Origin of the sequence: Herbidospora galbida (assembly GCF_005233835.1) — a bacterium.
In the GTDB taxonomy this organism is placed as follows: domain Bacteria; phylum Actinomycetota; class Actinomycetes; order Streptosporangiales; family Streptosporangiaceae; genus Herbidospora; species Herbidospora galbida.
Genome location: NZ_SZQA01000036.1, coordinates 1 through 55,037, shown reverse-complemented (window position 1 = coordinate 55,037; position 55,037 = coordinate 1). Strand labels below are relative to the sequence as shown.

General features: G+C 70.6%; 59 protein-coding genes, 2 pseudogenes and 2 riboswitches (1 of these 63 running past the window's edge). Of the genes and pseudogenes, 29 read left to right on the top strand and 32 right to left on the bottom strand.

Annotated features, from left to right (window positions below):
* Positions 1-421, bottom strand: the 5' portion of a protein-coding gene (gene erm / locus FDA94_RS30500) for a 23S ribosomal RNA methyltransferase Erm (protein ID WP_425460184.1). The gene continues 260 nt to the left of window position 1, outside the view; the window shows 421 of its 681 coding nt (coding positions 1-421); it begins with the start codon at positions 419-421; its stop codon lies beyond the left edge, outside the window.
* Between the two features lie 366 nt (positions 422-787).
* A complete protein-coding gene (locus FDA94_RS30495; protein ID WP_137250517.1) occupies positions 788-1,054 on the bottom strand; it encodes a DUF3040 domain-containing protein in 267 nt (88 codons plus the stop codon).
* Between the two features lie 133 nt (positions 1,055-1,187).
* Between FDA94_RS30495 and FDA94_RS30490 the strand changes: the two genes are divergently transcribed.
* From FDA94_RS30490 to FDA94_RS30470, 5 genes are all read left to right on the top strand, one after another.
* On the top strand, positions 1,188-2,198 hold the full coding sequence (locus FDA94_RS30490) for an Rv2578c family radical SAM protein (RefSeq protein WP_137250516.1): 1,011 nt from the start codon (positions 1,188-1,190) through the stop codon (positions 2,196-2,198).
* Positions 2,199-2,303: 105 nt separating this feature from the next.
* Positions 2,304-2,999 carry an ABC transporter ATP-binding protein gene (locus tag FDA94_RS30485; RefSeq protein ID WP_137250515.1) on the top strand — a complete coding sequence of 232 codons (696 nt, stop codon included), beginning with the start codon at positions 2,304-2,306 and terminating at the stop codon, positions 2,997-2,999.
* On the top strand, positions 2,996-3,730 hold the full coding sequence (locus FDA94_RS30480; protein WP_137250514.1) for an ABC transporter permease: 735 nt from the start codon (positions 2,996-2,998) through the stop codon (positions 3,728-3,730). The genes FDA94_RS30485 and FDA94_RS30480 overlap by 4 nt, the downstream gene beginning before the upstream one ends.
* Positions 3,727-4,779 carry a sensor histidine kinase gene (locus FDA94_RS30475; RefSeq protein ID WP_137250513.1) on the top strand — a complete coding sequence of 351 codons (1,053 nt, stop codon included), beginning with the start codon at positions 3,727-3,729 and terminating at the stop codon, positions 4,777-4,779. Before FDA94_RS30480 ends, FDA94_RS30475 begins: the two co-directional genes overlap by 4 nt.
* Complete coding sequence (locus FDA94_RS30470) at positions 4,779-5,384, top strand: response regulator transcription factor (RefSeq protein ID WP_137250512.1); 606 nt, start codon at positions 4,779-4,781, stop codon at positions 5,382-5,384. The genes FDA94_RS30475 and FDA94_RS30470 overlap by 1 nt, the downstream gene beginning before the upstream one ends.
* Here FDA94_RS30470 and FDA94_RS30465 read toward each other — a convergent pair.
* Positions 5,381-6,190, bottom strand: a complete 810-nt coding sequence (locus FDA94_RS30465) for a GDSL-type esterase/lipase family protein (RefSeq protein WP_137250511.1) — start codon at positions 6,188-6,190, stop codon at positions 5,381-5,383. The genes FDA94_RS30470 and FDA94_RS30465 overlap by 4 nt on opposite strands.
* A gap of 165 nt (positions 6,191-6,355) precedes the next feature.
* Here FDA94_RS30465 and FDA94_RS30460 point away from each other — a divergent pair, with 165 nt between their 5' ends.
* Entirely contained in the window at positions 6,356-7,564 is a 1,209-nt protein-coding gene (locus tag FDA94_RS30460) for an isochorismate synthase (RefSeq protein ID WP_137250510.1), read from the top strand.
* 18 nt (positions 7,565-7,582) lie between these two features.
* Positions 7,583-8,800 carry an MFS transporter gene (locus tag FDA94_RS30455; RefSeq protein WP_342778557.1) on the top strand — a complete coding sequence of 406 codons (1,218 nt, stop codon included), beginning with the start codon at positions 7,583-7,585 and terminating at the stop codon, positions 8,798-8,800.
* Here the strand turns inward: FDA94_RS30455 and FDA94_RS30450 are convergent.
* The 6 genes from FDA94_RS30450 to FDA94_RS30425 form a co-directional block, all read right to left on the bottom strand.
* Complete coding sequence (locus FDA94_RS30450; RefSeq protein ID WP_137250508.1) at positions 8,759-9,373, bottom strand: IMPACT family protein; 615 nt, start codon at positions 9,371-9,373, stop codon at positions 8,759-8,761. The two genes, FDA94_RS30455 and FDA94_RS30450, sit on opposite strands and share 42 nt — an antisense overlap.
* A 29-nt stretch (positions 9,374-9,402) precedes the next feature.
* The gene (locus FDA94_RS30445; RefSeq protein ID WP_246060231.1) at positions 9,403-9,816 is read right to left on the bottom strand and encodes a cupin domain-containing protein; all 414 of its coding nucleotides are present in this window, start codon (positions 9,814-9,816) and stop codon (positions 9,403-9,405) included.
* A gap of 9 nt (positions 9,817-9,825) precedes the next feature.
* Complete coding sequence (locus FDA94_RS30440) at positions 9,826-10,314, bottom strand: flavin reductase family protein (protein WP_137250507.1); 489 nt, start codon at positions 10,312-10,314, stop codon at positions 9,826-9,828.
* A gap of 170 nt (positions 10,315-10,484) precedes the next feature.
* Positions 10,485-11,081 carry a DedA family protein gene (locus FDA94_RS30435; RefSeq protein WP_137250506.1) on the bottom strand — a complete coding sequence of 199 codons (597 nt, stop codon included), beginning with the start codon at positions 11,079-11,081 and terminating at the stop codon, positions 10,485-10,487.
* A 9-nt stretch (positions 11,082-11,090) separates the two neighbouring features.
* Positions 11,091-12,731, bottom strand: coding sequence for a 2-succinyl-5-enolpyruvyl-6-hydroxy-3-cyclohexene-1-carboxylic-acid synthase (gene menD / locus FDA94_RS30430; protein WP_137250505.1), 1,641 nt, complete (start codon positions 12,729-12,731; stop codon positions 11,091-11,093).
* Positions 12,728-13,642, bottom strand: coding sequence for an o-succinylbenzoate synthase (locus FDA94_RS30425; protein WP_425460183.1), 915 nt, complete (start codon positions 13,640-13,642; stop codon positions 12,728-12,730). The genes menD and FDA94_RS30425 overlap by 4 nt, the downstream gene beginning before the upstream one ends.
* 51 nt (positions 13,643-13,693) lie before the next feature.
* Here FDA94_RS30425 and FDA94_RS30420 point away from each other — a divergent pair, with 51 nt between their 5' ends.
* The 3 genes from FDA94_RS30420 (at position 13,694) to FDA94_RS30410 (ending at position 16,537) form a co-directional block, all read left to right on the top strand.
* Entirely contained in the window at positions 13,694-14,800 is a 1,107-nt protein-coding gene (locus tag FDA94_RS30420; protein ID WP_137250504.1) for an AMP-binding protein, read from the top strand.
* A 48-nt stretch (positions 14,801-14,848) separates the two neighbouring features.
* Positions 14,849-15,145: a hypothetical protein gene (locus tag FDA94_RS30415; protein ID WP_137250503.1), complete on the top strand. Its 297-nt coding sequence runs from the start codon at positions 14,849-14,851 to the stop codon at positions 15,143-15,145.
* A 156-nt stretch (positions 15,146-15,301) separates the two neighbouring features.
* Positions 15,302-16,537: an RNA polymerase sigma factor gene (locus FDA94_RS30410; protein ID WP_137250502.1), complete on the top strand. Its 1,236-nt coding sequence runs from the start codon at positions 15,302-15,304 to the stop codon at positions 16,535-16,537.
* A gap of 92 nt (positions 16,538-16,629) precedes the next feature.
* Here the strand turns inward: FDA94_RS30410 and FDA94_RS30405 are convergent, their stop codons facing one another.
* Together FDA94_RS30405 and FDA94_RS30400 are read right to left on the bottom strand one after the other, a co-directional pair.
* Complete coding sequence (locus FDA94_RS30405; RefSeq protein ID WP_137250501.1) at positions 16,630-17,406, bottom strand: VOC family protein; 777 nt, start codon at positions 17,404-17,406, stop codon at positions 16,630-16,632.
* A gap of 88 nt (positions 17,407-17,494) precedes the next feature.
* Positions 17,495-17,875 carry a hypothetical protein gene (locus tag FDA94_RS30400; RefSeq protein WP_246060230.1) on the bottom strand — a complete coding sequence of 127 codons (381 nt, stop codon included), beginning with the start codon at positions 17,873-17,875 and terminating at the stop codon, positions 17,495-17,497.
* Between the two features lie 104 nt (positions 17,876-17,979).
* Between FDA94_RS30400 and FDA94_RS30395 the strand changes: the two genes are divergently transcribed.
* Positions 17,980-18,546, top strand: coding sequence for a TetR/AcrR family transcriptional regulator C-terminal domain-containing protein (locus FDA94_RS30395; RefSeq protein WP_137250499.1), 567 nt, complete (start codon positions 17,980-17,982; stop codon positions 18,544-18,546).
* A 280-nt stretch (positions 18,547-18,826) separates the two neighbouring features.
* Complete coding sequence (locus FDA94_RS30390; protein ID WP_062347661.1) at positions 18,827-19,027, top strand: DUF5999 family protein; 201 nt, start codon at positions 18,827-18,829, stop codon at positions 19,025-19,027.
* A gap of 18 nt (positions 19,028-19,045) precedes the next feature.
* Here FDA94_RS30390 and FDA94_RS30385 read toward each other — a convergent pair whose 3' ends face one another.
* Positions 19,046-19,636 carry an alpha/beta hydrolase family protein gene (locus FDA94_RS30385; RefSeq protein WP_137250498.1) on the bottom strand — a complete coding sequence of 197 codons (591 nt, stop codon included), beginning with the start codon at positions 19,634-19,636 and terminating at the stop codon, positions 19,046-19,048.
* A gap of 94 nt (positions 19,637-19,730) precedes the next feature.
* On the opposite strand from FDA94_RS30385, the gene FDA94_RS30380 reads away from it, so the two are divergent.
* From FDA94_RS30380 to FDA94_RS41615, 3 genes are all read left to right on the top strand, one after another.
* The gene (locus FDA94_RS30380; RefSeq protein ID WP_137250497.1) at positions 19,731-20,066 is read left to right on the top strand and encodes a hypothetical protein; all 336 of its coding nucleotides are present in this window, start codon (positions 19,731-19,733) and stop codon (positions 20,064-20,066) included.
* Positions 20,067-20,132: 66 nt separating this feature from the next.
* Positions 20,133-20,411, top strand: a complete 279-nt coding sequence (locus tag FDA94_RS30375; protein WP_137250496.1) for a CATRA system-associated protein — start codon at positions 20,133-20,135, stop codon at positions 20,409-20,411.
* Positions 20,398-22,506 carry a CATRA conflict system CASPASE/TPR repeat-associated protein gene (locus tag FDA94_RS41615; protein ID WP_425460182.1) on the top strand — a complete coding sequence of 703 codons (2,109 nt, stop codon included), beginning with the start codon at positions 20,398-20,400 and terminating at the stop codon, positions 22,504-22,506. Before FDA94_RS30375 ends, FDA94_RS41615 begins: the two co-directional genes overlap by 14 nt.
* A 388-nt stretch (positions 22,507-22,894) precedes the next feature.
* On the opposite strand, the gene FDA94_RS30365 is transcribed toward FDA94_RS41615, so the two are convergent.
* Positions 22,895-23,236 carry a DUF4158 domain-containing protein gene (locus FDA94_RS30365; protein WP_212735575.1) on the bottom strand — a complete coding sequence of 114 codons (342 nt, stop codon included), beginning with the start codon at positions 23,234-23,236 and terminating at the stop codon, positions 22,895-22,897.
* 582 nt (positions 23,237-23,818) lie between these two features.
* On the opposite strand from FDA94_RS30365, the gene FDA94_RS30360 reads away from it, so the two are divergent.
* From FDA94_RS30360 to FDA94_RS30345, 4 genes are all read left to right on the top strand, one after another.
* Positions 23,819-24,094 (top strand): hypothetical protein, encoded by a 276-nt coding sequence (locus FDA94_RS30360; RefSeq protein WP_137250493.1) that lies wholly within the window; start codon positions 23,819-23,821, stop codon positions 24,092-24,094.
* A 107-nt stretch (positions 24,095-24,201) separates the two neighbouring features.
* Positions 24,202-26,022 (top strand): NACHT domain-containing protein, encoded by a 1,821-nt coding sequence (locus FDA94_RS30355; RefSeq protein ID WP_137250492.1) that lies wholly within the window; start codon positions 24,202-24,204, stop codon positions 26,020-26,022.
* A 132-nt stretch (positions 26,023-26,154) separates the two neighbouring features.
* Positions 26,155-26,994 carry an NACHT domain-containing protein gene (locus tag FDA94_RS30350; protein WP_212735574.1) on the top strand — a complete coding sequence of 280 codons (840 nt, stop codon included), beginning with the start codon at positions 26,155-26,157 and terminating at the stop codon, positions 26,992-26,994.
* Positions 26,995-27,043: 49 nt separating this feature from the next.
* The gene (locus FDA94_RS30345; RefSeq protein ID WP_170991196.1) at positions 27,044-28,243 is read left to right on the top strand and encodes a hypothetical protein; all 1,200 of its coding nucleotides are present in this window, start codon (positions 27,044-27,046) and stop codon (positions 28,241-28,243) included.
* Between the two features lie 165 nt (positions 28,244-28,408).
* Here the strand turns inward: FDA94_RS30345 and FDA94_RS30340 are convergent, their stop codons facing one another.
* From FDA94_RS30340 to FDA94_RS30325, 4 genes and pseudogenes are all read right to left on the bottom strand, one after another.
* On the bottom strand, positions 28,409-28,675 hold the full coding sequence (locus FDA94_RS30340; RefSeq protein ID WP_137250489.1) for a DUF1883 domain-containing protein: 267 nt from the start codon (positions 28,673-28,675) through the stop codon (positions 28,409-28,411).
* A gap of 172 nt (positions 28,676-28,847) precedes the next feature.
* A complete protein-coding gene (locus FDA94_RS41675; protein ID WP_137250488.1) occupies positions 28,848-30,098 on the bottom strand; it encodes a tetratricopeptide repeat protein in 1,251 nt (416 codons plus the stop codon).
* 343 nt (positions 30,099-30,441) lie between these two features.
* Positions 30,442-30,984 (bottom strand): annotated as a pseudogene (locus FDA94_RS41670) (NB-ARC domain-containing protein); the annotation flags it as partial.
* Positions 30,985-31,657: 673 nt separating this feature from the next.
* Positions 31,658-31,927: a hypothetical protein gene (locus FDA94_RS30325; protein ID WP_137250486.1), complete on the bottom strand. Its 270-nt coding sequence runs from the start codon at positions 31,925-31,927 to the stop codon at positions 31,658-31,660.
* Positions 31,928-32,547: 620 nt separating this feature from the next.
* On the opposite strand from FDA94_RS30325, the gene FDA94_RS30320 reads away from it, so the two are divergent.
* The 6 genes from FDA94_RS30320 to FDA94_RS30300 all read left to right on the top strand — a co-directional run bounded on the left by FDA94_RS30320 (position 32,548) and on the right by FDA94_RS30300 (position 35,671).
* Entirely contained in the window at positions 32,548-32,922 is a 375-nt protein-coding gene (locus FDA94_RS30320) for a GntR family transcriptional regulator (protein WP_137250485.1), read from the top strand.
* Positions 32,919-33,839 carry an ABC transporter ATP-binding protein gene (locus tag FDA94_RS30315; protein WP_137250484.1) on the top strand — a complete coding sequence of 307 codons (921 nt, stop codon included), beginning with the start codon at positions 32,919-32,921 and terminating at the stop codon, positions 33,837-33,839. The genes FDA94_RS30320 and FDA94_RS30315 overlap by 4 nt, the downstream gene beginning before the upstream one ends.
* A complete protein-coding gene (locus FDA94_RS30310; protein WP_137250483.1) occupies positions 33,836-34,531 on the top strand; it encodes an ABC transporter permease in 696 nt (231 codons plus the stop codon). The genes FDA94_RS30315 and FDA94_RS30310 overlap by 4 nt, the downstream gene beginning before the upstream one ends.
* Positions 34,532-34,643: 112 nt before the next feature.
* Positions 34,644-34,877 (top strand): hypothetical protein, encoded by a 234-nt coding sequence (locus tag FDA94_RS30305; RefSeq protein ID WP_137250482.1) that lies wholly within the window; start codon positions 34,644-34,646, stop codon positions 34,875-34,877.
* A 253-nt stretch (positions 34,878-35,130) separates the two neighbouring features.
* The gene (locus FDA94_RS41230; RefSeq protein WP_281286656.1) at positions 35,131-35,262 is read left to right on the top strand and encodes a hypothetical protein; all 132 of its coding nucleotides are present in this window, start codon (positions 35,131-35,133) and stop codon (positions 35,260-35,262) included.
* A 22-nt stretch (positions 35,263-35,284) separates the two neighbouring features.
* On the top strand, positions 35,285-35,671 hold the full coding sequence (locus tag FDA94_RS30300; protein WP_137250481.1) for a VOC family protein: 387 nt from the start codon (positions 35,285-35,287) through the stop codon (positions 35,669-35,671).
* Here FDA94_RS30300 and FDA94_RS30295 read toward each other — a convergent pair.
* Entirely contained in the window at positions 35,611-35,883 is a 273-nt protein-coding gene (locus FDA94_RS30295) for a universal stress protein (RefSeq protein WP_137250552.1), read from the bottom strand. The two genes, FDA94_RS30300 and FDA94_RS30295, sit on opposite strands and share 61 nt — an antisense overlap.
* 138 nt (positions 35,884-36,021) lie before the next feature.
* Entirely contained in the window at positions 36,022-36,270 is a 249-nt protein-coding gene (locus FDA94_RS30290) for a hypothetical protein (RefSeq protein WP_137250480.1), read from the bottom strand.
* A 172-nt stretch (positions 36,271-36,442) separates the two neighbouring features.
* Here FDA94_RS30290 and FDA94_RS39560 point away from each other — a divergent pair, with 172 nt between their 5' ends.
* A complete protein-coding gene (locus tag FDA94_RS39560) occupies positions 36,443-36,619 on the top strand; it encodes a hypothetical protein (protein ID WP_170991195.1) in 177 nt (58 codons plus the stop codon).
* Between the two features lie 496 nt (positions 36,620-37,115).
* Here the strand turns inward: FDA94_RS39560 and FDA94_RS30285 are convergent, their stop codons facing one another.
* Together FDA94_RS30285 and FDA94_RS30280 are read right to left on the bottom strand one after the other, a co-directional pair.
* Positions 37,116-37,559, bottom strand: coding sequence for a hypothetical protein (locus tag FDA94_RS30285; RefSeq protein WP_137250479.1), 444 nt, complete (start codon positions 37,557-37,559; stop codon positions 37,116-37,118).
* 101 nt (positions 37,560-37,660) lie between these two features.
* Positions 37,661-38,701, bottom strand: coding sequence for a tetratricopeptide repeat protein (locus FDA94_RS30280; protein ID WP_281286657.1), 1,041 nt, complete (start codon positions 38,699-38,701; stop codon positions 37,661-37,663).
* Positions 38,702-38,796: 95 nt separating this feature from the next.
* Between FDA94_RS30280 and FDA94_RS30275 the strand changes: the two genes are divergently transcribed.
* Complete coding sequence (locus FDA94_RS30275; protein WP_137250477.1) at positions 38,797-41,178, top strand: CHAT domain-containing protein; 2,382 nt, start codon at positions 38,797-38,799, stop codon at positions 41,176-41,178.
* A gap of 8 nt (positions 41,179-41,186) precedes the next feature.
* On the opposite strand, the gene FDA94_RS30270 is transcribed toward FDA94_RS30275, so the two are convergent.
* The 10 genes from FDA94_RS30270 to FDA94_RS30225 all read right to left on the bottom strand — a co-directional run bounded on the left by FDA94_RS30270 (position 41,187) and on the right by FDA94_RS30225 (position 52,987).
* Positions 41,187-41,675, bottom strand: coding sequence for a hypothetical protein (locus FDA94_RS30270; RefSeq protein ID WP_137250476.1), 489 nt, complete (start codon positions 41,673-41,675; stop codon positions 41,187-41,189).
* A 131-nt stretch (positions 41,676-41,806) separates the two neighbouring features.
* Entirely contained in the window at positions 41,807-44,647 is a 2,841-nt protein-coding gene (gene gcvP, locus FDA94_RS30265) for an aminomethyl-transferring glycine dehydrogenase (protein WP_137250475.1), read from the bottom strand.
* 36 nt (positions 44,648-44,683) lie between these two features.
* Positions 44,684-44,785, bottom strand: a riboswitch (glycine riboswitch).
* Positions 44,786-44,881, bottom strand: a riboswitch (glycine riboswitch).
* Positions 44,882-44,921: 40 nt separating this feature from the next.
* Positions 44,922-45,542, bottom strand: coding sequence for a MerR family transcriptional regulator (locus FDA94_RS30260; protein ID WP_062332237.1), 621 nt, complete (start codon positions 45,540-45,542; stop codon positions 44,922-44,924).
* A gap of 146 nt (positions 45,543-45,688) precedes the next feature.
* Entirely contained in the window at positions 45,689-46,159 is a 471-nt protein-coding gene (locus FDA94_RS30255) for a bifunctional nuclease family protein (RefSeq protein WP_137250474.1), read from the bottom strand.
* 85 nt (positions 46,160-46,244) lie between these two features.
* A complete protein-coding gene (gene ftsR / locus FDA94_RS30250; RefSeq protein WP_137250473.1) occupies positions 46,245-46,898 on the bottom strand; it encodes a transcriptional regulator FtsR in 654 nt (217 codons plus the stop codon).
* Positions 46,899-46,900: 2 nt separating this feature from the next.
* Positions 46,901-47,431, bottom strand: a complete 531-nt coding sequence (locus FDA94_RS30245) for a double zinc ribbon and FHA domain-containing protein (RefSeq protein ID WP_137250472.1) — start codon at positions 47,429-47,431, stop codon at positions 46,901-46,903.
* 185 nt (positions 47,432-47,616) lie between these two features.
* Positions 47,617-50,121, bottom strand: a complete 2,505-nt coding sequence (locus tag FDA94_RS30240) for a mannose-1-phosphate guanyltransferase (RefSeq protein WP_137250471.1) — start codon at positions 50,119-50,121, stop codon at positions 47,617-47,619.
* A 16-nt stretch (positions 50,122-50,137) separates the two neighbouring features.
* The gene (gene clsA / locus FDA94_RS30235) at positions 50,138-50,707 is read right to left on the bottom strand and encodes a cardiolipin synthase ClsA (RefSeq protein ID WP_137250470.1); all 570 of its coding nucleotides are present in this window, start codon (positions 50,705-50,707) and stop codon (positions 50,138-50,140) included.
* Between the two features lie 10 nt (positions 50,708-50,717).
* Positions 50,718-51,383 carry a response regulator gene (locus FDA94_RS30230; protein WP_137250469.1) on the bottom strand — a complete coding sequence of 222 codons (666 nt, stop codon included), beginning with the start codon at positions 51,381-51,383 and terminating at the stop codon, positions 50,718-50,720.
* The gene (locus FDA94_RS30225; RefSeq protein WP_137250468.1) at positions 51,380-52,987 is read right to left on the bottom strand and encodes a sensor histidine kinase; all 1,608 of its coding nucleotides are present in this window, start codon (positions 52,985-52,987) and stop codon (positions 51,380-51,382) included. The genes FDA94_RS30230 and FDA94_RS30225 overlap by 4 nt, the downstream gene beginning before the upstream one ends.
* Before the next feature lie 118 nt (positions 52,988-53,105).
* On the opposite strand from FDA94_RS30225, the gene FDA94_RS30220 reads away from it, so the two are divergent.
* Both FDA94_RS30220 and FDA94_RS30215 read left to right on the top strand, forming a co-directional pair.
* Positions 53,106-53,702 (top strand): class I SAM-dependent methyltransferase, encoded by a 597-nt coding sequence (locus FDA94_RS30220; protein WP_137250467.1) that lies wholly within the window; start codon positions 53,106-53,108, stop codon positions 53,700-53,702.
* Between the two features lie 22 nt (positions 53,703-53,724).
* Positions 53,725-54,906, top strand: coding sequence for an acyl-CoA dehydrogenase family protein (locus tag FDA94_RS30215; RefSeq protein WP_137250466.1), 1,182 nt, complete (start codon positions 53,725-53,727; stop codon positions 54,904-54,906).
* Here the strand turns inward: FDA94_RS30215 and FDA94_RS30210 are convergent.
* Positions 54,903-55,037, bottom strand: a pseudogene (locus FDA94_RS30210) (IS630 family transposase); the annotation flags it as partial. The gene FDA94_RS30215 and the pseudogene FDA94_RS30210 sit on opposite strands and share 4 nt — an antisense overlap.

The following is a 55,037-nucleotide window of genomic DNA, read 5'->3' as shown; positions in this document are numbered from 1 at the left end:
ACTCACGGAAGATGGTGTGCCCGAGCCGCCAGTGGAACCACGGCCACGACTCGACCGTGACCAGGCTCCAGCGGCCGTAGTCACCGGTGCGCTTGCGGGCGTACTCGCGCTGGGTCAGAAGCGTCGCCGACGATAGATCCGGCGCCCGAAGACACCAGTCGACGATCTTCGAAGTGACCGAATAGGGAATGTTCCCCACCACCGCGAACGACTCCCGTGGTATCCGCGCACGCGTGAAATCACCTCTGACCACATCGATGACCTGGTTGTCTCTCGTCTGGGAGGCGAGCCGCCCCGCGAGCCGGGGATCGATCTCGTAGGCGATCACGCGCTCGGCCACCTCGGCCAGCGCGAACGTGAGCGCCCCCTCCCCCGCGCCGGGCTCCAGCACGAGCCCCTCCGGCGCGGCGGCCTTCACCATCAGTTCGACGGCGTGCCGGTCGACCAGGAAGTTCTGCGAGAGCGTCCGGCGTGCGCCGTCGGCGGGCGTGCGACCGCCCCCGCTGTTCCTGGCCTTCTTCTGGGTATGCGAATAGTTTCCGTGCGCGAAATTCTGCGCCACAGCACTGCCCTTCGGGATCTTCGAGATTCATGGGGTCTCGAAGGGCCCTGGGCCGCGCCCGGGACGCGAAATGCCCTCAGTTCAGAGAAAGTCCGCGTCCGCTAGCGGGCCAGAGCCCGGCTGTGGCGGATGCGGATGAAGACGGGGCAGCAGAAGTTGGAGGCCATGCGGGTCACTGTAAACATCGGGGGACGGGACGGACAAAGCATTTAACGCGCGCCGCAACTAGAAGGGCACCGCGGCCGCGTCGTTGTGGAAGGCCATCACCAGCAGCGTCGCGATCAACGTCGCGATCAGCAACCAGCTCACCGCGATCACCACCGTCGACCGCCGCCACCGGCGCTTCTTCTTGTCGGTGCGGCGGCGATGTCGCTCGCCCCGCTCCACCCGCTCGTTGAACGACTCTAAACGGGCGGCCAGCCGCGGATCCTCGTCTGTGAGGTGCCGCTCGATCATCGCCAGCATCCGCTCCTCGTCTTGCGACCAGGACATGGCGCACCTCCCAGGGATGCAAGGTGTGTGCGGACGTCGTTCCCCCTAAAGAAGATCGTTAGCCGTTTGGAGGGGTGCGATTTGCCCCCGCTTTCCGTTGCGATCATGATCGAACAGATGTTCCAATCATGGGATGCGCTGGGACAACCTGCAACTCATCCCCGAACGGCCCGACGACGCCCTGATCACCAAGGGCGCGGTCGTCCGGACGATCGACACGCCCGAGTTCCGCGGCGTCACGTTCTACGAGATCCACGCCCGCTCGATCGTCAACCGCGTCCCCGGCGCGAGCCGCGTGCCCTTCGAATGGACCCTCAATCCCTACCGGGGCTGCACCCATGCGTGCGTCTACTGCTTCGCCCGCAACACCCACACCTACCTCGACCTCGACGCCGGCCACGACTTCGACACGAAGATCATCGTGAAGACCAACGCCGTCGAGCTGCTGCGCCGCGAACTCGCCGGGCCGCGCTGGCAGGGCGACCCCATCGCGATGGGCTCCAACGTCGACCCCTACCAGCGGTGCGAGGGGCGCTACCGGCTGATGCCGGGCATCATCCGGGCCCTCACCGACTTCGCCAACCCCTTCTCCATCCTGACCAAGGGCACGCTCATCCTCCGCGACCTCGACCTGCTCACCGAAGCGGCCCGGCGCACCCGGGTGTCCACCGCGATGTCGATCGGCACCACCCATCCGGCCGCCTGGCGGGCCACCGAACCCGGCACCCCGAGCCCGCGCGCCCGGCTCAACGCCGTGGCCGCGCTCAACGAGGCCGGCGTTCCCTGCTCGGTGCTGATGGCGCCGATCCTGCCCCACCTCACCGACTCCCCCGCCCAGCTTGAGGCGACCGTGAAGGAGATCGCCGAGGCCGGGGCGACCGGGGTGATCCCGCTGGTGCTCCACCTGCGCACCGGCGCGCGCGAATGGTGGCTCGACTGGCTGGCCCGCGACCATCCGAGCCTGCTGCCGCGCTACCGGGAGCTCTACGGACGCGGCGCCTACGCGCCCAAGGCCTACCAGCAGCGGATCACCGCCCAGGTGGCCGAACTGGCCCGCAAGCACGGGATCAGGGAGCGCGCGGTCCGCCAGACGGCCCTTCCGGCGCAGCCGCCGGGTGCCGAGCAGCTCGGCCTGTTCGGCTGAGGCCCGGCGCCTTTACAAAGTAGATTCCCGATAGGACTTTTGTCCCGCCGATCTCGGGATTCGGCTCCCTACGGCCGCGCGGCCGCCGGAAATAGCGTCGTCGTCATGACCGACGCCATCGTCATCCGCGGCCTGCGCAAGGCCTACCGGCACGTCCTCGCCGTCGACGGCCTCAGCCTGACGGTCCCCCAGGGGCAGCGCCTCGCCCTGCTCGGGCCCAACGGCGCGGGCAAGACCACCACCATCAGCGTGCTGCTCGGGCTGCTCGCACCCGACGCCGGCACCACCTCCCTGTTCGGCCGCGACTCCCGCTCGGCGATCTACGACGGGCTCGTCGGGGTCATGCAGCAGGAGATCGGGCTGCCGCCCCGCGTCACCGTCCGCGAGCTGGTGCGGTTCGCCCGCGCCGTCTTCCCCGCGCCCCTCCCCTACGACGAGATCGTCGCCCAGGCCGGGCTCGCCGGGATCGACCGCTCGCGGGTCGACCGGCTGTCGGGCGGGCAGCGCCAGCGGGTGCGGTTCGCCATGGCCCTGGCCGGCGACCCCAAGCTGCTCGTGCTCGACGAACCCACCGCGGGGCTCGACGTCGAGGCCCGCCGCGACTTCTGGGGCGGCCTGTCCATGAGCGGCCGCACCGTCGTCTTCTCCAGCCACCACCTCGACGAGGCCGACCGGTTCGCCGACCGCATCGTCGTGATGAACCGCGGCCGCCTGGTCGCCGACGGCACCAGCGCCGAGATCAAGAAGGGCGGCGACCTCGAGGACGCCTTCCTCGCCCTCATCTCCGGGAGGATCGCATGACCGCCTACATCCGCCTCGAAGTCCGCAAGATGCTGCGCGACCACGGCTTCATCGTGATGAGCCTCACCCTGCCGGTCGTCATGTACCTGATCTTCAGCAACCTCGCGCTGGGCGCCCAGGGCCCCGAGGCGCAGGCCGCCGCCGCGGCGTGGAGCATGGTGGGCATGGCCGCCTACGGCGCGCTCGGCGGCGCGTTCAGCAACGGCACCGGCACGAGCGAGGACAAGGCGCTCGGCTGGCTGGCCCAGCTCGCCGTGCTGCCCATCCCGTCGTGGCGGGTCATCGCCGGCAAGGCCGCCACCGGCGCGATCATCGTGGTGCCCTCGATCCTGCTCGTCCTGACCGCCGGGGGGCTGGTCAACGGGGTGCCGCTGACGCCGTTCGAGTGGGTCGCGGTCACCCTGCTGCTGTGGGTCGGCACGATCCCGTTCAGCCTGTTCGCGTTGGGCAACGCCTACCTGCTGAGCCCGCAGAACTCGGCCGCCGCCAACCTGGCCGGCTACATCTCCCTGTCGGTCGTCGGCGGGCTGTGGTTCCCGGCCGCGAACTTCCCCGGCTGGCTGCAGACCGTGAGCGAGTGGAGCCCGGTGGCGGCGTACGCGAACCTGCCCTGGGCGGTGCTGTTCGGCGAGGCCCCCTCGCTGCGATCGGTGCTCATCCTGCTGGGGTGGACCGCCGCCTTCACCCTCTACGCTTTGTACGGTTTCCGCCGTGCCGGGAGGAGTGGATGACCAACCGTCAGGGAGGGTTCGCCTTCTGGGTCCTCCTCATGACCTTCCCCGTCCTGGAGACGGTCGCCCGGCCCTCGATCCCCCGCTGGGCGGCCGTGGTCGCGGTCATCGTCCTCTATCTGTGGACCGCCCGGCGCGAGTCCCACCTCGCCCTGGCGCTGCTCGGCCTCACGAGCTCGGCCGCCGCCCTGGCCTTCGGCGGCTCCTGGTCCTTCACGCTCACCATGAGCGCCGTCGCCACCGGCGCCGTCGTCCGCCGGTGGCCCGGCGTGGCGCTGCTGGTGCCGCTCACCGGCATCGCGGTCCTGGCCGCCATCAGGAGCGACGTCGGCGCGATGAACGTGGCCTTCTCCGGCTGGGGGGTGTTCGTCGCCGGGCTGGTGCCGTGGATCATCGTGCAGCTGTGGGACACCATCGCCGAGCTGCAGGCCACCCGGAAGGAGCTCGCGCGGGTGGCCGTCTCGGAGGAGCGCCTGCGGTTCTCCCGCGACCTGCACGACCTGCTCGGCCACACCCTGTCCGTCATGGTCGTCAAGGCCGAGGTGGTCCGGCGGCTGGCGCCCCGCGACGGCGAGGCGGCCGCCCGGCAGGCCGCCGACATCGAGGAGATCGGCCGCCAGGCCCTCACCCAGGTCAGGGCCGCCGTGACCGGTTACCGGGGGCGGGGCCTGGACGCCGAGCTCACCTCCGCCCGCGACGCGCTGGCCGCCGCGGGCATCGAACTGACCGTGCGGAGCCCCGGGAGCCCGCTCGCGCCGGAGACCGACGCCCTGCTCGGCTGGGCGGTCCGCGAGGGCGTCACCAACGTGATCCGCCACAGCACCGCCCGCACCTGCGCCATCACCCTGGTCGTCGGCGAGGGGGAGAGTGAGGGCGCCGAGCTGACCATCGCCGACGACGGCGCCGGGGTCACCGGGCCCGCGTCCGGGAACGGGCTCGGCGGCCTGCGCGAACGCGTCGAGGCGGCGGGCGGCCGGTTCGCCGCCGGGAACGCCCCCGCCGGCGGGTTCCGGCTGACCGTCGGCGTCCCGGAAGGAGCCACCCCCTGATGATCCGTGTGCTGCTGGCCGAAGACCAGGGCATGATGCGCGGCGCCCTGGCCCTGCTGCTCGGCCTCGAACCCGACATCGAGGTCGTGGCCCAGATCGGCGACGGCACCGAGGTCGTGCCCGCCGCCCTGGAGGCGCGGCCCGACGTCGCCCTGCTCGACATCGAGATGCCCGGCCGAGGCGGCCTGGAGGCCGCCGCCGACCTGCGCGAACGGCTGCCCGCCTGCCGGGTGCTGATCCTCACCACGTTCGGCCGCCCCGGCTACCTGCGCCGGGCCATGGACGCCGGGGCCCGCGGCTTCCTCGTCAAGGACGGCCCGGTCGAGGACCTCGCCGACGCCATCCGCCGGGTGCTGCGCGGCGAGCGCGTCGTCGACCCCGCGCTGGCCGCCGCCGCGCTGTCGGCCGGGCCGAGCCCGCTGACCGACCGGGAACGCGAGATCCTCGCCATCGCCGGCGACGGCACCACGATCGCCGACCTCGCCGCCCGCCTCCACCTGTCGGAGAGCACGGTCCGCAACTACCTGTCGTCGGCCATCGGCAAGACCGGCACCCGCAACCGCGTCGAGGCCGCCGGGGTGGCCCGCCACAACGGCTGGCTCTAGACCGGCGACTCCACCCGCTGGAACGACAACCGGGCGATCGTCTTCTGGCCCTCGGCGTTCGGGTGGAAGAAGTCCCACTTGCTCACCATCGACACCGGGAACTGGTAGCGGAACACCTCGCCGTTGTCGTGGCGGCAGAGCGGCCCGTAGGCCACGCAGGCCTTCGCCATCTCGTTGTTGTACGCCAGCACCCGCGCGCGGACCCGGTCACGGCGGTCCTCGTCCTTCCGGGCGGTCGAGGTCGGGTTGGCCAGCATCGTCTGGCAGATGCGCGCGATGCCCCAGAACGCCCGCGCCACCGGGTTGTCCTTGGCGACCCGCCACAGGCGCTTCAGGTCCGGGACGCTGGAGACGCGCACCTGCGCCCCCGTCGGCGCCAGCTTGGCCAGCGCCGCGTCGATCCGCGCCCGGTAGGTCGCCACCGGGGTCATCTGGCTCTCGGTGCGCACGCACGCGTCCTGGGCGCCGATGAGGATCGTCACGTAGGTCGCCTTGGCCTTGATCGCCTCGTCCATCTGCTCCATCAGGTCGGCGCTGGTCGCGCCGTTGTACGCGAAGTTGCGGTTGCGGCCCCTGACGTCGACCCCGTCGGCCAGCAGCCGCAGGTAGTGGCTGTTGACGTCTTTGTGGTCGCCGGCCGACCACGAGCGCGACGTGCAGGCGACGTACCAGCCGCAGGCGTTGAAGCCCGCGCTGATCGAGTCGCCGAGCGCCGCGATCGTCATCGGCTGGGTGGACGCCTGGACCGTTCCAGGCCACAGGAGCAGCGTGACGACAGCGGCCACCGGCGTGATCTTCTTGATCATGGACACCTCCGGGAGCCAAAGGTAGAGATCACGAACGCCAAGGCTCTATTACCGAGGCGGCAGGCGTCTCTTCCATGACCAAGCTGCTATCGGGTCTTGACACCGGCGTACCGACGAAAGGGACCCGATGTCGAACACGTTCAGTTTCTGCGTAAAGTGGGTCAGGTGAGCGTCGCCCTCGGACTTCATCCCCCGCTCGTGGTCCGCACGGTCCCGGTACGCGACCCCGGTGACCTCATCTCCCTGCTGCCGGGTCCGGCCGCCTACACGTGGGTGCACCACGGCGACGGGCTGGTGGCGTGGGGCGAGGCGCTGCGGGTGACCATACCGCCGGGGCCCGGCCGGTTCGCGTGGGCCCGCGACTGGCTGGCCGGCGCGTTCGGGCACGCCGACATCGACGACCGGGTCCGGCGTCCCGGCTCCGGGCCCGTCGCCTTCGGCAGCTTCACCTTCGACCCGGCCTCGGCCGGGTCGGTCCTCGTCGTGCCCCGCGTCGTGGTGGCCCGGCGCGACGGGCAGGCCTGGCTGACCACGGTGGGCGAGGAGAACCTGGGGCTGGTCACGCCCGCCGTCCCGCCGGGGCGGATCCGCTACTCCGACGGCGCGCTGACCGCGCCCGGCTGGGAGCACGCCGTCGCCGCCGCCGTCGAGCGCATCACGTCCGGGGGGCTGGAGAAGGTCGTCCTGGCCCGCGACCTGATCGCGACCGCCGAGGCCGACATCGACCCGCGCGTCCCGCTGGCGCGGCTCGCGGCGCGCTACCCCGAGTGCTACACCTTCTCCGTCGGCGGGCTCATCGGGGCCACGCCCGAGCTGCTGGTGCGGCACACCGGGCGGGCCATCGAGTCGCTCGTGCTGGCCGGCACCATCCCCAGCGGCGCCGACCCGGCCACGCTGTTCGACTCGCCGAAAGACCGCTACGAGCACACGTGCGCGGTCGCCTCGGTCGAGGCCGCGCTGAAGCCGCTGTGCGCGGAGCTCGACGTACCGGCCGAACCCGAACTGCTCTCGCTGCCCAACGTGCAGCACCTCGCCAGCCGGGTCACCGGGAAACTCGACGACGGCGCGTCGGTCCTCGACGTGGTCGCGGCGCTCCACCCCACGGCCGCCGTCGGCGGCACCCCGACCGACGACGCGGTCGCGCTGATCCCCCGGCTGGAGCAGATGGACCGGGGCGGCTACGCCGGGCCGGTCGGCTGGATCGACGCCCGGGGCGACGGCGAGTGGGGCATCGCGCTGCGCTGCGCCCAGCTCGACGGGCCGCGCGCCCGGCTCTTCGCGGGCTGCGGCATCATGGGCGGGTCCGATCCGGCCGCCGAGCTGGCGGAGGCCCAGTCGAAGTTCCGCGCCATGCAGTACGCCCTCGAAGGCTGAGGCCGGGCTCGAACGTCCATCGAACAGCACGACCATCTGGAGGGCCGACCTCTGATCTCCCCCGCCGATCGCCGTGCCCGGGCCGCGGTCGCCCTGCTGTTCCTGACCAACGGCGCGATCTTCACCAACCTGATGCCGCGCTACCCGGCCATCATCGACGCGCTCGAACTCTCCAACGCCCAGTTCGGCCTGGCCGTCGCCGCCGTGCCCGCCGGGTCGCTCGCCTCCGGCCTGCTGGCGGGCATCCTCATCCGGCGCCTGCGGTCCTCCCGCGTCGCCGTCGGCGGCATGATTCTCACCGGCGGCCTCGTGCTGCTCGCCGGGCTCGCGCCCAGCTGGGCGCTGTTCGCCGGGGCGCTGTTCCTCGTGGGTGCGCTCGACTCGGTCGTGGACGTCGCCCAGAACACCCACGGCCTGCGCGTGCAGCGGCTCTACGGCCGCTCGATCATCAACTCCTTCCACGCCATCTGGAGCCTGGGCGCCGTGCTCGGCGGCCTGATGGGCGGCGGCGCGGCCGCCCTGAACCTGTCGCTCGGGCTGCACCTGAGCATCTCGGCGGTGACGTTCGTCATCGTCAACCTGGTCGCCTACCGCTTCCTGATCCCCGGCCCCGAGCCGCAGGAGCCCGTGGAGGCCGCCGGCCCCGACAAGCCCGCGCTCCCGGCCAGGTCGGTCGCCTACGGCGCGCTCGCGCTGCTCGCGGTCATCGCGATCTGCGGCGCCACCGTCGAGGACGCCGGCGGCACCTGGGCCGCGGTCTACCTGTCGGGCTCGCTCGGCGCGGCCCCCGGCATCGCCGCGTTCGGCCTGGTCGCCGTCGTGGGCGCGCAGTTCGTCGGGCGCGCGCTGGGCGATCGCTTCGTCGACCGGTGGGGTCAGGCCGCCGTCGCCCGCGCGGGCGGCCTGCTCATCGCGCTGGGCGTCGGGCTCGCACTGGCCTTCCCGAGCGTCCCCGGCACCATCGCCGGGTTCGGCCTGGCCGGCTTCGGCAGCGCCACCCTCATCCCGGGCGCCATGCACGCCGCCGACCAGCTGCCCGGCTTCCGCCCCGGCACCGGGCTCACCCTGCTGTCGTGGCTGCTGCGGGCCGGATTCCTGTGTACGCCGCCACTGGTCGGCCTCATCGCCGACGCGAGCTCGCTGCGGATGGGCCTGCTGGTGGTCCCGGTCGCCGGGATCATCGTGGTCGCCTGCTCAGGCGTCTTCCGCACGGACGAACAGCGGGTCGCCCGCTGACGCGCTCGCCCGTCCGGCCGTCGCGGTGGCCAGCCACTCCTCGAAGCCCGCGGGGTCGGCCACCGCGACGTCGAAGGCCACTCCCGACCCGTAGGTGACCCCGCGCACGTCGTAGCGGCCGCGCAGGTCGTTCTCGAGCCGGCCCGCGTGGGCGTGGTCGATCGAGACGGTCACCAGCCGGGCCTCGACCATCGTCACCGGCCTCACGCGGTCGAGGGTCTCCCCCACCGCGCCGCCGTAGGCCCGCACCAGCCCTCCGGCGCCCAGCAGGATGCCGCCGAAGAAGCGGGTCACCACCGTGACCACGTCGGCGTAGCCGCGTTTGAGCAGCACGTCGAGCATCGGGGTGCCGGCCGTGCCGCCGGGTTCGCCGTCGTCGTCGGAGCGGCGCGCGCCGGTGCCGATCACGTAGGCGGTGCAGTTGTGGGTGGCGTCGGGGTAGAGCGCGCGGCGGGCCGTGATGAACTCGCGGGCGGCCTGCTCCGAGGGGGCCGGCGCGACGGCGCAGACGAACCGCGACCGCCGCACCTCCGTCTCGTGTTCGACCACGTCGTCGAGGGTCTTGTACGGCACCGCGACAGACTAGCCCCGACCCGGTGCCTTTACAAAGTAGATCCCAAGGAGGGGAGGTTGACCACGATCGCCTCCTGCGACGACCGCGCGATCACCACCACCGCCTCCTCGTCGGGCGACGGGTTCTCCTCCCGGTGGGGCGTGAACGGCGGCACGAACACGTAGTCGCCCGGCGAGGTGTCGATCCGCCGCTCCGCGCCGTCGTCGCCGAGGAAGACGAACGACGGGTGCCCGCTGACGACGTAGATCGCGGTCTCGGAGTCGCCGTGGTGGTGGTCGGCCGATCGCGTGGACGGGGCGACGTGGGTCTGCCCCATCCAGAGTCTGGCCGAGCCCACGCTCGGCCCGCTGATGGCCGCCCGCCGGTACATCCCGGACGTCTGGGCCGTCTCGTCCGACAGCCCGGCGGGCACGACGTGGTGCAGCGGTTCGTGGAAGGACAACCGGGTCTCCTAGGTGAACGATCCGAAGGTGCCGTCGTGGTAGAGCAGCGGCCGCCGTCCGGGGATTGTCTCCCCCTCGGTGACCAGGCCGACCACCAGGCGGTGGTCCCCCGCCACGAACCGTTCCCTGATCTCGCACCGCAGCCACGCCGCCACACCGTGGAGCACGGGTTCGCCGGTGTCGAGGGTGTCGAACCTGGTCTCCGGGCCGAAGCGGTCGGCGCCGCTGCGCGCGAACAGCGTGGCGAGGTCGCGCTGCGACTCGCCCAGGATGTGGACGACGAAGCTGTCCCGGTCACGGATCGCGGGCCAGCTCGACGACCCCAGGCCGATGCCGAAGGTGACCAGCGGCGGTTCCATCGAGACGGACGCTAGGGAGGTGGCGGTGAATCCGACCGGCCCCGCCGTGGTGACGACGGCCACTCCGGCGGCGTGGCGGCGGAAGGCGCTGCGGAAGAGGTCGCGGGTGTCGGTCTCGACGTCGGGGGGGATTCTCATGGTTCCACCTCTGAATGGTTCCGGCGCATCGCCGATCCTGGGGCGCGGGAAATCCGACACGGCCGTCACGGTGTTCCTCTCGTTCAGGTCCCTTCATCGTAGAAATACCCCTAATACCTGTCAATATTGTAGGGAATTGGCCTGCACGTATCCCCGAAGGGACCGGCCTCCTACGACCGGGCCCGCCGCCGCACCCACACCATCGTCACCAGGCCGAACACGACCACCAGAGCCAGCGCCGCCCAGGAGAGCTGCTTCAGCCACCGCTCGGCCGCGACGCCCAGATAGTAGACGACCGCCGTGGTCCCCCCGGCCCACAGGATCGCGCCGAGCACGTTCGCGGCCAGGAACCGCCAATACGGCAGATGGAGCGCCCCGGCCAGCGGCCCCGCCAGGATCCGCAGCAGCGCGACGAACCGCCCGAAGAACACCGCCCACACGCCCCAGCGCCGGAACAGCGCCTTGGCCCGCCCGACGTGGCCGGGCCCGAAGTGCCGGGGGAACCGCCGACCCAGCCGGTCGAACAGCCCCTGCCCGCCCCGATGGCCGATGGAGAAGCCGATCGAGTCGCCGACGATGGCGCCGGCGGTCGCGCACCCGCCGACCAGCAGCGGGTCGACGATCCCCTTGGCCGCCATGAGCGACGCGCTGACCAGCACGATCTCCCCCGGCAACGGAATGCCGAGACTCTCGACCCCGATGACCAGACCCACGACGACGTAGATCCAGAGGTCCGGGATCGACTGCAGCCAGTGTTCGAGACCCATCCGACTCCCCTAGCCGATCGCCGCCCTGACGGCGTCGCGCATCGCCACGTGGACCGCCGCGTTGGCGGTCCGGTCAGTGCGGGCCTCCACCAGGCGGGGCCCTTCGCCGCGGATCGCCTTGGCCAGATCGTCGGGGTCGCTGACCACGCTGTAGGGCGTGCCCGTCGCCGCCGCGAGGTACCCCAGGTCGACGCCGTGGGGCGTGCCGAAGATCCGCTCGAACGACCCGCCGAGCGACGACTGCGGCAGCAGCGAGAAGATCCCGCCGCCGTCGTTGTTGACCACCACGACGCACAGGTCGGGCCGGGGCTCCCGGGGCCCGATGACCAGCCCGTTCTGGTCGTGGAGGAAGGACAGGTCGCCCATCAGGGCGTAGGCGCGCCCGTGGTGGGCCAGCGCCGCCCCGGCCGCCGTCGACACCAGGCCGTCGATCCCGGACGCCCCCCGGTTGGCCATCAGCCGCACCCCGCGCCGAGGCCGCATGGCCTGGTCGAGGTCTCGGACGGGCATCGAGGAGCCGCAGAACAGCAGCGAGCCGTTCGGGATGATCGCCGCCAGGTCGCGGGCCAGCCGGGGCTCGCTCAGCCCGCCCGCGTCGAGCACGTCGTCGACGGCGTGACGGGCGGCCATCTCGGCCCGCCGCCAGGCGTTCAGCCACTGGTCGCCGCCGGCCGCCACGGGAATCTCCACCGCCTGCGCCACCTGGGTGGCCGACCGCGTCGGATCGGGCCACCGGGTCAGGTCGCGGGCCACCACGACGTGTTCCTGGGCCCGCTTCAGCCAGGCCAGCAGGGGCCGCGACAGGCCGGGACGCCCGAGGGTCACGACCACGTCGGGCTGGTGGGCCTCGGCGAACCCGGGGGTGCCGAGCAGGAAGTGGTAGGTCGAGATCGCGGTGTCGCCGTAGCGGCCGCCGCCGTTGGGCTCCGACAGCACCGGCCAGCCGGCCATCCCGGCCGCCGCGACGTAGCGCCGCACGTTGGTCGCGCCGTCGCCCACCACCAAGACCCCGCGCCGGGTCGCCGGGATGTGCAGCGCCGACGACGGCGGCGCCACCCTGGCCCGCACCCACGGCCCGTTCGCGTCGAGCGTCTCGGGCCAGTCGTCGTTCCCGTCGGGTACGAGAGGCTCCCGGAACGCCACGTTCAGGTGCACCGGACCGGGATCGCCCGGACCTTCGGCCCGCTGGAAGGCGCGGCAGGCCAGCGACCGCCAGTAGGCCACCTGCCCCGGCCGCTCCTCGGGCACCCCGATCTCGGCGAACCACCGCACGGCCGAGCCGAACAGCTTCACCTGGTCGATCGTCTGGTTGGCGCCCGTCCCGCGCAGCTCCGGCGGCCGGTCGGCGGTCAGCAGCAGCAGCGGCACCCCCGCCTCGCTCGCCTCGATCACGGCGGGGTGCAGGTTCGCGGCGGCCGTGCCCGATGTGGTGACGACCGCGACCGGCTTCTCCAGGCGCCGGGCCAGCCCGAGCGCGAGGAACCCGGCCGAGCGTTCGTCGGTGCGCACGTGGAGCCGGATGCGGGGGTCGTCGTGGAGCGCCAGCGCCAGGGGCGCCGACCGGGACCCGGGTGCGACCACCGCCTCGGTGACCCCGCACCACGCCAGTTCGTCGACGAGTACGGTCGCCAGCGCGGTAGCCGGATTCACGCGGCGGCCCCCTCCATCCGCCGAATCCACTCCGGCGACTCGATCTCGAAACGCGCCAGGGCGTCTTCGTCCACCTCGGGACGCCGCACGCGCAGGACCCCCAGCTCCTCGGCCAGCGGATCGGCCACGACATCCCCGGCCAGAAGCGACATGGTCCCGAGTCCGCAAGCGTACGGCAATTCCGGCAACGCGGCGGCCAGCGCCAGCCCCGCCGCCAGGCCCACCGAGGTCTCCACGGCCGACGACACGACGGCCGGCAGACCGCACGCCTCCACCACCCGCAGGGCGTTCGCGACCCCGCCGAGCGGCTGCACCTTCACGACCGCGATGTCGGCCGCCTCGGCGGCCCTGACCTTCAGCGGGTCCTCCGCCTTGCGGATCGACTCGTCGGCGGCGATCGGCACGTCGACCCGCCGCCGGACCCGGGCCAGCTCGTCGAGGGTCGCGCACGGCTGCTCGACGTACTCCAGGGTGAACCGGTCGAGTTCCTTGATCGCGCGGACGGCGTCGTCGACGTCCCAGCCGCCGTTGGCGTCGACCCGGACCTTCCCGCCCGGCCCCAGGGCGTCACGGACCGCCTCGACGCGGGCCAGGTCGTCGGCGAGCGTCTGGCCCGCCTCGGCGACCTTGACCTTGGCCGTCGCGCAGCCCGAGGCGCGCACCATCGCGGCGGCCTTCTCGGGCCCGACCGCCGGCACGGTCGTGTTCACCGGCACGACCTCCCGCACCGCGCTCGGCCAGCCCTCGAACGCGGCCTCCCGCGCGCAGGCCAGCCAGCGGGCGCACTCGGCCGGGCCGTACTCGGGGAAGGGGGAGAACTCCCCCCACCCGTGGGGACCCCTGATCAGGATGCCCTCCCGTGCGGTCTGCCCCCGGAACCGGACCACCATGGGAATCCGGAACACCCGCAGCTCCACGCCGCCCTCCCCGTTCTCCGGCACCGGCCCGGCTACCCTGACCAGGTGGTCGATCGTCCGGTGCACGCTCTTGTCCTGCCGCCAGGTCCCGCCCTCGCCGAGGCGGTGGCCGCCGCGCTCGACGGCGGCGGCCCGGCGATCCTGCCGGTCGCGCCATCGTTGCCCGACCGGGCGGTCAGGGCCCTGTTCGACACGCTGCGGCCGACCCATGTCACCACACCCGACGGCACGAGCGTGCTCCCGGAGGGCGTACCGGCAGAAGAGGACACCGCCGTGATCATCGCCACATCGGGGTCGACCGGGGTCCCGAAGGGCGTCGAGCTCTCGGCCCGGGCCCTGCTGGCCTCGGCGCGGGCCTCGCTCGACCGCATCGGCGCGAAGGCCGGCGACCGGTGGCTGTGCTGCCTGCCCCCTTCCCACGTGTCGGGGCTCCAGGTCATCACGCGGGCACTGTTGTGCGGCACCGATCCGATCGTCCACGAGACCTTCGACCCCGGGAAGGTGACGGCCTCCGGGGCCGATCACGTCTCGCTGGTGCCGACCCAGCTGCGCCGCCTGCCCGACGTGTCGGGCTTCACCACGATCCTGCTGGGCGGCGCCCCGGCCACCGCCGACCTGAAGGCCCGCCACCCGCGGATCTTCCACACCTACGGCATGACCGAGACCAGCGGCGGCTGCGTGTACGACGGCCGCCCCCTTGACAACGTAGATCTCAAACTCGACGCCGAGGGCCGGGTCATGATCGCCGGTCCGATGCTCATGAACGGCCACCGCCTCGGCTCCCGCCTGACCGGCCCGTGGTTCACCACGAGCGACCTAGGCGAGATCGAGAACGGGGAGCTGCGGATCCTGGGCCGCGCCGACGACGTGATCAACACCGGCGGCCAGAAGGTCGTCGCCGGGGTCGTCCAGAACGTGCTGGCCACCCACCCCAAGGTCCGGGAGGTCGCCGTGGTCGGCCGCCCCGATCCCGAGTGGGGGCAGATCGTGGTGGCCGTGGTGGCGGGCGAGGCGACGCTGGAGGAGCTGCGCAGCCATGCCAAGTCGGAACTGCCCGCCTATGCCGCGCCGAAGGCGTTGGTCCAGGTCACGGCGTTGCCCCTGCTCCCCAACGGCAAACCCGATATGGTCACCATACGGAACCAAGTATGACAATCATCCGTCATACGATCAGGTACGCCGACGAAAGGAAGCAGCCCCATGATCCCGACCCCGAGGATGCTGGTCTCCGCAGGGATCGTCGGTGTCATCGTCGTGGGCGGGGTGGCCGTGGCGGCGACCGCGTCGGCCGGGCGCCTCGAATTCGAACAGCAGCGTTTGCTGAAGACCGTCGGGGGCACGGGTGAAATCACGCCCACCCCGGAACCCGTCCCCTCCAACGTGGTGGTCAGGGAACTCGAGACCGACCCCGAGGAGGTCGGCGGCTACTGGACCCCCGAGAACCTGGAACAGGCCGAGCCCATGCAGATCCCCCGCGTCGAAGTGACCCTCAACTGACCAGACCGCCTATTTTCGTGCGGTTTAGGTAACACGGGAACAAATATCCGGCGTTGGCGTTCTTACTAAAGCAGCCGTGTTGGCGCGTGGGCGCCCGGGCTTTGCCAGAACCCATGACGACGAATCTTTGATCTCCGCGAAGGAGGAGGTGTCCTCATGCCCCGAACCGCCGTGGCGTCTGCCTCGCCCGCGCGTGAGGCTGTTCCGACGACTCTCGACCAGCTCCTGGAGCGGGGTCGCAAGCAGGGTCACCTTTCCCTGACCGAGCTGCGCGAGGCGTTCTCCGACGCCGGCGTGAGCGCGACCAAGGCCCGTGGCATCCTGCGCGGCCTCACCGAGGCCGGAGTGAGCCTCGGAGAGAGCCCCGACGACACTACGAAGGCTACGACCCCTGTCAAGGACGAGGCGGAGCCCGCCGACGCCGAGGTGGAGGCCGAGGCCGCCGGGGTGGACCTCGACGACACGTCCTCGGCGATGGGCGACTCCGTCCACACCTACCTGAAGTCCATCGGCCGCCGCACCCTGCTCACCGCCGCCCAGGAGGTCGAGCTCGCCCGCCGCATCGAAGCGGGCCTGTACGCCGAGTACAAGCTCGACCTGGCCGAGGAGACCGGCAAGCGGCTGTCGGCCGTCGAGCGCGAGGACCTGGAATGGGTCATCGAGGACGGGCGCCGCGCCAAGGACCACATGCTGGAGGCCAACCTCCGCCTGGTGGTCTCGGTGGCCAAGAAGTACACCGACCGGGGCATGGCCCTGCTCGACGTGGTGCAGGAGGGCAACCTCGGCCTCATAAGGGCCGTGGAGAAGTTCGACTACACCAAGGGCTTCAAGTTCTCGACCTATGCCATGTGGTGGATCCGGCAGGCCATCCAGCGCGGCTTCGCCGACTCGGCCCGGACCATCCGGCTTCCGGTCCACGTACTGGAGATGCTCTCCAAGCTCTCCCGCGTGGAGCGTGACATGCACCAGCGCCTCGGCCGCGAACCCACGCCCGAGGAGCTGGCGGTGGAGCTCGACAAGACCCCCGACCAGATCGAGGAGCTGCTCCGCACCAGCCGTCAGCCGATCAGCCTCGACAGCACCATCGGCGAGGACGGCGAGACCCGGATCGGCGACCTCATCGAGGACGTCGACTCCCTGGAGGCCTCCGAGGTGGTCGACCGGCAGCTGCTGGCCGAGCAGCTCAAGGGCGTGCTGAACAACCTGTCGCCGCGCGAGGCCAAGATCATGGCGCTGCGCTTCGGGCTGGCCGACGGCAAGCCGCACACGCTCGACGAGATCGGCAAGCACCTGGGCCTGACCCGGGAACGCATCCGCCAGCTGGAGAAGGAGAGCCTCTCCAAGCTCCGCCACCCCAGCAACGCCCGCCCGCTCCTCGACTGGGCGAGCTAGCAGACCTCCCGGTACGGGGTCACGCTCCCGACCCGCACCGTCCCCGGCCGGCCCGGCCACCACTCCGCTCGACCGGGCCGGCCACAGTCTTCTCACGAGTTCAACTCGATCAGCGACAGGACCGCCCCGGCCGGGTCGGTGACCACGGCGGCCCAGCCCGAGGGCAGGTCGAAGGGCGGGACCTGGACGGTTCCCCCCAGGTCGGCCACGATCCGGCAGGCCTCCTGGCAGTCGGCGACCGCGAAGTAGACCATCCAATGGGGCGGGATCTCCGGCGGCCACGCGTCGGTCATCTCGACCATCCCGGCCACCGTCGTCTTCGACCGCTTGAGGTCGAACTCGGTGTAGCTGCCACTGCCGCTCAGGAACGGCGCCCGCCGCGCGTGCCAGCCGAAGAGCCGGCCGTAGAAGGCCGAGGCCTCGTCGGCGTCGCGGGCGGCCAGTTCCGTCCAGCAGAAGGCCCCCGGCGCCCCGCGCACCCCCGCGCCTTCGAGCGCGACGGGTTCCCATAACGCGAACTCGGCCCCGGAGGGGTCGGCCAGAACCGTCCGCCAGCCCTGTTCGCGGCCCTCGTCGAAGATCTGCTCGGGCCCGGCGAGCACGCGGGCCCCGGCGTCGTCGGCGCGGCGGGTCGAGTCGTCGATGTCGTCGGCCGCGATGTGCACCAGCCAGGCCGGCCCGCCGGGACGGGCGGGGCCCAGCCCGGCGACCGGTTCGCCGCGCAGCAGCGCCGTGGAGTGGCTGCGCCCGCGCGGCTCGAAGTCCCAGCCGAACACGCCGTGGTAGAACTCCTCGCTGAGCGCGAGATCGGCGGTGCCGACCTCGACCCAGCACGGCCGGCCCGCCGCGTATCTGACCCGTCCGGGCATCTCTCCGGCCTCCCTGACCCCAAGGTAATCCTTAGACGGCGCAGCGTGCCGGTCCGTTGACGCCCCGGACATTCCGGGTGGGTATTTGTCAGCGGGCCGAAGCCGTCACCGGACGCGGCAGCCGCACGATCCCGGTCAGCCGATTCTCCTCGCGGAGGGTGCGCAGCTTGCTCACCTCGGTGGTCCACTTGGCGCCCTCGGGGGTCGCCCGGCCCTTGCGGCGGCGGATGCGGTCGTCGTAGGCCTTCACGCCGAAGGTCGCCCGCTGCGCCGCCTCGGCGGCCCGGAGGGCGGCGGTGAGCGCCTGGTCGTAGGCGAGCCCGGCCTCCCGCAGCTCGGCGCCGGACGCGTGGGCGGCCTGGCGGGCGCGCAGGTGGGCCTCGGCCTGGCGGGCCTTGTCGAGCAGGTCGCCGTAGCTCTTGGAGATCTCCTGGTCGGCGTGGAACCTGACCTCCGCCTCCCGGCTCACCCGCGGACGGAAAAACGCCATCGTCAACCTCTCAGTCCTGATTGAAACGCACTGGTCGACAGCGTAGACCCTCCCCTGTCCGGCCGGGATGGCAGGATGATCGCATGCCTGCCAAGCGACCTCCGACCCCCCTATCGCGCGAACGCATCATCGACGCCGCCCTGCACATCGCCGACGGGCAGGGGCTGCGCCGGTTGACCATGCGGCGGCTGGGCGACGCCCTCCAGGTCGAGGCGATGGCCATCTACCACCACCTCCCCCGGGGCAAGGAGGCGCTCATGGACGCCCTGGCGGAGCACGTGACGGCCGTACAGGTGGAGCCGAGGGAGGCCCCTTGGCAGGAGATCGCCCGCGACTGGGCGCGGGCCGCCCGCGCCGCCCTGATGGAGCATCCCGGCGTGCTGTCGCTGGCCCTGACCAAGCCGCCCAAGGGGACGGCGCTGATGGCCGTGGCGAGCCAGGTGGAGCAGCTCCGCGACGCCGGCCTCGACCACGCGCAGGAGGCGGTGCAGACCCTGCGCGCCTATGTCTACGGGGCGGTCGCGGTCGAGATGCAGGCCTCGGGCTGGGCCGACCCCGACGCCGAGGTGGAGAAGGCGCGGGTGGCCACGGGCGACGCCGACTTCGAGCGCGGGCTGACCGCGGTGCTGACCGGGCTCGAAAGCTCGTAACAGGTCATTTACCGAAGTGACGGCGTGTCGCGCTTGGGGTGTTATCGTGCATCGGGCACCCTTGTGTCGTAGGTCACAGGCATGACTCACACCCCCCTACCAGGGTGTGGGCGAAATCGTCCGAACGGGCTATGTCCTTGTCGAGTGACCTGGCGCACACTGGTGTAGGCCGACAGTGGTGTAGGCCAATTTGCGTCAACTCAACCCCATACGCTCGTCCCCCACATGGCTGGGCGGATCCACGTCACGAGCGACACGAGAAAGACACGGAGCCCCGGCGATGTGCCCTCATGAGCCCGGCTGTCCCAGCGCGGAAGCGCAGGACCGCGAAGCCGCCCGAACGGTCGCGGCCCACCCCGAACAAGGGTGGAGCCTCCTCTGCAACGGTGTCGTCCTCTTCGAGGACACCGGCGAGCTGCTCCCCAACGGGGCGATCATCGCTCCGCACCGGCCGACCGACATGGCCATCACCGCCGCCTGACGCGGCGACCACGGGGGATCACCGGCGCGCGGCCAGCCAGCGCGCCACCTCCGCCCCGATGAGGGCGGGGTTCTTCCGGAGATCGTGATTCTCTCCGGGCAGCACGACCAGCCGTTCCGCGTCCGCCTCATCAGGCACCCCGAACGGATCACGGTCACCGTTGATCACCAGCACTCCCGCCCCCGCGCCGCGCAGCTCGGCGGCCCGTGACTTCTCCGGGTGACCGGGCGGATGCAGCGGAAACGCCAGCGCCACCACCCCGACGGCCCCGACCTCCCCGGCCGTACGGCAGGCGACCCGCGCCCCGTTGCTCCGCCCCCCTTGGGCCACCGGCAGACCCGGGAAGCGCTCCTTGACCGCCGCGGCGATGGCCACCCAGCTCTCGTCCTGCCGGACGGCCGACCCCGGCGCCCGCGCCCCCCGGAGCCGGAACGGCTGGGTGATCCGGGCGACGGCGATCCCCTCGGCCAGGCACGCGTCGCGCACCGCGAGCAGGTCGGGCGCGTCGACTCCCCCGGCCGACCCGTGCGTCAGCAGCAGGACGAGCCCCGCCGAACCGGGGTCGTCGATCTCTGCCAGCCCCGGCCCGTGGGGTGTGTCGATCTGCATAACCGCACGTTATCGCGGGTCCACCCGTCGCATGACCGCCGTGTCATCCGAATGGATGATGACGCCCCACAGGGGTTATGCCACATTTATGGACGTGCCTGACACATCTCTCCCGCATGAGGACCTGCGCGCCACCCTGGCCGCCCGCCGCGATCTGGGCCCGGCCTACGAAGACGCGTTGGTCGACTCGTTCATCGAGAAGCTCGACAGCGAGATCACCGCGCGCGTTCAGGCCGAGGTGGCCCGGCGTCAGGAGGTCAAGCCCACCAAGCCCGACAACAGCCACATCCCGATCGCCCTGGGATCGCTGGGCATCGGCGTCCCGCTGACCGCCATCGCGGTCAGCCAGGCCGGCAGCTTCGGCCTCCTGCTGGCGTGGTCGGGCATCGTCCTGGTCAACATGGCCGCGGCGATCCGCCGCAAGCGCTGACCCCTTCCACGTGTGTCGCAGGCCCGTCAGAATGAGCGCGGCGGGTCCCTTCACCATGGAGGCGGCATGCACGACGACGCGGTGGACCTGCTCCGCCGTTCCCTGAAGTGGAGCCTCCCGGCGACCGGCTGGGCCGCCGTGGACGCTGCGGTCCGCACCCTCGCCGCCTCCGACGACGTGGCGGCCGACCTCGGGTACCTCGAACTGGCGGGACCGGCGAGGATCGTCACCCGATTCGGCGATCCGCCCGAGATTCCCATGCCCGCGGAGCTGCGCGACCGGGTCAACGAGCTGATCCACAAGTTGGGCGCGGCCGAACCGGAGCCCGCCGATGACGCCCCCTGACTTACCCGGACTGGCCGATCCCGGGCTGATCGTCCACCTCTTCGTGGCGCTGACCGGCCCGGACGCCGCCGAGCGGACAGAGCGCCTGGAACGCGCCTGGGAGGCCCTCGCCGGACGGCTGGAAACCGTGGAGAAGACGGTGGGGCGGGTACGGGTGCTGACCGCCGCCGGGGAACCCCTGCGGCAGGCGATCCTGCGCGACGAACACGACATGCGGGTGCTCAGCCTGGCCCTGACCGGGTCGGCCTGGGGCGACCTCGCCCGGGTGTGGCGCGACTGCGCGGGCGACACCCGGGACTGGGCCGTCGGAGAGTGCCTGCTGTTCGTCGGCTACGGTTCCCCGCCCGAGGCCGACACGATCGTCGACGGGGTGGCGGTCCGGGAGACCGGCGACGGCGGAGACGACCGCTCGTCGCGGACGTTCCTGCTGGTGGCGCCGCGGTCCCTGGAGGCGGGGCTGGACGCCTGGGCGTGGACCTCGGGCGACGATCGCCTGGCGCCCCTCCCGCGCCATCTGCTGCACGCCGCGAAGATCCGTTACCAGTTGCGCGTGTACGAGGACGGTCGCGCGATCCGCGCCGCGCGGCGACGGGTGGACGAGCAGGCCGACACGCTCCTGACGATGCTCGGCGGGGAGGTCTCCGCGTCGGCCCGGCTCGAACTGACCGAACGGCAGACGGCCGCCGCCGGACTGATCTGGACCCTCACGCGGCTGCGGGAGATGCGGCGGACCGTGGAGATCGCCCGCCACAACATGAGAGTGACGGCACTGGCCGACGACCTGGCGCTGGCCGACTGGTTCCTGCTCCGGCTCGACGACGACCTGGCCTACGCCGACGCCTCCCGTGAACGCGCCCGGGAGATCGCCGCGGTGGCCGATGGCCGCCGCGGCCCGGATCCCGGTGCCAGTCCCGTAGGCGTAGATCACCAGGAGCAGCCGTTCGAACAGCTCCTGCGGGTCGAGTTCGCTACGCACACCGACCGGGTTGAGGACGGACAGGCAGCTGGTGCGCAGCGCGGTCTCAGCGAACATGTCCATCAGCGGCACCACGCCCCACCGGGCCCGGATCGCAGCCTTGAGCCGCCGCAGGTTGACCGGCTCGGGCGCCGCGTCCAGCGGGGACAGCTGGATCGCGCCGGTCTTGCGGTCGGAGATCTTCAACCAGGGCAGTCCTCGGCCACCGAGCGCGTCATTGAGCTGGGACAGTTCGAAGTCGAGCTCGTCGCGCAGCTCGTCGATGAACACGCTCGGATCGAGGGGCTTGCGGAGTTTGGCGTAGTTCTCGAAGCGGCGTACCTCGTAGTCGGTGGGGAGGTCGTCGTCGGGGTTGCGCCACCGGTCCGCCCCGACCACCCAGATCTCCTTGCAGCGCAGCTTGTCGCGCAGGCTCTGGAACACCCCGCACTCATACACCGTCCGCAGGATCCGCTGACGGCGCTGGCTGTCGGCCCAGTACATCAGCTCTACCAGCTCCGTCGGCATCACGCCGTCGACCGGAACGCGCTCGCCGAGCGCGTAGCACTTGATCCGGTTCGACTGCTCGGCCTTGTAGCGTTTGATCAGCGCCAATGCGTCCATCATCGGCGCGTGCACCGTGTTCGTCGACCCGAACTCCAGCGCCTCGATGATCTGGATCAGGCCGGTCCGGTAGTGGTTGGTGTAGGAGGCCTTGAACACCCGCTGCTTGTGCTGCCGGTACGACGTCCCTTTGGCCTTGAACTCGTGCAGCAGCGACACCAGCGTCTTGTGACCGCCCGGCACCGCCGGATAGATCACGTCCTCGACCCGGGACTCAGGTGCCTCCAACGCGGCCTCGGCCATCTTGAACAAGATGGTCTCCTTGCCCGACACCCGCTTCAGCTCCGCCACGAAATCGCCGGTCACCTTCGTGTCCGCGCGGGCGTTGATCCGGTGCACCGTCGCGATCAGCAAGTCGACGAGGGTGTCGGTGATCTCGCGGCCGCGGCACGACAGGTAAGCGGCCAACAGCGTCACCTTGATGTCGTGCGGAGGCCGCCGCAACTGGCTGGGTGCCTCGGCCGCCACCCGCGCCCGCAACGACGCGAGAATCCTCGGCGCGACGTCGCTGAATAGGTCGTCGGGCAGACCGACCTGACGGACCGCCTTGAGCTTGGCCACCTCCTTCTCAATCGTCTTCACGCTCACGTTTCCCGGCTCCTCCCGGATCCGCGCGAACACATCCGCCCCGGACAGCTCGGCCGCGTCGAACAACGCGCCCTCATCCCCGTCCTCACCGTCGTCCCCCGCGCCCGGGTCGGAAGTCCTCGCGATCAACGCCAGCATCCGGGCGACCGCCTCGGGCGGGACCCGGCTGGCGATCAGGACGGTCTGCGCCTTCTCGGCCTGGCTGATCGCCGATCCGATGATCCGTTTGATCCGGTCCCGGGCAGGAGGCTCGATCTTCTCCTCCCGCAGGTGCGCCAGCAGCTCCTCCCGCACCCGGTCTTCCTGCCGTTCCTTGTCACACGTCCGCGGCAAGCAAGTCCGCCGCCTTGTCAGCGTCCGCGACCGAGCACTCCCGAAATCCGAAGAACTCGCGGATGTCCTTGCGGTGGTCCTTGATCGTGCGGCCGTCCCACTCATACAGCGCCAGATCCTCCGCCGGGATCCTCACCAGCCGCGCCACGTAGCCGACCGCCTGGTCAGGCAGCTCATAGCGCCCCTTGGGGAACCTGCCGTTCAGCGCGTAGAAGCGCAACAACAACGCGAACGCCAGCTTCGTCGGGCCGCGGCGGTTCGACAGCAGCGCCAGCTCGTCCCCGACCAGCGTCCAGTTTCCGACGAGCTCGTCCTCGTCCAGCACACGCGCCACGGCACACCCGGCTCTCGCAGGCTGCAGGCGCCGTCTCGCGAACCCGCAGCAAACCGACGAATCCGGATCAATACTGGCCGCACAAGATCGGGCCCACCCACCGATCCAGGAAACGAGCTCAAGTCCTCCCGCTGACTTGGGCGGTCGTCAACGCGTGTACTTCATGACAGCTTCGTTACCGACACCCCTACACGACCGGCTCCGCCTGACCGCGCAGACCCTCCCGGCGGAGGTCCGGGACTGCCGGTGACCCCGCTCACGCGCCTGCCCGATCGCTGAGATGCCGGGGACCGTTGATGCCGGCCCCGGGCACACAGAGAAGGATCCCAGAAGACCAGCAGGGCCCCGACGCCGTCACCGGCGCCGGGGCCCTTTGCGTTGCCGGAGAACCCGAGACTGGCACCGTGACGTATTCGACTGTGTCGTATTCGTCCACGCACTCGGCGGATGCGGGTTGGTCACGGTTCGTGCCTGCTGCGGGTGTCCTGGGACGGAATGACTCAGGATTTGATCATGGCGAGGCGGGGCGGTTCGTGGCGGTACGCGCTGACCTGGTGGGCCAGCGTGGCATGCGTGACCGGGCTGCTGGCACTCATCGGCTGGGCCCTGAGCGGTAAGGACGGGCTGCAGACAGCGGCGAACCTGGCCCAGCTGGTCGGTGTCGTCCTGGTGGTCCCAACGTTGCTGGTGCCGTTATGGCTGTGGCGGTGGCGCTCGACAGCAAGGCCAGCGGTCACTTCCGCACACGTCGACCACGCCAAGGACGTCCTGGCCGGGGTGGTGGAACAGCAGTGGAAGACCGAGGCGACGCTGCGATCGGTGGATGACCCGGCCTGCGTTGGCGCCTGACCCGCACTAAAGCGATCATAGACAAACCCGCAAACCTCACCCCCGGTCTGCGGCGGCTGACCGCCTCCAGCAACGACATCGCCGCCGCGGTCGAAAAGTTCCGCAGTATGAACCGCCGCCGCCTGGTCATCCTCGGCGGCCCCGGCACCGGCAAGACCACCCTGGCCGTCCAGCTGGTCCGCGAACTACTGGCCACCCGGGCAGACCATCCCGCCGACCCGGTGCCGGTGCTGATGTCGGTGGCCAGCTGGGACACCGAGGTTTTCCCCCGACTGCACCAATGGCTGGCCGCCCGACTCGATCAGGACTACCCCGCGCTACGCGCACCCGACCAGCCCGCTGACATGGCGGAGGCGCTCGCCGCGCGCGGACATATCTTGCCGGTTCTGGACGGCCTGGACGAGCTCCCTCCTGCCGTGCAGCAGGCCCTCATCGTGGCGCTGAACCGGTCACTGGCCGACACTGATCAGCTGATCGTCACCAGCCGGACCACCGAGTTCGCCCGCGCCGTCGACGGCGCGGGAGACGTCCTCACCTCGGCCCTGGTCATCGAACCCCAGCCCGTCACCCCGAAGACGGCCGCGGCCTACCTGGAGCGCTGCCTGCCGCCACAGCCGTCGGCGGGATGGGAGCAGATCCTGTCCGTCCTACGCACGACGCCCTCCAGCACGACCGCAGAGAATCCCGACGCGACGCTGGCCGCGGTCGCCAGCACCGCCTTGGGCCTGTGGTTGCTGCGCGTGGTCTACATCGACGGCCGCGCCGACCCGACGCCACTCCTGGACCCCGGCCACTTCCCCGGCCCCGAACAGATGCGTGGCCACCTGTTCGACCAGCTCATCCCCGCCCTCATCACCACACGCCCACCCAGCACCGACCCCGCCGACCCCTTCCGGCCCCGCCGACGCCACAACCCCGGCCAAGCTCGCCGATGGCTGGCCTACCTGGCCCGCACCATGACCCATCCTCCAGATGGCAGCCCACCCACCCGCGACTTCGCCTGGTGGCGCCTGGCCCAGACAACCCGCAGCCTCACCATCACATCCAGGCTCGCGGTCGGGCTCATCTCCGGGCTCGCAATCGGGCTCGTATTCGAGCTCGCGATTGGGCTCGCTGGCGGGCTCGATGTCGGGCTCAAGGTCGGGCTCGAGGTCGGGCTCGAGGTCGGGCTCGAGGTCGGGCTCGAGGTCGGGCTCGAGGTCGGGCTCGAGGTCGGGCTTGCGGTCGGGCTCGCTGGCGGGCTCGATGTCGGGCTCAAGGTCGGGCTCGAGGTCGGGCTCACGGTCGGGTCATGGCCATCGGATGAACCAGGGTTCGCCAACCTCCGCCTGCAAGGTCGAGAGGCGCTGCTCGCCCGCAGGCTTGCGGTCGGGCTCGTGTTCGGGCTCGTGGTCGGGATCGCGGTCGGGCTCGTGTTCGGGCTCGTGGACGGGATCGCGGCCGGGATCGCGGCCGGGATCGCGGTCGGGCTCGTGGTTGGGGTCCCGTTCGGGCTCACGTTCGGGCTAATGGAGTGGGCTGAGGTCCCGGCCACAACAGAACATGCAACGGCACCAATGGCCAGTTGGCGAGCTGACCGTGCCTTAAATCTCATGCGGGCCACCACGTTCGGGCTCGCGTTCGGGCTCGCGGCCGGGCTCGCGGCCGGGCTCGCGGCGGCCAGGCTCACGGCTGGGCTCGGGACCGGGCTCGGGGTCGGGCTCGGGGTCGGGTTAACGGTCGGGCTCACGGTCGGGAACCACCGTGCGTGGCTGGCGTATCTAATTACCACCTACCGGTTGGCCCGGGCGGGCCATCTGCCTCGCACGTTGATGCCATTCCTGGATGACGCACACCGGCTGGGCCTGCTGCGCGCGGTCGGTCCGGTTTACCAGTTCCGGCACGCCGATCTCCAGGACCATCTCGCCGCCGATCCGCCACCGCGCTGAATATCAGAGGGTTGACTGGCACCGTGACGTATTCGACTGTGTCGTATTCATCCACGCATCCAGCGGATGCGGGTTAGTCACAGTTCGTTTCCCTCGTGGGTGTGCTGAGGCCGGATGGCGCAGGATTTGGTCATGGCGAGGTGGGGCGGTTCGTGGCGGTACGCGCTGACCTGGTGGGCCGGCGTGGCAGGCGTGACTGGGCTGCTGGCACTCATCGGCTGGGCGCTGAGCGGCAAGGATGGGTTACAAGCGGCGGCGAACGTGGCCCAACTGGTCGGCGTTGTCCTGGTGGTTCCGACGGTGCTGGTGCCGTTATGGCTGTGGTGGCGACGCTCGACGGCCCGGCCGGCGGTTACCTCAGCACACCTGGACCACGCCAAAGACGTGCTGGCCGGGCTGGTGGAACAGCAGTGGAAGACCGAAGTCACGCTGCGCTCGCTGGATGACCCCGACCCGATCCCGGTGCGATGGCGGCAGACCGCCATCGTGGCGGTGATGGATCAGCCGGCCAACCTCACCCCGGGGCTGCGGCGGCTGACCGCCTCCAGCGCCGACATCGCCGCCCTGACCGGCAAGTTCCGCAGCATGCGCCGCCGCCGACTGGTCATCCTCGGAGACCCTGGAACCGGCAAAACCACCCTGGCCGTCCAGCTGATCCGCGAACTGATGGCGACCCGCGCCGCCCACCCCGATGAACCGGTGCCGGTGCTGATGCCCATGGCCGACTGGGACACCGAGGCTTTCCCTCGCCTGCACCAGTGGTTGGCAGCCCGGCTCGCTCAGGACTACCCCGCGCTGCGCGCACCGGACCTGCCTGCCGGGATGGCCGAGATGCTGGCCGCGCGCGGGCACATTCTGCCGGTTCTGGACGGCTTAGATGAACTCCCCCCTCCTGCGCAGCAGGCCGTCATCGTGGCGCTGAACCAGTCCCTGTCCAAAACCGATCAGCTGATCGCGACCAGCCCGGACTAGCGAGTTCCGCCACACCGTCCGGGGCGCAGGAGATGTGCTCACCTCGGCCATGGTCATCGAGCCCCAGCCCGTCATCCCGAAGGCGGCCGCCGCATATCTGAAACGATGCCTTCCCCCACAGCCACAGGCCAAATGGGAGCAAGTCCTGGCTGTGCTACGCACGGCACCCGCCGCCATGACGGTGCATCCCGGCGCGACGCTGGCTGCGGTTGCCAGAACTGCTTTAGGTCTGTGGCTTCTGCGCGTCGTCTACATCGACGGCCGCGTCGACCCCGCACCGCTGCTGGATCCTGTCCGGTTCCCTGACTCCGACCAACTGCGCGGCCACCTGTTCGACCAGCTCATCCCCGCACTCGTCACTACACGCTCGCCCAGTGCCGACCCCGCCGACCCCTTCCGGCCCCGCCACCGCCACGACCCCGTCCAGACCCGCCGATGGCTGGCCTACCTTGCCCGAACCATGACCCGCCCCCCAGATGGCAGCGCGCCCACCCGCGACATCGCTTGGTGGCGCCTCGCTCAGGGCACCCGCATGTTCACGGCCACAATCAGGTTCGCGAGCGGGCTCGCGTTAGGGCTTGTGTTCGGGCTTGTGTTCGGGCTTGTGTTCGGGCTTGTGTTCGGGCTTATGGTCGGGCTTGTGTTCGGGCTCATGGGCGGGTCATGGCTTTTGGAGGAACCGGGATTAACAAATCTCCGCCTACACGGTCGGGTGTCGCAGCTCGCGGGCGGGCTCGCGTTCGGGCTCGCGGGCGGACTTGTGTTCGGGCTCGCATTCGGACTCGTGAGCGGAATCGTGGGCGGGCTTGTGTTTGGGCTTGTGCTTGGGCTCGCGTTCGGGCTCGCGTTCGGACTCGTGGTCGGGCTAATCACGTGGGTTGAGGTTCCGTCCGGAGCAGAACGGGCGACGGCACCGATGACCAGTTGGCGAGCCGACCGCGCCCTGAATCTCGTAAGGACTGCCACGTTCATGCTCATGGGCGGGCTCGTGTTCGGGCTCGCATTTGGGCTTGTGGGAGGGTCCGCAGACGGGCTCGCGGTCGGGCTCGTATCCGGGAACCACCATGCGTGGCTGGCGTATCTAGTCGCCACCTACCGGCTTGCCTGGGCAGGTCGGCTGCCCCGCGCGTTGATGCCGTTCCTGGATGACGCGCACCGGCTGGGGCTGCTGCGCGCGGTCGGCCCGATCTACCAATTCCGGCACGCCGATCTCCAGGATCACCTCGCCGCTGACTCTTCCCCGAACTGAAGATCAGAGGGTTGACAACCACTGAGCAAGATGGAAGATCAGGGGCCCTGATCTCGCGTGCGTCCCCTTTCGTCGTGCGCCGCGGTGACCACCGGCACGCGACGAATCGCAGTGCTGGCTGGATCCGGGAAGCGACTACGGCAAGCGCGGCCGGTAGCCCCGGCGTCAGTCGTCGAAGATCTGAGCCACCCTGACCTTGACCCTCCGGCCGTTGCTGTCGATGACCAGATACCAATAGCCGTCGTACGGCACCTCCAGCTCAACGGGGCTGAAGTCGTAGAAGCCGCCGTAGTACTCGTAGGCGTCACCGTCCAGGTAAGCCTGGTACTCGTCGTCGTCCATCAGGCAGACCCGGGCGGCCGAGCCGCGCAGCTCGACCTCAAAGCAGGCGCCGCCAGCCACCGACCCGAGGTTGAAGTAGAGATGGTCCACAACCCATTAGACCTGCCAGCGCCTCAGGCAGAAAGATCGAGCGTCCGGCCCCCGCCGGGCGTCATCGTCCGGATGACGATTCTGTCATCGCCCCGATGACAAATGATCTTCCTGCATAACTTCGCTTATGACGGACCCAATATCGATTCAGTCATTTGGGCTCACAAAGCCGTCACAGGGCGGGCCCTTCGGCGTCCGTTTTCCGGCAACGATCCGTCCAGTAGGTGAGTTCGTGCCGGGTGGTCAGAGTGTCGGGGTGTTCGGGGCCTGAGACGCGTTCGCTGATGGGCAATAGTGCGGCGAGCTGGTCGCGCGCCCCGGCCGCATCCCCCGCTTCCCCCGACCAGCGAGCGAGATTAAACCGAACGGCCAGAGTGTCGGCATGTTCGGGGCCTGAGACGCGTTCGCTGATAGGCAACAGCGCGATGTATTGATCTCGTGCCCTGGCCGCATCGCCCGTCTCCCCCAACCAGTAGGCGAGATTGTGCCGGGTGGTCAGCGTTTCGGGGTGTTCGGGGCCGGAGACGCGTTCGCGGATGGGTAGCAGCGCGGTGTACTGATCGCGCGCGCCTGCCGCATCTCCGGCCGCGCCCGTACAGAAGGCGAGGTTGTCCCTGTCGATCAACGTGGAGGGATGTTCGGCGCCCCGGACGCGTTCGCGGATGAGCAGTAGCGCAACGAATTGGTCCCTCGCGCTGGCCTCGTCTCCCAGCTCACCCGTTAAGCGGGCGATGTTAGACCGGTCGTTGAGCGTATCGGGGTGCTCAGCTCCCAGCACCCGCTCGCGGACGGGCAGCAGCGCAATGAAGAGGTTCAGCGCTTTGGCCTCATCCCCCGCAAATCCCGTCCAGGCGCCGAGTTCGCCCCAAACCTCCAGTGTTCTCGGGTGCTCATCACCAAAAACTCGTTTGAACAGCGGCAGCAGCGCGGTGAAGTGGTCGCGCGCCGTCACCGCATCACCCGCCATCCCGGTGTAGTAGGCGAAACCGGCGAGAGCCACCAGCGTGTCGGGATGCTCCGGTCCTTGGCTGTGGAGAAGGGCCTGATGGCGGTTGTGCTGCAAGGCGGCGGCGGTCGTGTAGTCGCCGCTGGCGTGCAGGTACTCGATCATCTTGCCCATCGCGGGCGAGTGCGGAGGCAAGGCCGCGCGAGCATGCGCCAGTAGCTGCTGGTAAGTTGCCCAGCTGTCGATCGTTTCCGGGTCGTCGGGCAGTGAGGCACTCAGCAGGTCGACGGCCTTGGCTCGAACGGCTTGGTACTGGTCATCGGGGAGGTCGGCCAGGGTGACGGCCTGGACCAGGCGATGCACGCTGACCGCGTCCTGAGCTTTGCTGAGGGTGATCATGCTGTAGGAGGTGAGCACCCCCAGCGCCTGTCCGAGGCGGACCCGGCTGGTGTCCGCAAGCCGGTGCAGAACGCTCAAGGGCAGATGGTCGGGTGCGTAGCAAGCCAGCAGAGCCAGCAGGTGAGGGGCCAGCGGGGTCCAGCGTGGCGATCCGGTCGCGGGTCCGGGTCCAGATCTTGGCGATGGTTTGCTCAGCGGCCTCACCGCCGGCGCCGACCGCCGCAGTGGCTGTAGCAGGGGTGTGGTGCAGCATCTGCCGATAGTCGGTGATACCGATGCCGGGGGTGTGGGCGATAAATGCCGAAGCCTGGGTCAAGGCCAGCGGCAAAAATCCCACCTCCCGCGCCAGAGCGGCCAGCTCAACCAGCTCCGACGGTGAGGCCGGAGCAAGACCGATCAAGGCGGCCAGTACGGTGACGGCCGCTTCGGCGTCCAGGACGTCCACGCCGATGGAGACGCAACCAAGCGCGCGCCAGCCGACGGTGCGGCGGGTAGTGATCAGCACACCTCCGCCCGTCAGCCGGCCCAGATACGGGTGCAGGTCCTCGGCCTGCTCGACGTTGTCGAAGATGAGCAGCCATCCCCGCTGGGAAGCAAGCCAGCTCATCGCCCACGCTGCTGCCTCTTCGGTAGTGGCCTGGGAGGCCGCCACCGAATGCGATCCCACGCACAGCGTCTTAGCCAGCCTGGCCAAACCCGTCCGGATCTGCGCTGGGGAATCGGCATCTATCCACCACACCAGCCCATAAGCGCTCCGATGAGCGGCCGCGTACTGCAACGCCAACTCGCTCTTACCGATCCCGCCTAGCCCATGCACCGCCGCCTGCGTAATCACCGCGACGTCCGGCCCTGAACCGGATAGGCAGGCATGAATTTGCTCCAGCGCGTCCCTGCGCCCGGCGAACACCGCAGCCGGCGGTCGCGGCAGACCTAATCCCGATCCCACAGGCAGACCGGACACCATGGCCGCGTCCGGCAACGGCGGCCGCGGCGCATTCTGATGGATGGTCACCTCACTGGCACTCACCTGGTTGAGGTGACCACCCACTGTCGACCCGCTCACACTCTGGCCGTCCGGCGACGCGCCGCCCGGTCCCTGAACGCCATCGCTCACACAGCTCATGCTGCCGCCTGCCCGCACCCAACGACAGCAATACAAACTGCGATCAGAAGCCTGCTACTCAACCCGCAAACGACCACGAGAGAACCACAGGCGTGTCCGCACGGGTTGTTCACAGGTAGAGTGGGCGTGCGGCAAAAGGCACGACGATCAGCATCTGCTGGCGCTGCTGATCTGGTTGAAGGCATTAACCGGCAGTTCGCCTGCCGCTTGGCCACATCGCGCCGATCGCCACCGCCCGAAGCCTCGCTGCGACTCTGGCCAGCGTTCCGGTCCATCTAGTGGATCACCCAGCGCTGACCAACCCTCAATCCGGCTCCCGTGACGCCCGGCGGGAGCCGTTCAGGCTTCCCTCTGCTTCGACCCAACACCGGTCGCGTGCGGTGATCGTCACTTAACCGTCCTCATAACGCGAGCGGAAAGCTGATTATGTGGGCCTGATTTGCCCGTGTATGTCAGGTATGCGCCGTGTGCCGCACGGTTCCAGAAATCGGCCTGGTCGTGAGGCCGCCGGGGGTCATTCCGCGCTGTGGCGCCCGATCCGGCGGCGCAGCGCCGCCAGCCGGTCGCCGGTCAGGTCCACGCTGTGTTCCTCGCCCGCCTCGCCCAGCTCCAGCCCGCAGACCACCACCGGGCCGTAGAAGGACCGCCATGGTTGGCCGCTCAGGTCGGCGGCCAGCGCCGAGGCCGCCGCGTTGGCCGCTCCGGGGGATCGCCCGGAGCCGGTCCACAGATCCAGGTCCCGGTCGATGGCCACCCGGACGGCCGGGACCGCGCCGGTCAACATGGCGAGCGCGTCGGCGCGTCCGGCCGGATCGGCCGGGGAGGTCGATCTCGCGCGCGCTGCCGTCGGGGTCGATGACCAGACAGATCATGTCGCCCATCCTGCCCTGGACCACCCCGGTCCGGGTGATCTTGTACGTGAACGCACGTCCATCAGTGCGCACTTACTCACGTACGAGCCCCGGCGCGCGATTCGTCCATCCCGCTCCACCTTTCGCGGCGTGTCGTCTCCGGACGGGCCGGTTGATCGCCTACCGTACGGACCACGTCTCGCAGCGGCCCTGTCACCTTCACGGTGACGGGGCCGTTCGCGTTACCGGCCAGACCGCCGAAGCGGCTGGAACCGAAGCGCCGATACTCGCCGCCAGGCCCTCACGAGTGCGGTGATCTTGTACGTGAACGTACGTCAACCCGGCGCCCGCGTCTTCACGTACCCGGGCACAGGGCGTGTTCGATTGTCGTTCGAGAACATGGTGCATCCCCGGCTGCCTTTCCTGAGCGGAAACGGGTCCCGGCGCCGCCGCCGGCTGAGGTCGCGGGACGCCCGGGCGGCTTGACAGCCGCGGCGCAAGGTTACATGGTTAGCTACCAATGTAGCTAACCAGTTGGGCGGCTAAGCCAACGATGGACAACGACCGACCGATCTTCCTTCAGATCGCCGAGCTGATCGAGAACTCGATCATCGACGGGTCGTTGGTGGAGGAGGCCCAGGTCCCGTCCACCAACGAGCTTGCCGCCTTTCACCGGATCAACCCGGCCACCGCGGCCAAGGGCGTCAACCAGCTCGTGTCGGAGGGAACGCTCTACAAGCGACGCGGCATCGGCATGTTCGTCGCCGGTGGCGCCCGGGCCAGGCTGCGCGAGCGGCGACGGGACCGGTTCACCGAACAGTACGTGGGACCCCTGCTCGCCGAGGCGCGCAAGCTCGGCATCGGCCACGACGAGCTGATGAAGATGATCGATTCATTCGGTGCGGTTGTCGGAAGGGACCTGGGATGACGGCGGTGGTAACCGCACACGGGCTGACCAAGCGCTTTGGTGACGTCACGGCGCTCGACGACGTGAGCTTCGCGCTGGCCGAGCACACGATCTACGGCCTGCTCGGGCCCAACGGGGCGGGCAAGACCACCCTGATGCAGATCCTCACCGGGCAGGCGTTCGCGTCGTCGGGGAACGTGTCGGTCTTCGACGCGCCACCGGTGGAGAACCCGGCCGTCCTGTCGAAGGTCTGTTTCGTCCGGGAGAGCCAGCGCTACCCCCACGTCTACACCGTGCGCCACGTCTTTCACACCGCACGCCGGCTGTTCGCGAACTGGGACGACACGTTCGCGCACGGCCTCGCCGCGGACTTCCAGCTACCGGCCGGGCGGCTGGTCCGCGGGCTCTCGCGGGGCATGCTGTCGGCCCTCGGTGTGACTGTCGGGCTGGCCGCGCGGGCGCCCCTGACGTTCTTCGACGAGCCGTACCTCGGGCTCGACCCGGCCGCCCGGCAGCTTTTCTACGACCGCCTGCTCGCCGACTACGCCGGGCATCCCCGCACCGTGGTGCTGTCCACCCACCTCATCGACGAGGTGAGCGATCTGGTCGAGCGGGTGCTGCTCATCGACCGTGGCCGGCTGGTGCTCGATGAGGACGCCGACGACCTGCGCGGGCGGGCGGTGGCGGCCACCGGACGGGCGGAGGCCGTGGACGGGTTCGCCGCCGGACGCACCGAGTTGCACCGCGAGCGGTTGAGCGGCCTGGTCCGGTCGACCATCCTCGATGGGCTCGGACCGCACGCGAAGGCGCTCGCGCAGACGCTGAACGTCGAGCTGGAGCCGCTGTCGTTGCAGCAACTCGTGGTCCGCCTGACCGCACCGCCGACGACCGTACCGCCGACGACAACGGCGCCGGCGGACCGGGAGGCCGCCCGATGAACCGCATCCGTCAGGTGGTCCGTCTCCAGATGCCGGCCTGGCCGCAGATCGTGGGCTGGACGTGGGGCATGACGGCCGTCGCGTTCGGCATCAACCTGTTGAGCGTCATGGCGAACTACGACCCGGGCGACGGTGTGACGAATACCGGCGGCCTGGTCAGCCTGTGCGGCGTCGCGATCGGGATGGCCACCGTCTCGGTCACCCAGATCTTCCCGTACGCGCTGGGCATGAGCGTGACCCGCCGGGAGTTCTACCTGGCCTGGTCGCTGCTCGCGGTCGTCCAGTCGGTGGTCTACGCGCTGGTGCTCTGCCTGCTGCGCGCCGTGGAACAGGCCACCGGCTACTGGGGGTGGGGGATGCGCTTCTTCGGCCTGCCGTTCATGGATGACGCCAACCCGGTACTGCTCCTGCTCGGGTACGCGGTACCCATGCTGGTCGTGACCCACCTCGGGATCCTGCTCGGCACGTTGTACCTGCGCTGGGGCACCACCGGCGTCCTCGCCAGCCTCACCCTGACGTTCACAGCGCTCGGGCTGGCCGCCACGCTGATCACGTGGACCCGGCAATGGGACGCGATCGGCCGCTGGTTGCTCGACCAGTCCCCCACGGCGCTGCTCGCCGGCTGGCCGGTCCTGGTGGCCGCCGCGTTCGCGGTCGGCGGGTACAGGCTCATCCGCCGTGCCACGGCGTAGGCGCGGCGGGCACTCGGCCGCTCCGGACACCGGACAACGTGAACGCCAACATCCGCCGTGATGGGCCGCCAGATTGTCAGCCCTGTCCGCCCGCGTCCTTGGGAGAGATGCAATGACGAGCAACAACACGCCCCCGCCCGCCGCAGGTCTCGGGATCTGGGCAAATCTCGGGATCTGGATCGCATTCGGCGCTGCCTTCGGCGTCCTCGTCGGCGTCGTCGTCGGGGGTTTTTTCGACAACCTCACTTACGGTGTCGGGCTAGGTTCGTCCTTCGGTCCGGCCCTGGGTGTGGCCGCCTGGGCCGTCTTCATCGCGCCGCGAAGGAATGCCCGCCGCGACTCCTGAGCGTCGCGCCCGAGTATCGGCTACGGGGTCGTAGGCGCCACTGGGAAGTCCAGGAAGCAACGCAACGGCGCTGGCGATGGTGGCCGCAGCCGGCGCGGAGCGCGCCACCACCATGGCGATGTGGTATCGGTACAGCTCCAGCCGCCCACCCACACTCGCGAGATCGTCGTCACCGAACCGTCCTCATAACGCGAGCTGAAACCCGATTATGTTGGACCGATCTGTGTCTGTTTGACCGTTATTCGGCGCTGTGGTGGCGGAGCTGCCGGCGCAGGGCGTCAAGCTGGCCAGGGGTGAGGTCGACGTCGTGTTCCGCGCCCGCGTCGTCCAGGATCAGACCGTCGCCTGGAGCGCCGCGCTGGCGCCGCTGCGCCGGGCCGCCTGAGGCCCCCCTACGATCACCGACCATGCACATCGACCTGGTCACGATCGTCGTCGACGACTACGGCACGGCCATCACGTTCTTCGTCGACGCCCTGGGCTTCGACCTCGTCGAAGATTCGCCCTCGCTCACCAACGACGGCCGCCCCAAGCGGTGGGTCGTCGTGCGCCCGCCCGGCGGCCGGACGGGCATCCTGCTGGCCCGAGCCGACAGCGACCGCCAGAGGGCCGTCGTCGGCGACCAGGCCGCCGGACGGGTCGGCTTCTTCCTGCGGGTCGACGATTTCGCGGGCGCGTACCGGAGGATGGCCGCCGCGGGTGTCGAGTTCGTGACCGTGCCCCGCACCGAGCCCTACGGCCGGGTGGCGGTCTTCCTGGATGTCGCGGGCAACCGCTGGGACCTGCTCGGCTGAGCTACCGGGTGGCCGAGCGGGGTGAGGAGGACCACCGGGCAGGGGGCGGTCCGGAGAATCTTCAGGGACATGTCGCCGGCGAAGACGCGGCGCAGGGGGCCGGTCGAACTCGACCCGCAGATGAGGAGTTCCCCCGGGAGCCACGTCGTCTGGGCCAGCGCCGTGGTCGCGTTGGGCCCGGCCACGACCTCGGTGCTGACGCCCTGGCGCAGGGCAGTTTGGGGCTCATGACACGTTTCTTACCGGCACTCCCACAAAATGGCCCGGCGATGAGGCCGCGACAGGCCCGAGGGGCCCCGGGAGCTCATTGCGGTCTTGGCGGTTGATGACGCGTCCGTTAACGGCATCCCTCATTCCGCGCTGTGGCGGCCGAGCCGCCGGCGCAGCGCCGCCAGCCGGTCGCCGGTCAGGTCCACGGCGTATTCCTCGCCCGCCTCGCCCAGCTCCACCCCGCAGACCACCACGGGCCCGTGATAGTGCCGCCACGGCTCGCCGCTCAGGTCGGCGGCCAGCGCCGAGGCCGCCGCGTTGGCCGGTCCGGGGGTGGCCGACGTCCGTCCACAGATCCAGGCCAGGCTCGATGGCCTCCTGCACGGCATAGTCCGCGCCGATCAGCGCCGCCGAACCCCAGACCCGGGTCACCCAGGCGGCCGCCGAACTGGGGGCCGTGGCACAGGCGCTCGGACACGCGGCCGCGTCTGTGGAGTTCAGCACGTCCAAGCCCCGCGACTGACCCGCACCCAGACCCGAGACGATGAGGAGATCGGGCCCATGTCCGTGTTCCGCAGGATCAACAACAGCGACCACGAACTGTGGCTGAAAGACGTGCTCGACGTCGCCAGCACCGAGATCACCGACGCTCACGGCACCAGCCAGTCCGGGTTATTCAACGACATCAACGAGTCCCGGCGCGAGCTCGACGAGCTGCTCCGCGAGCGGTTCGGCTGACCGGAGATGACCGAACCCGAACCTGTCTGCAACCCCGTCCACTGGTGCGCCTTGTGCGGGTGGAGCACCGAGAACCCCGAAGAGATCGAGTGCGGCTGCGCCGACGGCGTCCCCGCGTACCTACTAGCTACAACCCCGGAAGGGGACCTGACGATGACCAAGTCCCATGGACGCCTGGCTCAACGTCTTCGACACCCTTCACAGGCCACCCCGCCACCACCTGGCCTGACCGCCCACACCCTGATCACCGCCGGCTTGTGACGACCACACATGGTCACCCACGCTCCCAGCGCCACCGCTCCCGACCCGAAGGACCCGCGGACAGGCCGTGACCCGCGCACGGCGGCCCTTCCACACCCGAAACCCGGCCTTCACCAGCCGAAACGATCCTCGCCGAAGAATTGGAACGGAAGAATGATCACAAGTAATCACGCGGGGGATTCAGGCTCAGTCCCCTTCTCGTTGGTGGTCCGGCGGTTGGCGGGGACGTGGTCGTTCAGGCGGCGGGCGGAACGGGCGCGCCGCATTCGCTGCTCGTCGGCCAGGTGGGCCAGGTAGCTGACGTGCATGGTTCCTCCTCAGGAAGTTCAAGCAGCAGGAAAGTGCTTGGTGGATCGGTGGGATCCCGTCTGCGGTCTATTGGAGGAGGCACCGGTTGCAAGGCGCTTGAGTTTCCCTTTTGATGGCCGTCCACCCAGAGGAAGACCTGCTTGAGGTCGGGCACGCTGTAACCACCGGCCAGGTCGACCAGACGGCCCCACCGGCCAGCCTCGCGGACGACAGGCAGACGGCCCCACAGGTCGTCGACCAGGATGGCCAGCACCCCGAACATCAGCTGATGGTCGCGGGCGACGGTCCAGTACACCAGCGGTTCTCCGTTTGGGTGGAGCCGCTCCCCATGCCGATGAACCCACGTCTCGAAATAGGGCATGAGCGGCACACACGGCAGGCTAACCGCATGCGCCCTCCCCCTCGTGCGTGGGCCGAGGTGCCCACACGGAGCGCAGCCGATGGCCGCGCGGATGGCCGGTGCGCCATGGATCAGGATGTCTGGGCTGTGTTTGAACTGCTGACGTCACTTAGTTTCCCGGACCGCCTTCGACCTGGCTTTCCTAACACCAACGCTCGGTGACCTTCTACCGACGGGCTGATAACGCCCGTTAACTGGCAGTATTCCGTCCAGTAGGCGAGGCTGTTCCGGGTGGACAGGGTGCGAGGGTGTTTCTCGCCCAGGACGCGTCTGCGGATGAGAAGTAGTGCGGCGAATTGGTCGCGTGCCCCGGCCGCATCTCCTGCCTTTCCCGTCCAGTAGGCGAGGCTGCTGCGCGTGGATAGCGTGTCGGGGTGTTCGGGGCCCAGGACGTGTTCGCGGAAGGGCAGCAGAACGGTCAATTGATCTCGCGCCCCGCGTACGTCTCCCGCTTTACCCGTCCATCTGGCCAGGCTGTTACGGGTGGCAAGGGTACCGGGGTGGTGGTGGCCGAGGACCCGCTCGGAGATGGGCAGCAGTTCGGCGAACCGATCGCGGGCAGCTTCGGCATCGCTGACCAATTCCGCGAGGTTGTGCCGTAGGGCAAGGGTATCGGGGTGGTCGGGGCCGAGGACCCGCTCGGAGGTGATGAGCAATTCGGCGAACTGGTCGCGGGCGGCTGCGGGCTGGCCGGCCTCGCCCCTCCAGCGTGCGAGATTGTGGCGTGCGGCCAGGGTGAGGGGATGCTCGGAGCCAACTATCTGCTGGGAGTGGGGGAGCAGTTCGGCGAACTGGTCGCGGGCGGCTGCGGCCTGACCGGCCAGACCGATCCAGAGTCCGAGGTTGTGACGTGTGGTGAGGGTATCGGGGTGGTCGTGGCCTAGCACCCGCTCGCGGATGGGCAACAGTTCGGCGAACTGGTCACGAGCAGCCGCGAAATAGCCGGCCGTACCGGTCCAGTGCGCGAGGTTGTGCTGGACGGTGAGCGTGTCGGGGTGATGAGGGCCGAGCACCCGGGCGGTGATGGGCAGTAGTTCGGCGAACTGGGCTTGGGCTGCTTTGAAGTCACCGGCGTGACCGGTCAACGCGGCGAACAGCTCCTGGGCGCTCAGGATCTCGGGGTCGTCTGGGGCGTGATGACTGGCCAGGGCGCCGCAGAGGCGACCCGGCCGAACTCGACGAGACGGTGGCCGGCCATCGCGAAGCGGTGTCCACGACGTCGAGGGAGCACGCCAACTACGCGCTCTATCGGAGCAATCTCGGCGGAGCCCTGCAGCAGCGCTACCGCGCGACCCGGAGGAGCGCCGACACCGAGGAGGCCGCCGACGTACTGCGCGAGGCCGTCGCGGCCACTCCGGAGGCCAGCCCCTACCGGCCGGGCTACCTCGGCAACCTGGGCAGCGTCCTGCTCGAGCGCTACCAGGCCGTCGGCCAGACGGCGGCGTTCGACGAGGCGATCATCCACCTGCGCGAGGCCGTGCGGACGGTGCATCCCGCCAACGTCCAGCGCCCCGCGCTCATGAACAGCCTCGCCCGCGCCCTTCTCGTGGGCGGCCACGACCTCGACGAGGCGATCGGTCTCTTCCGGTCGGCCCGCGCCGACGCGCCGCCCGAGTCCCTCACCCGCGTCCAGTCCACGATCAACCTGGCGGGCGCCCTGATCGCCGTCGCCAGGGCGGCGGAACCGCCCGGCGTCGCCTCGCCGGGAGACCGGCGGTGGAACGTTCTCCGCGACCTGCTCCCCCGTGGGCGCAGGCTGGCGGAGACGCCGGCGCTCGACGAGGCGATCGCCCTGCTCACCGGCCTGCTCGACGAGGACGCCACGGCGGGACCCGAGGCGTACGCCTTCCTGGGCCAGGCCCTCCAGGCGCGTTTCACGCTGACCGGCCGGTCTCGGACGCTCCTCCAGGCGCTGCGGACCATGGAACGGGCGGTGGAGGTGTCGGCGCCGGGGAGCACGGAGGCGTCGGTGGCGCTCTACCACCTGGCGGAGATCCGCGTCGACCAGTGGCGGCTGACCGCCGCCGCGGACGCTCGCGAGGAGGCGCTGGCGCGGTTCCGCGAGGCCGCCGCGGTGGAAGCCGCCGCCGCGTCCTGGCGGGCCGGCGTGGGACGCGCGTGGGGCCGCTTCGCCATGGAGTGCGGCCGGCCGGCAGAGGCGACCGACGGGTTCGCGGTCGCGGTGGGGGTGCTCGACGAGGCCGCCTGGCGCGGGCTGGGGCGCGACGACCAGGAACGGGTCCTGGCCGACCACGAGGGGCTCGCCCGCGACGCCGCCGCCGCGGCCGTCCGCGCCGGCCGTCCGGAGACCGCGCTTGAGCTGCTCGAGCAGGGCCGGGGCGTCATGCTCGCACAGGTGCTCGACAGCCGCACCTCCCAGGACCTCCTCCGGGAGAGGGCGCCCGGCCTCGCCGAGCAGCTCGCCCAGCTCCAGGACGCCCTCGACCTCGCCGAACGCTCTGACCTGTACGACGACCGGAGCGAACCTCGTCACCTCGACCAGCGGCCCGTGCTGGCGCGCCGACGCCGCGAACTCCTGGCGGAGATCAGGAAGGTGCCCGGCCTGACCGGCTTCCTGAGACCGCCCCGCGCCGCCGGGCTGCTCTCCGCGGCGGAAGGCGGCCCGGTGGCCCTGGTGAACGTCAGCGACTACGGCTGTGACGCGCTCCTGGTGACCACCGGCGGAATCCGGGTGCTGCCGCTCACGCTCACGGCGGCGGAGGCGCGTCAGGAGGCGGACCGGTTCGCGGCGGCCGTACGCGACCGCGACCTGCGGGCGATGGCCACGGCGCTCGACTGGATCTGGACCCACGTCACCGGCCCCGTTCTGGACGCCCTCGGCCCTGTGTCCCGGATCTGGTGGTGCCCGACCGGACCCCTCACGGGGCTGCCGCTGCACTCGGCCGGCCCGGCGCTCGACCGGGTCATCTCCAGCTACACCCCGACGGTGCGGGCGCTCGTCCACGCCCGGAGCCGGCTCGGACCGCAGGGCGAGCGCCGCAGGCTGCTGATCGGCGTGCCCGTGGCCCCCGGCGAGAGCGAGCTGGCGGGAGTCGGCCGCGAGCTGGAACTGGTGCGCGGTCACCTCGGCGACGTCGACGAGCTGACGGGCCCGGACGCCACGCACGAACGCGTGCTCGCCCTGCTGGACGGATGCTCCTGGATGCACTTCGCGGGCCACGCCGTCCAGGAGCTCGACGCTCCGGCGGTGGCCAGGCTGCTGCTGTCGGACCGGCCGCTGACGTTGCGGGAGCTCGCGGCGCGGCGGCTCGACCGGGCCGAGTTCGCCTTCCTCAGCGGCTGTGAGACCTCACGCGGGGGCGACGTGCTCGCCGACGAGGCCACCAGCCTCGCCGGAAGCGTGCAGCTGGCCGGGTTCCCCCACGTCATCGGCACCTTGTGGCCGATCGTCGACGTGCACGCCCCGGCGATCGTCGACACGGTCTACCAGGTGCTCACCGCGCAGGGCACCGCGGAACCGCGCGCGGACGCCGCCGCCGTGGCCCTGCACCTGGCCGTCCGCTCGTTGCGCGACCGGCGGCCCGGCTTTCCCTACTTCTGGGCCGGATACGTGCACGTCGGCCCGTGATCACTCGGTCAGTCGCGGCCCCGGCGCATCTCGACCTGGGCCGCCAGGTCGGCGTCCTGGTGGTCGAGGCCGTAGCGCCAGACCGTCTCGGCGTCGGCGTCGCGCCCCCGCAGCGGCAGGGTCCGGGCCAGCAGTTCGATGGCCAGGGCGGCCGTGTCGGCGTCGGGGCCCGCCTCCACGGCGACCTCGAACTCGGCGCAGGCCATCTCCAGGTGGGCGATGCCCAGCAGGACGCGCAGACGGGCCGCGTCGGCCACGCCCGGGACGGACAGGGCCTGCAGGAGCAGGTCGGCCGCCTCGGCCGGGGCGTTCTCCTCCAGCAGGGTCTGGGCCATCCGTTCGGCCGTGACCGACAGGCCGACCGCGGCGCTGGCCTGGTCGGGGGCGGCCGCGTCGGCGGCCAGTGTCGCGAAGATCGCCGCGGCGGCGTCGAGATCCCCGGCGTCATAGAGGCGCCGGGCCTCGTCGATCTGCCGTCCGGAGTCGATGGCCGTCATCTCGGGGGGCCTCCAGAGGGAACCGGGCCGAAAGGGTTGCGAAGATCCTAACGACCCGGTCCGCCCCAGGGCGGCAGACATGCGGAAGGTGATGGGTTTCTGTCCTCTTCCCCGGGGAAGGGCCAGGCGGTTCAGTCCTCGTACGCCGAGAGCGGGGGGCAGGCGCAGACCAGGTTGCGGTCGCCGTAGGCCTGGTCGATGCGGCGGACGGGCACCCAGTACTTCTGGTCCCGCAGCGTGGCCACCGGGTAGGCGGCCTCGGTCCGGGTGTACGGGTGGTCCCACGCGTCGGCGGTGAGCACGTCGGCCGTGTGGGGGGCGTTCCGCAGGGGGTTGTCCTTGGCGTCGTACGCGCCCGAGGCGACCTTGTCGATCTCGCCGCGGATGGCGACCATCGCGTCGACGAAGCGGTCGAGTTCGGCCAGGTCCTCCGACTCGGTCGGCTCGATCATGAGCGTGCCGGCCACCGGGAAGGACATGGTCGGGGCGTGGAAGCCGTAGTCGATCAGCCGCTTGGCGACGTCGTCGACGGTGACGCCGGTCTCCTTGGTGATCGCCCGCAGGTCGACGATGCACTCGTGGGCCACCAGGCCCTCGCGCCCGGTGTAGAGCACCGGGTAGTGCGGGGCGAGCCGCCGGGCCAGGTAGTTGGCCGACAGGATGGCCTGCTCGGTGGCGGCCTTGAGCCCGTCGGCGCCCATCATCCGCACGTACGCCCACGAGATCGGCAGGATGCCCGCCGAGCCGAAGGGCGCCGCCGAGACCGGGCCCACGGGGCCGCGTCCGGGCAGGAACCCGGCCAGGTGGGCCTTCACGGCGACCGGGCCGACGCCGGGTCCGCCGCCGCCGTGCGGGATGCAGAAGGTCTTGTGCAGGTTCAGGTGGGACACGTCGGCGCCGAACTCGCCCAGCTTGGCCAGGCCGACGAGGGCGTTGAGGTTGGCGCCGTCGACGTAGACCTGGCCGCCGGCGGCGTGCACCTTGGCGCACAGTTCGACGATGGTCTCCTCGTAGACCCCGTGGGTCGACGGGTAGGTCACCATGATCGCGGCGAGCCGGTCGGCGTGCTTGGCGATCTTGGCGTCGAGGTCGGCCAGGTCGACGTTGCCGTCGGCGTCGCAGGCCACCACGACGACCCGCATGCCCGCCATGACGGCGGAGGCCGCGTTGGTGCCGTGGGCCGACGACGGGATCAGGCAGACGTCGCGCTCGGCGTCGCCGTTGGCCCGATGGTAGGCCCGGATCGCCAGCAGGCCGGCGAACTCGCCCTGCGACCCGGCGTTCGGCTGGATGGAGACGGCGTCGTAGCCGGTCACCTCGGCCAGCCAGCCCTCCAGCCCGAGGATCAGGTCGGTGTAGCCGCCGGTCTGGTCGGCGGGGGCGAACGGGTGGATGGAGGCGAACTCGGGCCAGGTGATCGGCTCCATCTCGGTGGTCGCGTTGAGCTTCATGGTGCACGAGCCCAGCGGGATCATCGACCGGTCGAGCGCGATGTCCTTGTCCTGGAGTTTGCGCAGGTAGCGCAGCATCGCGGTCTCGGACCGGTAGGAGTGGAAGACCGGGTGGGTCAGGTAGTCGGTGGTCCGCTGGAGGCCCTGGGGCAGCGCGTCGTCGGTCGAGATGTCCAGGTCGTCCACCGAGGGCCCCTCGACGCCGAAGGCCGCCCAGACGGCGTCCAGGTGCGCGGAGGTGGTCTTCTCGTCGCAGGCGACCGCGACGCGGTCGGCGCCGTCCTGCCGCACGTTGATGCCGCGCCGGCGGGCCGCCTCGGCGATCTCGGCCGCGCGGCCGGGCACGTGGGTGGTCACGGTGTCGAAGAAGTCGTCGTGGACGACCTCGACGCCGCCCGCGCGCAGCCCGGCGGCCAGCACGGAGGCGTGCCGGTGGACGCGCTGGGCGATCCGGCGCAGGCCGTCGGGGCCGTGGTAGACGGCGTACATGGAGGCGATCACCGCCAGGAGCACCTGGGCGGTGCAGATGTTGCTGGTCGCCTTCTCACGGCGGATGTGCTGCTCACGGGTCTGCAGGGCCAGCCGGTACGCCGCCCTCCCGTCGGCGTCGACCGACACCCCGACCAGACGGCCGGGCATCTGCCGCTGGAGGCCCTCGCGGACCGACATGTAGGCGGCGTGCGGCCCGCCGAACCCGAGGGGCACGCCGAAGCGCTGCGACGAGCCGACCGCGATGTCGGCCCCGAGCGTGCCGGGCGCCTCCAGGACGGTCAGCGCCAGCAGGTCGGCCGCCACGGTCACGACCGCCCCGGCGGCCTTGGCCCGGGCGGCCAGGTCGCGGAAGTCGGCCACCCGGCCGGAGGCCCCCGGGTACTGGACCAGGACGCCGAAGCACTCGGGCAGCTCACCGGTGAAGTCGGACTCCACGAGGGTGATGCCCAGCGGTTCGGCCCGGGTGGCCAGCACGGCCTTGGTCTGCGGGAGCGCGTCGGCGTCCACGACGAAGACGTCGGCCTTGACCTTGGAGGCCCGGCGGGCCAGCGTCATCGCCTCGGCGGCGGCGGTGGCCTCGTCGAGGAGCGAGGCCCCGGCGACGTCGAGCCCGGTCAGGTCGCTGACCACGGTCTGGAAGTTGAGCAGCGCCTCCAGGCGCCCCTGCGAGATCTCCGGCTGGTAGGGCGTGTACGCCGTGTACCAGCCCGGGTTCTCCAGCACGTTGCGCAGCACCACGCCGGGCGTGATCGTGTCGTGGTAGCCCAGCCCGATCATCGAGGTCAGCACGGTGTTGCGGGCGGCCAGCGCGCGCAGTTCGGCGAGCGCCTCCGGCTCCGACACGGCGGCCGGCAGATCGAGCGCGCGGGTGGTGCGGATCGACTCGGGCACCGCCACGGCCACCAGGTCGGCGACCGTCTCGTAGCCGACGGCCTCCAGCATGCGCGCCTGCTCGGCGTCGGAGGGCCCGATGTGGCGGGTGGCGAACGGCGGGGCGTCCAGGTCACGGAGCGGTGTGCGATCGGTCATGGCAGGAACTCCAGGGCAGACGAGACCAGGGCGGTCTCCCCCTCTGTCATGGAACCTGAGAGCTTCACCGGACGCCGTCGGCCGGTTTTCCCCTTCGGTGAGGCGCCGCCTGGACGGCGGACCTGCTTTTCAGAGTCGCCTCGCCTGGCGGTACAGGGTGCCTGAGAGATTCCGGGGAGGTTTGCTCCTTCGGCGCCCCATCAGTGCAGATGGGGACTCTCCCGCACAGGGTCGATGGCTACAACAACCTTACCCGTACCCGAGAGCTGGGGCCTCAACCGGTGCGGCGGGCCCGCCTGCGCTGGGCCAGTTCGTCTGAAGGGTGGTCGGCCTCGTCAGTGTCGGGGCCGACCGCCAGTTCCCCCGGCAGCTCCGCGAGCGATCCCTCGACTTCGCGCCAGACCCGGCCGAGGGCGATGCCGAAGACCCCCTGCCCTCCTTGGAGCAGGTCGATGACCTCGTCGGCGGAGGTGCACTCGTAGACGCTGACGCCGTCGCTCATGAGCGTGATCTGGGCCAGGTCGTTGACCCCGCGGTCGCGCAGGTGCTGGACGGCGGTGCGGATCTGCTGGAGGGAGACGCCGGTGTCGAGGAGCCGCTTGACGACCTTGAGCACCAGAATGTCGCGGAAGCTGTAGAGCCGCTGGGAGCCGGAACCCTGGGCCGCCCGGATCGTCGGCTGCACCAGATCGGTGCGGGCCCAGTAGTCGAGCTGGCGGTAGGTGATCCCGGCGGCGGCGCAGGCCGTGGGGCCGCGGTAGCCGATGTCATCGCGCACCGCCGCGGGCCGCTCGTCGAACAGCAGACCCTGCTCGCCGGCGCGCTCCCGCGCCGACTCACGCTGAACCGCGTCGTGCTGGTCGGCTTTGTTACCCTCGCCGCTGCTGACCGCCACTGCGGACCTCCGGCTTTCTCTCATCCCACGGTCTGATCTGGGGGTACGCGAACTACGACCGTGGATTCCCTTGCACCGTAGGACTGGGGAAAGGCACAGTCAACGACCGCCCCCGGCGCGTCGTGAAGGTGAGATAACCCCTCAACTCAACCGGCACGGCCGAAATCCTCGGGGCTGATGTTGTCCAGGAACTCCCGGAACTTCTCGACCTCATCCTCCTGGTCATCGGCCATGCTGACGCCGTTCTCCCGCATGACCTCCTCGCTGGCGTAGATCGTCGCGTCGGTCCGCAGGGCCAGCGCGATCGAGTCGGAAGGACGTGCGCTTACCTCTACGCCGTTGGAGAACACGAGGTCGGCGTAGAAGATGCCGTCACGCAGCGCGACGATGTTGACGCGTTCGAGTGACACCTTCAACGCGCCCAGCACATTGCGGAACAGATCGTGGGTCAGCGGCCGCGGCGGCGGTTCGTCGGCCTGGGCGAGCGCGATCGCGGTCGCCTCGGTCATACCAATCCAGATCGGCAGGTAGCGGTCGCCGTCGGCCTCCTTGAGAAGGACGATCGGCTGGTTCGAGGGCATCTCCACCCGGACCCCCACGAACTCCATCTGCAACACAGGCGCTCACTCTCCGGGATGCGGCATTTCACCAGGTATTCAACTCACCAGGCATTCAACGTAACACCCGCGCGCCGGACCCGCGTCAACGGCCGAGAGAGCCGCGGACGGCCCCTTCGAGGAGCGCGGCGTGGATACGTAATAACAACCCGGAGATCTCCCGTGCCGATTCCCCGGCATGATCGATGGCCCCCGGGGCCCGGCGGCGCAGCAGGGGCGCGACGGCCTGCTCGACCAGGCCCGCCTCGCGTTCGGCGGCGGCCTTGACCGCGCGCAGGTGGCGGGCGTGCAGGCCGAACGCGGCCAGCGCGCCGACGCTGCGGGCGATCTCGAGGGCGGCCTCGTCGTAGAACCGGGCCGACGGGGTGATCAGGCCGTAGTCTTCGAGCTCGGCGAGCGTCTCGTCGTCGATCTCGGCGGCGGCCAGCAGCTCCTCGCGGCTGAGCCGCACGGTGACCGGCTCGCTGTCGACCCCCCGTGGGCGGGCCGACTCGTCGAGCTGCGTCTTGATCACCCGGAGCGGCAGATAGCGGTCGCGCTGGGCGGTCAGGATGAACCGCAGGCGCTCGACGTCGCCGGGGGTGAACTTGCGGTACCCGGAGGGGCTGCGCTCGGGCTCGATGAGCCCTTCGCCCTCCAGAAAGCGGATCTTGGAGATCGTGACGTCGGGGAACTCGCCCTGAAGCTGGGCGAGCACCTCCCCGATGCTCATGAAGGCCCTGGCCGCCTCGGCGCCCATGATCAGCCCCGGGTCAGGAACACCAGCCGGAACTTCCCGATCTGCACCTCGTCGCCTCCCGCGAGGGGGAACTCCTCGATGCGCTCCCGGTTCACGTAGGTGCCGTTGAGGCTGCCCACGTCGCGGGCGGTGAACTGGCCGCCGCGCCGGTAGAACTCGGCGTGCCGCCGGGAGACGGTGACGTCGTCGAGGAAGATGTCGCTCTCGGGGTGGCGACCGGCGGTGGTGAGGTCGCTGTCGAGCAGGAACCGGCTGCCGGCGTTGGGGCCGCGCATCACGACGAGGAGCGCGGTGCCGGGCGGCAGCTGCTCGATCGCGGAACGGTCCGGAAGCAGGCCCTGACCGGTGGCCTCCTCGATCGCCTCAAGGGAGATCGTGGAGGTGTTGTCGGGGACGAAGCCCTGACCCGTCGAGTAGGGGTTGGGAGGTGCCGGGGTGTGGGCCGCGGGGCTCAGCGGCGAACCGCATCGCGAACAGAAACGGGCATCCTCGGGGTTGGGGTGACCGCACTGCGTGCAGTAGACGCTGGGCATCGAACGGCTCGGCCTCTCTCACGACTAGCTCAAACTTGCGAATGCCGAAACTTACGCTGATCAGGCACAAAGGTCAAGGCAGACGCGCCGGACAATGGCCACCCAACGTTATCGTCAGGCGGCGGCCACGGTCCATGGCGCCACACCAACCACATGTGATCACCGTTTCCGGCCAGGCTATCGTTTCATGCCGAACCCGCGGCACGCTCGACCACGTCGGCCCATCGTTCGAGAAGCGACTGCGCGGTGTCCATGTCGTGTCCTTCGGCCCACAGATGGGTGACCGCTTCCGACGGGTCGGGCAGCACCAGCGCCCAGCTCCCGTCTTCTCCCACGACCCTGACCCCGTCGGTGGTGTCGATGCGGTCGCCCTCGGCGGCCTCGACGACCGAGCGCATGACCGCGCCCTTGTGGGCCCAAGGAGTCGGGACGGTCCGGCGCAGCAGCTTGGTCTCGGGGATGCGGGCGTCGATCTGGCTGAGCGACAGGCGGGTGCGGGCGACCAGGCCGAGCAGCCGCAGGAAGACGGCCAGGCCGTCGACCGTGGGGCCGAACTCGGGCACGATGAAGCCGCCCCGGCCGTCGCAGGCGAACACCATCTCGGGGTGGCGGGCCGCCGTGGTCAGCGCGTCGGTGCTGGTGGCGGTCCAGTCGACGTGGACGCCGTGGAAGCGGCAGACCATCTCGGCGACCCGCGTCGTGGTGACCGGCAGCGCGACCCGCCCGCCGCGGCGTTCGGCGGCGACCAGGTCGAGCACCACCAGCAGGGCCCGCTCCTCGCTGATGAGCTGGCCCTTCTCGTCGACGAGGGAGACCCGCTCCCCCACCGGGTCGAACCGCACGCCGAACGCGGCCCGCGAGGAGGCCACCAGTTCGGCCAGGCGCTGCAGGTCGCGGCGGCGTTCGGCGAAGGTCTCGGTGGGCGAGGCGTCGTCGAGGCGGTTGTTGACGGTGAGGACGCCGACCCCGACCCGGCCGAGCAGGCTGGGCAGCACGAGCGAGGCGGTGCCGCCGGCGCAGTCGACGACGACCTTCATCTCGGCGTCCTTCACGCCGGTCATGTCGACGCAGCGGACCAGGTCGCGGCTGTAGGTGTCGAGGGCGCGGGCCGGGAAGGACAGCTCGGCGATCTCGCCGGGGAAGGCGCGGCGGTATTCCTGGCGGGAGAAGACGCGTTCCAGCTTGCGCTGCGCGGTCGGCGACAGGTCGGCCCCCGTCTCGTCCATGAAGACGATGTCGACGCTCTGGGGGTCGCCCGCGGTGGTCCGCAGGGCGATGCCGCCCTTCACGGTCTCGCGGGAGGTGTGGAAGCGGGCCACCGGCATGGCGGCGGCCTCCAGGTCGACCACGTTGATCGCGCTGGAGTTGAGCGCGCTGATCACGGCGCGCTTGAGGGCGCGGGCGGCCCGGGAGCCGTCGCGGGAGGTGACGACGGTGTCGCCCTTGCTGAGGGTGGTGGCGTAGGCGCTGGCCAGGCGTACGCAGAGCTCGGGGGTGATCTCGACGTTGACCAGGCCGCTGACGCCCCGGGGGCCGAAGAGGCTGCGCTGGCCGCGCGACTCCCAGATGACGCTGGTGTTGACGACGGCGCCGGCCTCGACGGTCTTGAAGGGGTAGATCTTCACCCCGCTGGAGACGTAGGCCTCGGCCTCGATGACGCACTCGTCGCCGACGACGGCGTTCTCCTCGATGCGGGCGGCGGCCATGACGTCGGTGTTCTTGCCGATCACGCAGCCCCGGAGGTTGGCGGCCGGGCCGATGTAGACGTTGTCGTGGACGACCGCCCGGTGGAGGAACGCGCCCTCCTTGACCACGGCGTTGCTGCCGAGCACGGTGTATTCGCGCAGCTCGGCCCCGGCCTCGACCTTGGCGTAGTCGCCGATGAACAGGGGGCCCTTGAGCACCGCCTCGGGGTCGACGGAGGCGCCCTCGGCGGCCCACACGCCGGGTGAGAGCTCGAACGCGTCGAAGTCGACCTTGACGCGGCCCTCCAGCACGTCGGCCTGGGCCTTCAGGTAGCTCTCGTGGGTGCCGACGTCCTCCCAGTAGCCCTCGGCGACGTAGCCGAACAGGCGCTCGCCGCGCTCCAGCAGCTTGGGGAACACGTCGGAGGACCAGTCGACCGACCGGCCCGAGGGCACCTCGTCGAGGACGGCCGGCTCCATGATGTAGATGCCGGTGTTGACGGTGTCGGAGAAGACCTGGCCCCAGGTGGGCTTCTCGAGGAAGCGCTGGATGCGGCCGTGGTCGTCGACGATGATGATCCCGAACTCCAGCGGGTTGGGCACCCGCTTGAGGCCGATGGTGACCAGGGCCCGGTTCTCGCGGTGGAACCGGAGCATGTCGGTCAGGTCGATGTCGGTGAGCGCGTCGCCCGAGATGACCAGGAAGCGGTCTTCGCGCAGCCGGTCGGCGGCGTTCTTGACGCTCCCGGCGGTGCCGAGGGGGCTCTCCTCGGTGGCGTAGTGGAGGGTCATGCCGAGCTCGTCGCCGTCGCCGAAGTAGTTGCGGATCAGGGCGGCGAGGAACTGGACGGTGACGACGGTCTCGGTGAAGCCGTGCCGCTTGAGCAGCCGCAGCACGTGCTCCATGATCGGCCGGTTGATCACGGGGAGGAGGGGTTTGGGCTGGTTGGCGGTCATCGGCCGCAGCCTGGTTCCTTCCCCGCCCGCCATCACCACGGCCTTCACGGGATGATCACCCTCTTCAGGAAACGCGTGCGAGCTGCCGCACCTGCACCACGTACAGCACCCCTGCCCACCAGTACAGACCCGTACCCCAGATGACGAACGCCCACCCGAAAATCGCGCAGATCTCCGCATACCACCCGGGGTGGGAGGCCAGGAAGAGCAGGGGGAAGGCGTACATGAGGTTGGCCGTGGCGGCCTTGCCGAGGAAGTGGACGGGCAGCGCGTAGCCGTAGCCCATGCGGCGCAGGAAGGGCACGGTGAACAGCAGCAGGACGTCGCGGCCGATCACCAGGGCGGCCAGCCACCACGGGATGATGTCGCGCAGCACCAGGCCCGCGAGGGTGGCCAGGATGTAGAGGCGGTCGGCCGCCGGGTCGATGAGGCGGCCCAGTTTGCTCGTCTGGTTCCAGGCGCGCGCGAGCTTGCCGTCGAGCCAGTCGGAGAAGCCCGCCACCATCAGCAGGGCGACGGCCCACCCGTCGGCCTTCGGGCCGAGGATGAGCCAGAGGAAGACCGGGACGCCGAGCAGCCGCAGGAAGCTCAGCAGGTTGGGGATCGTGAAGATCCGGTCCTCGCTGGTTGTCACGACCCCGACCCTACATGTCGGCGGGACGGAAGTCGGGGCCGACCAAACCCAGACGGTGGGCGACCACGGCGACCTGGGTGCGGTTGCGCAGCCGCAGCTTCTCCATGAGCGCCGCCACGTGGGTCTTGACCGTGGTCACGCCGATGTGGAGGCGGGCGGCGATCTCCTGGTTGGACAGCCCGGTGCCGACCAGGGTGAGGACCTGTATCTCGCGTTCGGTCAGGAACGGGGGCCGCTCGGGGGCGCGCTGCTCCTCGGCCGACAGGGCCTTGGCCACGACGCGGCGCAGCACCGAGGGGGCCAGGAGCTGCTCGCCGTGGGCGGCCCGGCGGACGGCCTCGACCATGCGGTCGGGCGGATCGTCCTTGACCAGGAAGCCCGTCGCGCCCGCCCGGAGGGCGGCGTACACGTTCTCGTCCTCGGCGAAGGTGGTCAGCACCACCACGCGGGCCGACGGGTGGGCGGCCAGGATGCGCCGGGTGGCCTCCAGGCCGTCGACGCGCGGCATCCGCAGGTCCATCAGCACGACGTCGGGGCGTTCCCGCTCGACGACCCGGACGGCGTCGCCGCCGTCGGCCGCCTCGCCGCAGACCGACACGTCTCCGGCGGCCTCCAGCATCATCCGCACCCCGGCCCGGACCAGGGCCTGGTCGTCGGCGACCACGACTCTGATCATCGGGCCGCCGCCTCGACCGGGAGGGCGAAGGTGGCCACCAGGCGCCAGCCGCCGTCGGGGAGCGGGCCGGCGGTCAGCCGCCCGCCGAGCGCGCGGGTGCGCTCGCGCATCCCGGCCACGCCGTGCCCCGACGACGGCAGATCCGTCGGGGTCTTGCCAGGGGTGTTGCGGATCTCTACGACGAGCTCCTTCTCATCGGCCGTGACGCTCACCGTCGCCCGGCTTCCCTCTCCCGCGTGCTTCAGCACGTTGGTCAGTCCTTCTTGGACGATCCTGGCCGCCGACGCGCGGGCCACCAGGGCGGCCCTGGCGGTCGCGGGGGCGATGTCGAGGACCACCTCGATGCCCGCGGCGGTCACCCGGGCGGCGGCGTCGCGCATGACCTCGTCGGGGTCGGCGACCGGCAGGGCGGCGCCCGGACCGGCGCCGCTGGGGTCGCGCAGCACGGCCAGCAGGCCGCGCAGGTCGTCGAGGACCTGGTGGCCGGTGTCGCGGATGTCGGCCAGCGCCTCGGCGGCCGGGCCGCCCGCGCCGGCGTACTGGGCCGCGCCCGCGCGGAGCACGATCGCGCCGACGTGGTGGGCGACGATGTCGTGGACCTCGCGGGCGATGCGCTCGCGTTCGGCCAGGCGGTCGCTGCGGGCCCGTTCGGCCCGCAGCTCCTCTTCTCTTCTGGCGGCGGTACGCCGTGCGCCCGCATAGGCCCCGATCGCGGCCGGCGCCACGACCATGGTCGCGACGACGCCGTAGGTCAGGCCGGTGACGTCGCTGGTGGAGTCGATCACCGTGGCCAGGGTGACCCCGCAGGTCAGCAGGTAGCCCGCGCCGAGCCAGCGCCAGGTGGCCTGGCTGGCGAACACGGCCAGCGCGACGAACAGCACGACCCGGAGGCTGTCGGCGACCGGCGGCACGAGGTTGTCGGCCAGCAGCACCAGCCCGCTCTCGAACAGCAGCACCGACCCGGGCAGCCACCGGATCGCGCCCAGGGCCAGCCCCGACAGCACGGCCAGCAGGCCGACCCCGCCGACCCGCAGATCGTGGCCGTCCCAGTAGGACCAGGTGCCGAGGACGGCGTAGGCGACTCCCCCGGCGGCGAACAGCACGTCGAGCAGGGGCGCCGGCTCCTCCTCGCGGTCGCGGCGCCCGGCCGCGCCCTGGAGGTAGCGGCCGATGAGCACCGGCAGCAGCACGACGCCGACGACGTAGTACCAGTAGTCGCTGGTGAACGCGATGCCGGGATCGGCCAGGTTGACCCCCGTGGCCAGGCACGCGGCGACGGCGGCCAGGACCGTCCAGAAGAGGGTGCGCTGCCGGGCCACGACGCCGACCACTATGGGCAGCAGGATCTGGATGCCGTCGACCAGCCCCGACCCGGCGGTGTCGAACACGACCAGCAGGGCGGCCAGCGCGAACGCGACCGCGACGGGCCGGTGGCGGAGGAGGACCAGCGGCAGGCCGGTGCAGAGGGCGATCAGCAGCACCAGCCGCCCGGACGCGGGCGGGGCCCCGGCCCACGACTCGCTCGCGAGCACCGAAAGCGCGACACCGGCGGCGGCCAGGACCAGGTCCGGCCACCAGGTGACGTGCCACCGGAGGTATGACATGAATGCACGGTAGCGGCCCAAATGGGCGTCCGGGTCCCGCGCGCCTCCCCCAAGTGGCCGGTCGTTCAGGCCGTTTGGACGGCTCGGGCACTGCCCCCGGCCTCATACCTTGCAAGTCATGGCCAACGAATCAGCCCTCTTCTTCGGGCAGTTCATGCGCTCCCCCGGCTCCGTCGGCGCGATCGCCCCCAGCTCCCGCCGTCTGGCCGAGGCCGTGTGCGTGCCCATCCCGGAGCAGGGCGACCCCGTCGTGGTCGAGCTCGGGCCTGGAACGGGTTCCTTCACCGCGGAGATCCAGCGCCGGCTCGGCGGCCGTGGCCGGCACCTGGCCGTTGAGATCAACCCCACGCTGGCGGCCCACCTGTCCGACCGCCACCCGGGGGTCGAGGTCGTCGTCGACGACGCGTGCGGGCTGCCGACGCTGCTGGCCGACCGGGGGCTGGAGCGGGCCGACGTGATCATCAGCGGCCTGCCGTGGGCCGCGTTCTCCCCCAAACTGCAGGACGCCCTGCTGAACGGCATCCTCGGCTCGCTGCAGCCGGGCGGGGCGTTCACGATGTTCGCCTACGTCCACGCGATGCTGCTGCCGCCCGCGCTGCGGATCCGGCGGTCGCTGTTCGCCTCGTTCGAGGAGGTCGTGATGGGGCGGACCGTGTGGCCGAACCTGCCTCCGGCCTTCGTCTACCACGCCCGGCGGCCCCGCGACCGGCGATAGAGAACGCGTTCTAGAATGCGGCATGGATTTCAGGCTGCCGGAGAGCGCGCGGGCCGTACGGGACGGCATCGGCGAGATCTGCTCCCACTACGACATGTCCTACTGGGAGCGGTGCGAGGCCGACAAGCGGTGGCCTGAAGAGGTCTGGGCCGAGCTCGCCAAGGGTGGCTGGCTCGGCCTCGCCGTTCCCGAGGAGTTCGGCGGGGGCGGCCAGGGCCTGCTGGAGCTCACGGTGGCGACCGAGACGCTGTCGGCGTCGGGGTCGGCCGGGGGTTCGGCCTTCACCTATGTGCTGACGCCCGGTTTCGGGGCGATGACCATCGCCCGGCACGGCTCCCCCGAGCAGAAGGCCGGCCTGCTGCCCCGGCTGGCGGCCGGGGAGATCGAGACCTGTTTCGCGCTGACCGAGCCCGACGCCGGGTCGAACTCGCTGGCCATCACCACCTCGGCCCGCCTCGACGGGTCGGAGTTCGTGGTGAACGGGCAGAAGATCTGGATCACCGGGGTGCAGCGGGCGACCTGGATGCTGCTCGTCACCCGGACCATCCCGGCCGCCGAGGCCAGGCCGCGCACCAACGGGCTGACGGTGCTGCTGGTCAACGTGCCCGAGGCGGTCGCGGCGGGCACGCTGTCGTATCGGCCGATCCCCAAGATGGGGGCGAACACGACGCCGTCCAACATGGTGTTCTTCGACGACCTGCGGGTGCCCGCCCGCAACGTGGTCGGCGAGGTGCACGGCGGGGCCGTCGTGCTGTGGGACATCCTCAACCCCGAGCGGATCCTGCTCGGGGCCTCGGCGCTCGGCGGGGCCGAGGTCGCCCTGCGGGTCGGGGTCGAGTACGCCCGGCAGCGCGAGGTGTTCGGGCGGCCGATCGGGGCCAACCAGGCGATCGCGTTCCCGCTGGCGGCGGTGAAGGCCAAGCTCGAGCTGGCCCGGCTCATGCTCTACAAGGCGGCGTGGCTCTTCGACCGGGGCGAGCCGTGCGGGACCGAGGCCAACATCGCGAAGCTGACCGCCTCCCAGGCGTTCTGGGAGGCGGCCGACGCGGCGTTCCAGACCCACGGCGGCATGGCCTACTCGCTGGAGTATCCGGTGGCCCGGCTGCTCGCCGACGCCCGGATCGGGCTGGTGGCCCCGGTGACCGAGCAGCTGCTGCTGAACTACCTGGCCACGCAGGTGCTGGGGCTGCCCCGGTCGTTCTAGTGTGGTGAGTCGTTGATTCGTTTGCAGTAGCGTGCGATGGATTCGAGGATCTGGTCGGCGGCCTTGGTCCAGACATAGGGCCGTGGGTCGTCGTTCCAGGTCTCGATCCAGTCCAGGATGTCCTGGTTCAG

Coding starts and splice junctions, on each gene's coding strand:
- FDA94_RS30305 (WP_137250482.1), top strand. CDS start 34,644: ATGACGAGCAACAACACGCCCCCGCCCGCCGCAGGTCTCGGGATCTGG.
- FDA94_RS30350 (WP_212735574.1), top strand. CDS start 26,155: ATGGCGAGGTGGGGCGGTTCGTGGCGGTACGCGCTGACCTGGTGGGCC.
- FDA94_RS30385 (WP_137250498.1), bottom strand. CDS start 19,636: ATGCAGATCGACACACCCCACGGGCCGGGGCTGGCAGAGATCGACGAC.
- FDA94_RS30220 (WP_137250467.1), top strand. CDS start 53,106: ATGGCCAACGAATCAGCCCTCTTCTTCGGGCAGTTCATGCGCTCCCCC.
- FDA94_RS30270 (WP_137250476.1), bottom strand. CDS start 41,675: ATGACGGCCATCGACTCCGGACGGCAGATCGACGAGGCCCGGCGCCTC.
- FDA94_RS30290 (WP_137250480.1), bottom strand. CDS start 36,270: ATGCCGTGCAGGAGGCCATCGAGCCTGGCCTGGATCTGTGGACGGACG.
- FDA94_RS39560 (WP_170991195.1), top strand. CDS start 36,443: ATGTCCGTGTTCCGCAGGATCAACAACAGCGACCACGAACTGTGGCTG.
- FDA94_RS30435 (WP_137250506.1), bottom strand. CDS start 11,081: ATGGGTCTCGAACACTGGCTGCAGTCGATCCCGGACCTCTGGATCTAC.
- FDA94_RS30345 (WP_170991196.1), top strand. CDS start 27,044: ATGGTCATCGAGCCCCAGCCCGTCATCCCGAAGGCGGCCGCCGCATAT.
- FDA94_RS30465 (WP_137250511.1), bottom strand. CDS start 6,190: ATGATCAAGAAGATCACGCCGGTGGCCGCTGTCGTCACGCTGCTCCTG.
- FDA94_RS30300 (WP_137250481.1), top strand. CDS start 35,285: ATGCACATCGACCTGGTCACGATCGTCGTCGACGACTACGGCACGGCC.
- FDA94_RS30490 (WP_137250516.1), top strand. CDS start 1,188: ATGCGCTGGGACAACCTGCAACTCATCCCCGAACGGCCCGACGACGCC.
- FDA94_RS30480 (WP_137250514.1), top strand. CDS start 2,996: ATGACCGCCTACATCCGCCTCGAAGTCCGCAAGATGCTGCGCGACCAC.
- FDA94_RS30230 (WP_137250469.1), bottom strand. CDS start 51,383: ATGATCAGAGTCGTGGTCGCCGACGACCAGGCCCTGGTCCGGGCCGGG.
- FDA94_RS41615 (WP_425460182.1), top strand. CDS start 20,398: ATGACGCCCCCTGACTTACCCGGACTGGCCGATCCCGGGCTGATCGTC.
- FDA94_RS30415 (WP_137250503.1), top strand. CDS start 14,849: ATGATCCCGACCCCGAGGATGCTGGTCTCCGCAGGGATCGTCGGTGTC.
- FDA94_RS30315 (WP_137250484.1), top strand. CDS start 32,919: ATGACGGCGGTGGTAACCGCACACGGGCTGACCAAGCGCTTTGGTGAC.
- FDA94_RS30485 (WP_137250515.1), top strand. CDS start 2,304: ATGACCGACGCCATCGTCATCCGCGGCCTGCGCAAGGCCTACCGGCAC.
- FDA94_RS30310 (WP_137250483.1), top strand. CDS start 33,836: ATGAACCGCATCCGTCAGGTGGTCCGTCTCCAGATGCCGGCCTGGCCG.
- FDA94_RS30375 (WP_137250496.1), top strand. CDS start 20,133: ATGCACGACGACGCGGTGGACCTGCTCCGCCGTTCCCTGAAGTGGAGC.
- FDA94_RS30225 (WP_137250468.1), bottom strand. CDS start 52,987: ATGTCATACCTCCGGTGGCACGTCACCTGGTGGCCGGACCTGGTCCTG.
- FDA94_RS30320 (WP_137250485.1), top strand. CDS start 32,548: ATGGACAACGACCGACCGATCTTCCTTCAGATCGCCGAGCTGATCGAG.
- FDA94_RS30495 (WP_137250517.1), bottom strand. CDS start 1,054: ATGTCCTGGTCGCAAGACGAGGAGCGGATGCTGGCGATGATCGAGCGG.
- FDA94_RS30440 (WP_137250507.1), bottom strand. CDS start 10,314: ATGAGAATCCCCCCCGACGTCGAGACCGACACCCGCGACCTCTTCCGC.
- FDA94_RS30215 (WP_137250466.1), top strand. CDS start 53,725: ATGGATTTCAGGCTGCCGGAGAGCGCGCGGGCCGTACGGGACGGCATC.
- FDA94_RS30325 (WP_137250486.1), bottom strand. CDS start 31,927: ATGTTGACCGGCGCGGTCCCGGCCGTCCGGGTGGCCATCGACCGGGAC.
- FDA94_RS30410 (WP_137250502.1), top strand. CDS start 15,302: ATGCCCCGAACCGCCGTGGCGTCTGCCTCGCCCGCGCGTGAGGCTGTT.
- FDA94_RS30355 (WP_137250492.1), top strand. CDS start 24,202: ATGAACCGCCGCCGCCTGGTCATCCTCGGCGGCCCCGGCACCGGCAAG.
- FDA94_RS30395 (WP_137250499.1), top strand. CDS start 17,980: ATGCCTGCCAAGCGACCTCCGACCCCCCTATCGCGCGAACGCATCATC.
- FDA94_RS30405 (WP_137250501.1), bottom strand. CDS start 17,406: ATGCCCGGACGGGTCAGATACGCGGCGGGCCGGCCGTGCTGGGTCGAG.
- FDA94_RS30470 (WP_137250512.1), top strand. CDS start 4,779: ATGATCCGTGTGCTGCTGGCCGAAGACCAGGGCATGATGCGCGGCGCC.
- FDA94_RS30245 (WP_137250472.1), bottom strand. CDS start 47,431: ATGCCCAGCGTCTACTGCACGCAGTGCGGTCACCCCAACCCCGAGGAT.
- ftsR (WP_137250473.1), bottom strand. CDS start 46,898: ATGGGCGCCGAGGCGGCCAGGGCCTTCATGAGCATCGGGGAGGTGCTC.
- gcvP (WP_137250475.1), bottom strand. CDS start 44,647: ATGACCGATCGCACACCGCTCCGTGACCTGGACGCCCCGCCGTTCGCC.
- FDA94_RS30390 (WP_062347661.1), top strand. CDS start 18,827: ATGTGCCCTCATGAGCCCGGCTGTCCCAGCGCGGAAGCGCAGGACCGC.
- FDA94_RS30475 (WP_137250513.1), top strand. CDS start 3,727: ATGACCAACCGTCAGGGAGGGTTCGCCTTCTGGGTCCTCCTCATGACC.